Raw genomic sequence first — 55,889 nt, forward strand, 5'->3', positions numbered from 1 at the left:
GAGGAGGTGATGCGCGAGCTGAACGCCATTGTCGACAGGGTGGCGGGCGACGCCGCCATCAAGGGCGCGGTCATCACCTCCGGCAAGGATACGTTCTCAGGCGGCGCCGACATCACCATGCTCCAGAAGATGCTGACGACCTTCGCGGCTGAAAAGGGCAAGGATCTCGAAAAGGCGACCAGGGCGCTGTTCGAAAACGCCGGCACCATGACCGGTCTGTTCCGGAAGCTGGAAACATCGGGCAAGCCGTGGGTTTCAGCAATCAACGGCACCTGCATGGGCGGTGCATTCGAAATGTCGCTGGCCTGCCATGGCCGCGTCGCCGCCGATTCCGACAAGGTGAAGATGGCGCTCCCCGAGGTGAAGATCGGTATTTTCCCGGGCGCCGGCGGCACCCAGCGGGGGCCGCGTCTCACCGACCAGCAGCAGGCGCTGCAAATGCTGACCTCCGGCCAGAACCTGTCGCCGCAGAAGGCGAAGGCGATGGGCCTGATCCACGAGGTCGCCGAGCCGGCCAAGCTGGTCGAGACTGCGAAGGCCATGATCAGGAACGGCCTCAAGCCGGTAGCGCCGTGGGACGAGAAGGGATTCAAGCTGCCCGGCGGCCCGGTCTATTCGGCGGCGGGCGCTAATCTGTGGCCGCCGGCCATCGCCATCCTGCGCCGCGAGACCTATGGCAATTATCCGGCCGCCGCGGCGATCCTGAAATGCGTCTATGAGGGCCTGCTGGTGCCGTTCGACACCGCCCTCAGGATCGAACAGCGCTATTTCACGGAGATCATGCAGACCAAGGAAGCGGCGGCGATGATCCGCTCGCTGTTCGTATCGTTGCAGGAACTCAACAAGGGCGCGCGCCGCCCGGCCGGCGTGCCGGAAACCAGGTTCAAGAAGATCGGTATTCTCGGCGCGGGCTTCATGGGCGCCGGTATCGCCTATGTCACGGCCAAAGCCGGCATCCCGGTGGTGCTGCTCGACCGCGACATGGAGTCCGCCGAGAAGGGCAAGGCCCATTCGGATGGTCTGATCTCGGATCAGGTGAAGAAGGGGCGTGCCAAGCCCGAGGACAAGGACAGGCTCCTGTCGCTGATCACGCCGACATCGGACTATGCCGACCTTGCCGGCTGCGATCTCGTGGTCGAGGCGGTGTTCGAGGATTCCGCGGTGAAGAAAAGCGCCACCGAACAGGCGGAAGCGGTGCTGAAGTCGTCGGCGATCTTCGCGTCGAACACCTCGACCATTCCGATCACCGCCCTGGCCAAGAATTCGGCGCGGCCGAAGAATTTCATCGGCATCCATTTCTTCTCGCCGGTCGACAGGATGATGCTGGTCGAAATCATCCTTGGCAAGAAGACCGGTGACAAGGCGCTGGCCACCGCGATCGACTTCGTGCGCGCCATCAAGAAAACGCCGATCGTCGTCAACGATACGCGCGGTTTCTACGTCAACCGCTGCGTCCTGCGCTATATGTCGGAAGCCTACAAGATGTTGATCGAGGGCGTTCCGGCACCGATGATCGAGAACGCCGCCAAGGCCGCCGGCATGCCGGTCGGCCCGCTGGCGCTGACCGACGAGACGGCCATCGACCTCGCCCAGAAGATCATGAAGCAGACCATCAGGGATCTCGGCGACAAGGCGATCGACCCGAAGCAGATGGCGCTGATCAACACCATGGTCGACGACCACGGCCGCTTCGGCCGCAAGAACGGCAAGGGCTTCTACGACTATCCGGCCAAGCCGGCCAAGAAGAAGCTGTGGCCGGGCCTTAAGGAGCTCTATCCGCAGCTCAAGCCGGAGAAGGTCGACTATGCGGAATTGCAGCAGCGCCTGCTGGCCACCATCGCGTTGGAAGCGGCCCGGGTGATGGAGGAGGGCATCGTCACCGATCCGCGCGAGGCCGATGTCGGCTCGATCCTGGCCTTCGGCTTCGCGCCCTATACGGGCGGCGCGCTGTCCTACATCGACGGCATCGGCGCCGGGCAGTTCGTCAAGATCGCAAAGGGCTTGCAGAAGAAATACGGCGCCGAGTTCAAGGTGCCCAGGCTGCTGCTCGACATGGCCGAAAAGGGCGAGACTTTTTACCAGCGCTTCGACCCCTACGCGAAGGGCGACGTGAAGCAGGCGGCCTGAGCGTGGTCGGAATCAAAGGTGCCGCGGCGTCCCTTGCGCGTCCGAAAAGACGCGCCGCGCCGTAATGTATGTCTGGGGGCGCCTTGCGCGTATGATGGCCACGGCGGGCAGCCGTGGCTCCTACCAGATGGGTGATGAAAGCCGATTGGCCTTTCGCTGCCTGCCGAGGGACATCGATTTTAACCGCCATCTCAACAATGCCCGCTATATGATGCTGGCGGACCTTGGCCGCATCGATATCTTCATCCGCGCCGGCCTCATCACTCTGGCGAGAACGAATGGCTGGGCGCCGATGATCGGCGGGCTGCAATCGGCCTATGTGCGTGAGATCAAACTGTGGCGGCGTTTCGAAGTGGTGTCTTCGATCGAGACCTGGGAAGGCAGCCAGGTCATCGGCAAGCACCGTTTCGTCCTCGACAATGGCGAGACCGCCGCATTGATCATGACGACAGCCGGCGTCTACGACCGCGCCGCCCGGCGCTTTCTCGATATTGACGAGGTCGTCGCCGCGCTTGGCCGCTCCGCCCAGCCGCGTCCGCCCAGCGAAGCCGAGCGGGCGTTCATGGCCTCGCACCGGAACCTGCGCGGGCAGGCCAAGCGGATCGGTTGACCCGGAAACCGGAATTGGCGCGGCCAGCAGGAAGATGTAGTGCCATGGCACAACCGGTGGACAAACCTTCATTCGAAGACTAGAAAGGAAAGGCATTTTTTCCTTTTTGCAAGGAGAGCGGAATTGCTCTCGCATGACCGTGTTTGGGCCGCCATCGACGCTCTGGCCGAGCGGTATTCGCTCTCGGCTTCCGGCCTGGCGAAGCGGGCCGGCCTTGATTCGACTGCCTTCAACAAGTCGAAGCGACTGTCGTCGGACGGCAGGCCGCGCTGGCCCTCGACCGAATCGCTGGCCAAGATCATCGAGGCGACGGGCGCTTCGCTCGACGAATTCACCGGGCTGATAGAAGGTCGGGCCGGCCACGGCGCGATGCCCGCCCGCGGGCGTGCCGTTCCGTTGCTCGGCTTTGCCCAGGCCGGCGCCGGCGGGTTTTTCGACGATGCCGGCTTCCCGGCCGGTCAAGGCTGGGATCTGGTGGAACTGCCGGCGCAATCGACCGAGAGTTCCTATGCGCTTCAGGTGCAAGGCGATTCAATGCTGCCGCTCTACCGCAATGGCGACGTGCTCATCGTCGAGCCGGCAGCCCTCATCCGCAAGGGCGATCGCGTCGTCGTCAAGACGACGGGCGGCGAGGTGATGGCCAAGGTGCTCGATCGCCAGACCGCCAGGTCGATCGCACTGGTTTCGCTCAATCCCGATCATCCGGACCGCGACATTCCCATGCGCGAGGTTGAATGGGTGGCGCGGATCGTCTGGGCAAGCCAATAGGGTGCGGGCTGGTGCGGCTTCCTCATCTTGTCCTTGCGGTTCTGATGGTCCCTGGAATGGCCGCGCTGGTAGTCGCCGGCGGCCGCGCGCTGAAGAGCGGCGAAGCTGCCGTTGCGGTGGAACAGATCGATCCGAGCGCGGATACGGTCTCTCAGCCAGGCACCGACGGTGTGCCGGAGGAGCCGGCCACATTGGCCATTGCCGCTCCGCCGCACCCCGCCGCTAGCCCGCACTCGCGTGCGATCGATCCCCAAGTCGTGGCGCCGCCGGAGCTTCCCAGCAAGGAGCTGGAGCGGGTGGAGCCGCGCGCGCCGTTGAGCAAGCTGGCGCTGGCCATGCCGCCCAAGCCGAAAATGCCGGACGACTGGAAAGGGACGAAGCTGTTCCAGCCGGTCGCGCCCGCCGCCGGACTGATCGAGGCGAAGGGCTATTCTGTCGCGGTTTCCGGCGTCGACATTGTCGGGCAGGACGAGACCTGCACCTCGGACGGTAAATCCTGGCCCTGCGGCGTCCGCGCGCGCACGGCGTTCCGCGCCTTCCTGCGCGGCCGGGCGGTGGTCTGCGCCGTGCCGCCGGAAGGCGGCCGCGACCTGATCGCCGCCGACTGCCGGATCGGCAAGCAGGATGTCGGCCGATGGCTGGTCGAGAACGGCTGGGCGCGCGCCGCCAAAGGCGGCCCTTACGTCGAAGTCGGGGAAAAAGCGCGCAGCGAAAGGAAAGGCATTTTCGGATCGGCGCCAAGCCTTTCAGGCGTGCCTTCGATGCCGGCCGCGCCCGCCCCGGCGCCGCAAGCGCCGGGCTCGATCCTGGAAGAGGTCGGCGGCATTCTCAAGCCAGCTGACCAGCCAACGCCTTCTGAATGAGCCCGCGCGTCTCGGCGATGCCGTAGAGTGCCGCGAACGAGCCGAAGCGCGGTCCGCGCTCCTGCCCGATCAGCACCTGGTAGATCATCTGGAAGAAGGCGCCCGAAACGCCCGGACCACCTTCGGGGCTCTTCTTGGAATGATCCTGATAGCGTTCCACCTTGCGGGCGACGTTGAGCGCGGCGTTCTGGATCGCCTCGCCGTCCGAGCCCGCCGGCAGGGCGCCAAGCGCCTGATCCAACGCTTCCAGCGCCTCCCGCTCGACGTCGTCGGGCGCGCGGAAGGTCTTCGTCGGCTTCACGAAATCGTCGAAATAGCGGATCGCATAACCCGTCAGCCTGTCGAGCTCAGGGTGGGTCGCCGGCGTCACGCCCCGGACATGGCGCGAGATGAAGCCCCACAGCACGTCCTTATTCTGCGCATTGGAGGCGCTGACCAGGTTGAGCAGCAGCGAGAACGGCACGGGCATGTCGATGGCGGGCGGATTGCCGTCGTGCATGTGCCAGACCGGGTTGCCCAGCCGTTCCTTCCAGTCCTGCCTCCGATAGGCTGCAAGGAAGGTGTAATATTCGTCCACGGCCCGCGGGATGACGTCGAAATAGAGCTTCTTGGCCTGTCGCGGCCGCTGGTACATATAGAGTCCCAGGCTCTCCGTCGGCGCGTAAGTCAGCCATTCGTCGATGGTCAGCCCATTGCCCTTGGATTTGGAGATCTTCTGGCCGTTCTCGTCCAGGAACAGCTCGTAGACGAAATGCTCCGGCGCGTGCCCGCCAAGGATGTTGCAGATGCGGTCGTAGACCACTGCATTGGTCTGATGGTCCTTGCCGAACATCTCGAAATCGACCCCGAGGGCCGCCCAGCGCATGCCGAAATCGGGCTTCCACTGAAGCTTAACCTTGCCGCCGGTAACTGGCAGCGTGGTCTCGGTACCGTCATCGTCGAAGGTGATGGTGCCCGCCCTGGCATCGACATGCTTCATGGGAACGTAGAGCACGCGGCCGCTCTTCGGCGAGATCGGCAGGAACGGACTGTAGGTCGCCTGCCGCTCCTCGCCCAGCGTCGGCAGCATCACCGCCATGATCTGGTCGTAGCGTTCGGCCGCGCGCAACAGCATCGCGTCGAAGCGGCCGGTCTTGTAGTACTGCGTCGCGCTGGCGAACTCGTAGTCGAAGCCGAACGTGTCGAGGAAGCGGCAGAGCATCGCGTTGTTGTGGTCGGCGAAACTCGCATAATCCCCGCCGAAAGGGTTGGGTACCGAAGACAGCGGCTTGTGCAGGTGCGGCTCCAGCGCCGCGCGATCCGGCACGCTGTCGGGTATCTTGCGCATCCCGTCCATGTCGTCGGAAAAGCACAGCAGCTTGGTGGCGACCTTGTCCTGCGTGATGACGCGGAAGGCATGCCGCACCATCGACGTGCGCGCCACCTCGCCGAACGTGCCGATATGCGGCAGGCCGGACGGGCCATATCCGGTTTCGAACAGCACCGTTTGCGGGAGTTCGCGGCCCTTGTAGCGCTCGATGATCTTGCGGGCTTCCTCGAACGGCCACGCCTTGCTTTCGGCCGCCGCCGTCAGCACTTCGGGATTGAGATCGATGATGTTTGATCCCGCCATGTCACTGTTTTCCAAATTAGACGCCGGCAAAGCCGCAAGTGAGGATTTTCAACCGGTCTCTATGCGCGCCTGACCGGAGCGTCAACGAGCGCGGCGCTTTTTCCTTGCAGCGCAGGGAAGGCGTTCCTACCTTCGCAGCCCGTATCGAGGAGTTGTTGAATGCCGACCCCGCATGAAGCGCTGATCTACCTGATGGTCATCACCTCCGCCTCCGACCGCGACATGACGGATGTCGAGCTGGCGCGGATCGGCGAGGTCGTCCGCTCATGGCCGGTGTTCGAGGATTTCGACCACGACCGCCTGGTTGGCGTCGCCCAAGCCTGCCAGAAGAAGCTGCATGAAAAGGGCGGGCTGGAGGGTGTCCTGGCAAGCGTGGCCGAGGCCCTGCCGGAGCGCCTGCGCGACACCGCCTATGCAGCCGCTTTCGAGGTCGCGGCCGTCGATCTCGAAATGCGGATGGAGGAGGTGCGGGTGCTCCAACTCATTCGCCTCAAGCTCGATCTCGACACGCTGACCGTCGCGGCGATCGCGCGTGCGGCCAAGGCGCGCCTGCGCACGCTGACCTGAGCGGCGACACTCAACCCGACCGGAAGAAACTGATCGGGACCGGATCAGAAAGCTGACCGGGACCGGATCAGAAGAAACTGACCGGGAAATAGCGCAGGTAGAACTCGGCGAACGTGCCTTTCAGCGAAATCTCCTGCAGCGCGTAGTCGAGAGCGGCGGCCAGCGCCGGGTCATCGGATCGGGCGGCGATGGCCATGCCCGAACCCAGATATTCCGGCGCCAGATAGGGTCCGCCGGCAAAGCGGCAGCAGCCGGCCGCATCCGAACCGCCCAGCCAAAAGGCGAAACGCATGCCATCGCCGAAGGCGGCATCGACCTTGCCGGCCTTGAGGTTGGCGTAGAGGTCTTCCGGCCTGTCGAAGGTGACGACCTGAACGGTGTTGAAATAATCGCGCAGCATGCGCTCATGCGCCGAGCCTGATATCACGCCGACACGCTTGCCGCGCAGCTTGGCGAACAGCGGCTCGGTCAGCGCCTCGCCCTTCGGCATGATGAAGCGCGCCGGAAATTGCAGGTAGGAGCGCGAGAAGGCGTATGTCTGGCGTGACTGCGGCGTCGCGGCGATGCCGGCGATGATCGCTTCGCCTTCGCCTTTCTCAAGCGCTCCTTCGAGCTCGGCCCAGGGCAATGCCTGGATCTGACATTTGTCGACGATGCCGAGCTCGGCGCAGATGGCGCGCGCCAGGTCGATGTGGAAACCGGACAGCTTTCCCGCGCCGTCCAGGAAGTTGAAGGGCGGGAAATCGGTTGTGGTCAGGAACCGCAGCCGCGGCAGTGCGGAGAGATCCGGTTTCGGCAGCCGCTCCTTGGCATCCCACAGCACCGGCACCTGCGGCTCGGCCGCGCGCGCGCCCTCCCCCGACGCCAGCGACGCGATCAGCATCGACGCAAGGACGAGAGACCTCCGCTGGAACGCCATGATAAACTTCCACCGCACTTGTGTTCGCATCGGTTCTGGTACGAAAATAGTACAGGCACAATGCTTTTTGATTTCAACGCGTCGATTTCAGGATATGCTTTAGCAGGTTTGCAAACAGCGGTGGCTGCCCTGGTGGGGGACCAGGGTCGAGAACCACAACCACAAGGCAACGCTTTGCAATCCCTGGTCGGTGGCGAAGTGCCAACAAGGCACGGATCATCGATTTCAACGCGGCAACATGGGGTTTGATGTTGCGATGGGTCAGTTCGATCGCACGCTGGAATACATAGATCACCTGCAGCATGCCGGAACGGCGGCTGCGGTTTGCGAGAGGCTGTTGGGCATAACGTCGGATTTTGGCCTGACCGCTCTGATGGCGGGCACCGTTCCGCAGCCGGGCACGCCGACCGGCCAGCAGAAGCAGCATGTGCTGCTTTGCGACTGGCCTGTCGAATGGCTGGAGCGCTACGTGGCGCGCAACTATGTCGATCACGACCCGATCGTCAGCCACATGAAACAGTTGCAGGCGCCGTTCCAGTGGCGGGAAGCGGCCCAGGGCGTTAGCATCGACAGAAGCAGCGGCGAAGTGATGGGCGACGCCGTCGTGTTCAAGCTGCGCGACGGGCTGGCATTCCCGCTGATCACGCTCGACGGCCAGATCGTCATGGTGTCACTGGGCGGCGAGGCCGTGGAACTGTCCGCCGCCGAGTTCGGCCTGGTGTCGCTGGTGTCGACCTATGCGGTGGGTCGCGCCATGCAGCTTCACACGAAGGCCAGCAAGACCATCGATAATGTCGAGCTGACGCCGCGCGAACGCGAATGCCTGCAATGGGCCGCCGTCGGCAAGTCCGAATGGGAGATTTCGCAAATCCTCGGCATCTCCGAACACACGTCGGAGAAACACCTCCTTAACGCCAAAAGCAAACTCGGTGCCGTCAACCGCGTACAGGCAGTCGCTGAAGCGATAAGGCGCGGCTATATTAGTTAGGTCGGCCGGGTCGGCCTAGAAATTCCTGCCTACGTGATCGCGTAATTTTCTTGCGAGGGCACGGCCGTATCTTCCTCTTGAACAGGAGACGGCAAAATGATTTTTTCCCTTACAACAAAAGAACTTATGGAACATCCCGATCTGTGGGAGGCCGTGCATCGGCTGCGCTACAGGATTTTTGTCGAGGAAATGGGGTGGGAGGACCTGCGGCGCCCCGATGGCTTCGAGATCGACCAGTTCGATCATGACGAAGCGGTGCATCAGATCGTCATCAGAGGCAACGAGGTCGCGGGCTATCAGAGGATGTTGCCGACCACGCGGCCGCATCTGCTAACGGAGGTGCTGACCGACCTTTCCGTGGGAACGCCACCGTCGGGTCCGAACATCTGGGAACTGACCCGCTATGCGGTCGCCCCCGGCTTTCGCGACGGCCGCCGGGGCGTCTCGACCGTCGGTACCGAACTCATTGCCGGCTTCGTCGAGTGGGGGCTGAAGCGCGGCGTCGACAAGGTGATCATCGAGTTCGAGCCGATGTGGGTTCTGCGCGCGCTGCAGCTGCATTTCCTGGCCACACCGCTGGGCTATCAGCGCACCTATGGCAACCAGCAGGTCGTCGCGACGCTGCTCACCTTCAATGAGCACACGCTGGATGTGGTGCGTTCGCGCCGCAATCACCACGCTCCCGTTCTGGCCAGGGGATATCCCGATATGTTCGGGCAAAGGCGGGCGTCATGAGATCGGAAACGGCCATGAACGCGCACCCGCAACCCGAACTGCGCAACCACACGCTGATCGTCACCGTATCGTCGACCGACGGCCGGCCGGTGCTCGACAGAAGGGCCTATGAAAGCCTGGCAAGGACGTTCCACGAAGCCGCCGACAATGACGACGTTCGTGTCGTCGTGCTGCGCGGCCTGGCGGGCTGCTTCTGCCTCGGCGGCGACTTTTCCGAATTCCTCGACGCTACCAAGCACCAGAAGCTGATCGCCGCCGTCACCGACATGTTCCGCACGCTGGCGACGTTCCCCAAACCCATACTGGCCTGTGTCGACGGCGATGCGGTCGGCGTCGGCTGCACCATCCTGTTCCATTGCGACATGGTGATCGCGTCCGCCGAAAGCACGTTCCGGGTGCCGTTCGTCGATTTCGGCCTGGTGCCGGATGCCGCGACCAGCATCCTGGCGCCGCAGAAGCTCGGCTATGCCGGCGCCTTTCGCTTTTTCTGCCTCGGCGACACGCTGCGCGCCGACGACGCCAGGGCGCTCGGCCTGGTCGCCGAGATCGTCTCCGAAGGCAGCGTCGAGGAGGCAACCCTCGGCCGGGCAAGGCAGCTCGCCAGGAAGCCGGTCGCCGCGTTGCTGCAGACGCGGGGCCTGCTCAAGGGGAACCCCGCGGAACTTTGCGAACGCATCGATCAGGAGATCTCGCTGTTCCAGCAGGCGCTGCAGGACGACACCACGCTGCGGCGGCTGCAGCGGATTGCCCGGTTGGCGGCCTGAGCGTCGCGCCGAAGGCGTTGCGCCACGCGGTCCAGTGCCGCGTGGCGCAGGCGCCGTCAGTCCTGTTTTGCCAGGAATGACGGCCCTTCGCCGATGATTTTCTTGTCTTCCTTGCCGATGATGTCGAGGTCGCGGCCGTCATAAGGCAGCGACAGGAGGATGCGCCGCATCACCGCCAGCCGCGCGCGGCGCTTGTCGTTGGCACGCACGATGATCCAGGGAGCGAATTCCTTGTGGGTGCGCTCGAACATGGTATCGCGCGCCCTGGTGTAATCGTCCCACTTGGTAATGCCGGCAATGTCGATCGGCGAAAACTTCCAGCTCTTCAGCGGACTGTGGCGGCGATCGTGAAATCGCTCGAGCTGCGTTTCCCGGCCGATGTTCAGCCAGAATTTGAAGAAGTGGATGCCGTCATTGACGATCATCCTTTCGAAGTGCGGTGTCTCGTCGAGAAACTTCTCGTGCTGTTCTGGCGTGCAGAAGCCCATCACCGGTTCGACGCCGGCGCGGTTGTACCAGGAACGGTCGAACGTGACGAATTCGCCCGCGGTCGGGAAGTGGTCTGCATAACGCTGGTAGTACCATTGCCCCAGCTCGGTCGGCGTCGGCTTGGTCAGCGCCACGTTGCGTGCCGTGCGCGGATTGAGGTACTGGCGCAGGACGAAAATCGTGCCGCCCTTGCCGGCCGCGTCACGGCCTTCGAACAGCGCCATCATCCGCCTGCCTGTCGACTGCAGCCACGCCTGCGCCTTGACCAGCTCGATCTGCAATGCCTCGAGCGTCTCGTCATATTCGTCGCTTTTCATCTTCTTGTCGTAGGGATAGCCGCCCGCGGTCAGCTTGCGCTCCTCGATCCAGTCCGGCAGTGCTGGATTCTCGATGTCGAACTCCCGCTCCTTGCCGTTGATCCTGAGCTTCAGCGGCCCCGGGGTCGGCGCGGCGGTGTTTTCCTTGGCTTTTTTCATCGAGACGAACCTTTCCAGCTTACGGACTCGTGCTATTGAGCCATTGCAGTGCCGCGCGCCGCTTCAGACGCAAGGGGCGCTGCACTTTTGGATTTTGCGCATGATCCTTTCCGAAAATCGATTCTGATTTTTCGGCGTCATGCGCCAGGCCGGTCCAGCGAAATTGCCGGACCGGGAGCGGGGCGCAGGCGCGAATGGCGGACCAGGGCGCAGACGAGAAGGGTATGGCGCAAGCGCTTGCCGCGCGGCTGTGGAACAGCCGATGGTTGCTGGTCGCCGGTCTTGTCGCGGTCATGGCGGTTTATGCCTTTGCGGGCATTTCCGCCTATGTGCTGCTGCCGGCGCTGGCTTTGCTGCTGGTGGCGGCGATGATACCGGCTGGAGCCACGCGCCAGCCCGGCGAAAGCGGCGCGGCGATCGAGGCCATCGGCCTGCAACGCCTGTCCGGCGAATATCTGGCGGCGGCCGTCGCCGACCCCTTGATCATCTTCGACCATGCCGCGGCGATCGTTCATGCCAACGCCGCCGCCTTCGCCGCCTTTGGCGGCATCGCGCCTGGCGTATCGTTGTCGCTGAAATTCCGGGCGCCGGAAATGCAGGCTCTTCTGGACGGCGTGCTGTCGGGCGAGGTCGCGTCGGATGTCATCGATTACACCGAGAGGCTGCCGGTCGAGCGGACTTACCGGGTCAGTGCCTCCTCGGTCGGTCACGGCACCGATCTCTACGTGATGGTGTTCAAGGACCAGAGCGAAGCGCGCCGCATCGACCGCATGCGCGCGGATTTCATCGCCAATGCCAGCCACGAATTGCGCACGCCGCTCGCCTCGATATCGGGTTTCATCGAAACGCTGCGCGGACCGGCCCGCAATGACCCGGCGGCGCGCGAGCAGTTCCTGCAGATCATGCAGAACCAGACCGGCCGCATGGCACGCCTGATCGATGACCTTTTGTCGCTGTCGCGGCTGGAGATGAAGCCCTATCTGCGGCCGGGGACCGAGGTCGACCTGCGCCAGACCGTCGACAGCGTCATCGATTCGCTGGCCCCGCTGGCGCGGGAAAACGGCGTCGTCATCGAGCGGGATTTCGCCGACGGCCCTCTCGACGTGCCGGGCGACCGCGACGAACTGTTCCAGGTCTTCGAGAACCTTCTGGAAAACGCCTGCAAATATGGGCAGTCGGGCGGCCGCGTGGTGGTGTCGATCGAGCGCGGCGACGCCGAGGGCGAAGCGGGCATCGACGTGACGATCAGGGATTTTGGCCCCGGCATTCCCGAGGAGCACATTCCGCGCATCACGGAGCGCTTCTATCGCGTCGACGTCGAGAGCAGTCGAACCCAGAAGGGCACAGGCCTTGGCCTGTCGATCGTCAAGCATATCCTGACGCGCCACAACGCCAGGCTCTCGATCAAGTCCGAAGTCGGCAAGGGCGCCGCCTTCTCGGTTCATTTGCCGGCGGCCTGAGCCGCCCTAGTTTCCAAGGTGCCATTTCTTTTTTCTGTCATCCGGTTAGCGTATCAGCGGGGATTCGAGGAAACGACTCAAAATCAGATCATCCGTGGGAAGGCATCCGGTCATGCAGTCCGTGCACATAGTCAGCGCCTATGACGAGGAGCTGAAAGATCTGTCGAAGCGCATCGCCGCCATGGGCGGACATGCCGAACGCATGGTCGAACAGGCGATCTCCGCCTTGGTCAATGCCGATCCCGGCCTTGCCCAGAAGGTGATCCGCGACGACGCCGTCCTCGACGAAGGCCAGCGCGAAATCGACGACAGGGCAATCATCATCATCGCCCGGCGCCAGCCGATGGCGACGGACTTGCGCGAGATCGTCGGCGCGATCCGCATCTCGGCCGATCTCGAGCGGGTCGGCGATCTCGGCAAGAATGTCGCCAAGCGTGTGGTGGCGGTTGCCGACGGGCGCCAGCCGACCAGCCTGTTCCGCGGCCTCGAAGCCCTGGCCGACCTGGCGTTGACCCAACTCAAGGAAGTGCTCGACGTCTACGCCTCGCGCTCGGTCGAAAGGATCGGCTTCGTACGTGACCGCGACGACCAGATCGACGCCATGTACACGTCGCTGTTTCGCGAATTGCTGACCTACATGATGGAAGATCCGCGCAACATCACGCCCTGCACGCATCTGCTGTTCTGCGCCAAGAACATCGAACGCATCGGTGACCATGCCACCAACATTGCCGAGACGATCTACTATATCGTCACCGGCGACCAGATGCCTGCCGACCGGCCGAAGGGCGACAAGACGGACAAGATCGGCCTTTCCGCAACGCAGCCGATCAAGTGAACGCACTTTCTCTCGAACGCTTGGTCGTATTGCGCTAGACTATCCCTGAGGCAAGCCTGCTGGTTCCCCGCAAAGGCAGTGCTTCGGGAGGCTGCGATGGAATATGTCCGGGACTTCAAGCCCGCGCCGCCGACATCGGCCGTCATCGCCTCCAGCGTCTACACAGCCGGGCGCCGCATCGCCGACATCCCGATCGAGGAAGCCGGCACATGGGCCAGGAAAGCGGGACACGTCGTGTGGATCGGGCTGCTTGAACCCGACCGCGAGCTTCTGCTGCGCGTGCAGGCGCAATTTCATCTGCATGAGCTCGCAATCGAGGATGCCGAGCATCCGCACCAGCGGCCGAAGATCGAGCAGTATGGTGATGCGCTGTTCATCGTCGCCCGCACCGCGCAGCTGATCGAGGGCCGCGTCACCTTCGGCGAGACGCATCTGTTCGTGGGCAGCGGCTACATCGTCAGCGTCAGGCACGGCCCTTCGACATCCTATGCTGTGGTGCGCCAGCACTGGGAAAGCTGCCCGCATTCACTGGCCAAGGGCGAGGATTTCGTCCTCTATGCCATTCTCGATTTCATCGTCGACAACTACATGCCGGTGCTCGAGCAGATCGAGGATGAGGTCGAGGCGATCGAGGACCGGGTCCTGCTGAAGCCGATGACCGGCCCCGATATCGAACGCCTTTATATGCTGCGTCGCGATCTATTGCGGCTGCGCAATGCCGCACTGCCGCTGGTGGAGGTCTGCCGCCGGCTGACCAGCGCCGACCTGCCGCAGATCCATTCAGCCATGCACCCGCTGTTTCGTGACGTGACCGACCATATCCGCACTGTCCAGGAAAAGATCGACAGCTTGCGCGAAGTGCTGGCCTTCGCCTTCGAGGCGAGCCTGCTGGTGGGCCAGAGCCAGGAAACGGCGATCTCCAAAAAGCTCGCCTCATGGGCGGCAATCCTGGCCGTGCCGACAGCCTTCGCGGGCATATACGGCATGAATTTCAGCGACATGCCGGAACTGAAGATGGAATACGGCTACCCGATGGTGCTGCTGGCGATCGCGCTGATCTGTAGCTTCCTCTACTGGCGGTTTCGCAAGAATGGATGGCTGTGAGAGTAGGGCAGTAGGGCAGTAGGGCAGTAGGGCAGTAGGGCAGTAGGGCAGTAGGGCAGTAGGGCAGTAGGGCAGTAGGTTAAGAGCACGCTCGGGAGCGCAAATTCAAAACAGACTGCCCTACTGCCTTAGTCCCCTTATCTATTCCGCCTCCGCTCCGCTGCCGGCTGGAACGCCACGCGGGCATGGTATTTACAATAGGGGCCGGTTTCGGCGGCTTCGTTGCCGCAGAAATTGAAGTCCTCCGACAGCGGATCGCCGTTCGGCCATTTGCAGGTGCGCTCGGTGAGTTCGGTGAGCTGGAGATGCCGCGAGATCGGCACCACCACATTCTCGACCGGCCGGATATAGTGGCGGGCCACCGGCTCGGCATCGAACTGCGCTTGCAGCGCCGTTGCTCCGATCGATGTCGTGACGTGGCGGGTCGCACTCGCGGGGCGCGACACCGATTTCTGCGCGCCCGACCCTTGCGCCGTCTTCTTCTGGCGTGCCGGCGCTGCCGTGGCGCGCCCGCGGCCCGACAATTTCAGCCGGTGCACCTTGCCGATGACGGCATTGCGGCTGACCCCTCCAAGCTGGGCAGCAATCTGGCTTGCGCTCAGACCCTCCGACCACAGTTTTCTCAAGAGTTCGACCCGCTCGTCAGTCCAATTCATGACCGCGCTCCTGCTAAGCGTACGGCAATCGGAATCCATTCCCGGCCCAGCACCACTGCTGGGGCAGACACCACATATATCTGGTGATTAGGTCCGCCGCACGAAATCTAGTTATTTCCCGACTACAACTACCTTATGCGCTGACTCGGTGACAAGAGTCCGAAGTGCAACACGAATCGGTTTTTTCGGTTTTCCCCAACTTGCCAGCTCACTTATGAGCCGGCGTCCCGTCGGGAGGCTTGCCGCGCGCCACTACGCGACGTTTTCGTTGACTTCATGGCTGAAAAACCCGATAAGCCGCAAAGGCCGCCGCTTTGGCGGCTTTTTTGATTTTCCGGTTCCGGAGACGCATATAATGAGCGGTTCGGCGCTTTTCGAGACCTTTGCTCGCGCACCCCTGGCCTTCGATCACGGGGAAGGCACTTGGCTGGTTACCGACAAGGGCGAGCGATATCTCGACTTTGCCGGCGGCATAGCCGTCAATTCGCTGGGCCACGGCCATCCGCATCTGGTCGCGGCGCTCACCGAGCAGGCTGCCAAACTCTGGCACGTCTCCAATCTCTACGAGATCCCGGGGCAGAGCCGGCTCGGCGAGCGGCTGGCCGACGCCACCTTCGCAGACAAGGTGTTCTTCACCAATTCTGGCGCCGAGGCGCTGGAATGCGCGATAAAGACGGCGCGGCGCTACCATTTCGTCAAGGGGCATCCCGAGCGCTTCCGCGTCATCACTTTCGAAGGCGCCTTCCATGGCCGCACGCTGGCGACCATCGCGGCCGGCGGCCAGTACAAATATCTCGAAGGTTTCGGCCCGAAGGTCGAGGGTTTCGACCAGGTCGGCTTCGACGATATCGACGCCGCCGAAAAGGCGATCACGCCGGAGACCGCGGCGATCCTGATCGAACCGGTGCAGGGCGAGGGCGGTATCCGCCCGGTGCCGACACAATCGCTGAAGCGGCTGCGGCAGCTCTGCGACCAGCACGGCCTGCTGTTGATCTACGATGAGGTCCAGTGCGGCATCGGCCGCACCGGCAAGCTGTTCGCGCATGAATGGTCGGGGGTCGCTCCAGACATCATGGCCATCGCCAAAGGCATTGGCGGTGGCTTCCCGATGGGCGCCTGCCTTGCCACCGACGAGGCGGCTGTCGGCATGACCGCAGGCGTCCACGGCACTACGTTCGGCGGCAACCCGCTGGCCATGGCGGTCGGCAATGCCGTGCTCGACGTGGTGCTGGAGGAGGGCTTCCTGGCGGATGTGCAGCGCAAGGCGCTGTTGTTGAAGCAAGGGCTGGCAGGGGTGGCCGACGAATTCCCCGAGGTCATCGAGGACATCAGGGGCACGGGGCTGATGCTGGGCCTCAAATGCGCCATGCCCAACGGCAAGGTGAACATGGCGCTGCGCGACCAGCATCTGCTCGCGGTTCCGGCCGGCGACAACGTCATTCGCCTGCTGCCGCCGCTCACCGTCACGGACAGCGAGATCCATGAAGCGCTGGAGCGCATTCGCGCCGGCGCCAAGGCCCTGTCCGAGGCCATCGCCGCTGAAGCCGCGAAGTAAATTCGAAAGCTCCTGATGTCACTTCGTCATTTCACCGACCTCTCCGCCGTTTCCGAAGGCGACCTGCGCTCCATGCTGACCGACGCAGTGGAGCGCAAGGCGCGCCTCAAGGCGGGCGAGCGCTCGAAACCGCTCGAAGGCAAGGTGCTGGCGATGATCTTCGACAAGCCGTCGACGCGCACGCGCGTCTCCTTCGATGTCGGCATGCGTCAGCTTGGCGGCGAGACCATCATGCTGACCGGCACCGAGATGCAGCTCGGCCGCTCCGAGACCATCGCCGACACCGCCAAGGTTCTGTCGCGCTATGTCGATGCCATCATGATCCGCACCACGTCGCATGAGCGGCTGCTGGAGCTGACCGAGAATGCGACCATCCCGGTGATCAACGGGCTCACCGACGATACCCATCCTTGCCAGCTGATGGCCGACATCATGACCTTCGAGGAGCATCGCGGTCCGGTCGCCGGCAAGACCATCGCCTGGACCGGCGACGGCAACAACGTGCTGCATTCGCTGCTGGAAGCCTCGGCGCGGTTCCGCTTCAACCTCAACGTCGCCGTGCCCGAAGGCAGCGAGCCGGCGCAGAAGCATGTCGACTGGTCAAAGGCGCATGGCGGCAAGCTCTCCTTTACCCGCTCGCCAGAGAAAGCCGTCGACCAGGCCGACTGCATCGTCACCGACTGCTGGGTGTCGATGGGCCAGGAGCACCGCGCCCGCGGCCACAACGTGTTTTCGCCCTACCAGGTCAACGCCAAGCTGATGGCCAAGGCAAAGCCCGACGCGCTGTTCATGCATTGCCTGCCGGCGCATCGCGGCGAGGAAGTGACGGACGAGGTCATCGACGGTCCGCATTCGGTGGTCTTCGACGAGGCCGAGAACCGGCTCCACGCCCAGAAGGCCGTGCTTGCCTGGTGTCTTGGGGCCTGAAGTGGACTTGAAGTGTCTTGGCGCTTGACGTGCCGGGGAACTTGATCTCCGGAGGCGCGATGCCTATCTGCGCGGCATCACGCAAATCAAGCGCGTTTAGACGCATGCTCCCCAAAGGGCGGCATGGCCGCGCCCTGGAGCTTTGTCATGCTGGAAACCCATCAAGTGGCTGAACATCACCCCAAACTCGGCGAATTCGGTTACGCCGGCGATGATCACGTTGTGCCCTTCGAGGTCGGCCCGCTCGATGTGCGCGGCCGCACCGTTCAGCTCGGGCCGATGCTCGATGCGATCCTTGGCCGCCATGATTATCCCGAGCCGGTCGCCCGGTTGCTGGCGGAAGCCTGTGTGCTGACGGTGCTGCTCGGCACCTCGCTCAAGTTCGAGGGCAAGTTCATCCTGCAGACCCGCACCGACGGGCCTGTCGACATGCTGGTCGCGGATTTTTCCACGCCCTCGGCGCTGCGTGCCTATGCGCGCTTCGATGCCGACCGGCTGGAGGCGCTGATTGCGGCCGGCGAGACCTCGCAGCAGACGCTGCTCGGCAACGGTGTGCTGGCGCTGACCATCGACCAAGGTGCCCACACGCAACGTTACCAGGGCATCGTCCAGCTCGACGGCGAGACCCTGGAAGAGGCCGCGCGCACCTATTTCCGCCAGTCGGAGCAGATCCCGACCGATCTCCGGCTTTCGGTCGCCAAGCTTTTGACGCCCGGCCCCGGCGGCGCGCGCGAGCAGTGGCGGGCGGGCGGCATCCTGGCGCAGTTCCTGCCGCAGGCCTCCGAGCGCATGCGCGTTCCTGACCTGCCCGGCGGGGATGGCGATCCGCGCGAGGAGATCCACGATCCCACAGACAATTCCTGGCAGGAATTGCTGGCGCTGCTCGGCACCATCGAGCCGACCGAACTGATCGATCCGACCATCGGCGCAGAGCGGCTGCTCTATCGTCTGTTCCACGAGCATGGCGTCCGCGTCTTCGGCGGCGTTCCCGTCGCCGATCAGTGCTCATGCTCCCGCGACAAGATCCGCGGCATCCTCGAGGGCTTCTCCGCGCAGGAGATCAAGGACAGCACCGAGGGCGGCGGCATCCACGTCGCTTGCGAGTTCTGTTCGACGCAATATGACTTCGACCCGGCGGAATTTACGACGCAGTAGGGTTCCACCTTCTCCCCGTTCTACGGGGAGAAGGGGCCCAAGAGCGGATGAGGGGCGGCGCTGCCCCTCATTCCTGCCGGACATTTCTCGCCGTATAGTGACGGAGAGAACGACGCTGTCGCCGATTTCACCTCGTCTAATTCACCGTCCGCCTTGTCCCCGGCAGGTCGAGTGAGAAGGCGGGGATGGCGATGTCGAATGTCTCGCCCCGCTCGTTGCGCATGGTGTAGTGACCGACCATGATCCCCGACGGGGTCGAGAGCGGACAGCCCGACGTGTATTGATAGCTGTCGCCGGGATTGAGTTCGGGCTGATCGCCGACCACGCCGGCACCTCGCACTTCCTCGACCCGGCCGGCGCCGTCGGTTATGTGCCAATAGCGCGACAACAGCTGCACGAATTCGTCGGACTGGTTGTCGATCGTTATCTGGTAGCCCCAGACATAGCGGTTTTCCGAAGGATCCGAGCGGTCCTCGAGATAGAACGGCCTGACCTGCACTTCGATGTTGCGCGTGACGGCGCGGTACATGAGCGGCTCCAAAACAAATCCGGTGTGGAACATTCGGCGCTCTTTGCGGTTCGATCAACCGTGCGCGTCCGAGTTGCTGTCCCTGAAGGGCAGGTGCCGACAAACAATGTCATTTGAGTGACACATGACAATGATGGTGTGCACCAGCAATGCCGGGCGACTCGGGCGCTCTGTCGAACTGTCGAAAACGGCCGCCAAGCGGGCCGGGTTTTCTGGAGTGACCGGATATCGATGGAACTCGCTCTCATAACCGGCTCGCTTTCGATCGCTCTCATCGTCTCAAATCTCGCCAGCATCCTGCTCGCCTGCTCGCGCCTGAAACGGCGCGCCGCCGGCCGGCAAGCCGCTGCCTGTCTCGATCGTCATCCCGGCGCGCGGCGTCGAGCCGTTTACCCATGAGACGCTTGAGCGCGCTTTCTCGCTCGACTGGCCGCGCTACGAACTGATCTTCTGTGTCGCCCATGCCGACGACCCCGCGGTCAAGCCGATCCGCGCCGCGATTGCCCGCTTTCCAGCCGTGCCGGCCCGCCTGCTCACCGGCGACGACCGCGTCAGCGCCAACCCGAAACTGAACAACTGCGTCAAGGGCTGGGAGGCAGCGCGCCACGACTGGGTCATTCTCGCCGATTCCAACGTGCTGATGCCGAAAGACTACGTCCAGCACCTGATGGCGGCATGGCGGCGGGACACCGGCCTGGTTTGCTCGACGCCGATCGGTTCGCGGCCCGACGGCTTCTGGGCAGAAGTCGAATGCGCTTTCCTCAACACGCTGCAGGCGCGCTGGCAATATGCCGGCGAGGCGCTTGGCCTCGGCTTTGCCCAGGGCAAGAGCATGTTGTGGAACAAGCAGATGCTCGACGCCAATGGCGGCATCCGTGCGCTCGCCGCCGAGATCGCGGAGGATGCCGCGTCGACCAAACTGGTCAACAGGCTCGGCCTGCGCGTCAATCTCGTCGCTTCGCCCTTCGAGCAGCCGCTCGGGCAGCGCATGCCGGGCGAGATCTGGTCGCGCCAGGCCCGCTGGGCGCGCCTGCGCCGCGTCACCTTTCCGCTGTTCTTCGCACCCGAGATCCTGACCGGCGTGGCGGCTCCGCTCGTGCTGGCATTGATCGCCGCGGCCAGCGCCGGCGTCAGCCTGCCCATGACAGCGCTTTGCGTGCTGGCGCTCGCCTACCTGCCGGAATGCATGCTCGCCTCGGCAAAGGGCTGGTATCTGTCGCCGCGCATCGTCACCGCGATGATCGCACGCGACCTGATTTTGCCCGCGATCTGGATGCGCGGTTGGCTGGGCGGGGCCGTCGACTGGCGCGGCAACGCCATGACCATCGGCACCCAGGCGGCCGAGCTCGAAGAGACGCCCTCCCGCGCTTGATGTCGGCAGTTCAGCTTGATGTCGAGGAAGGTTATCGTATATACAAAAATTGTTGAACTAGGCTCTATTTTTGTGTATACAATAACCTATGGAGCGCCCCGACGGCGATGCTGTTCGAGTGGGATGAAAACAAGGCAAAGACAAACAGGGCCAAGCATGGCGTGGATTTCGCGATCGCTCCGTCCTTCGATTTCGCCAATGCCGTTATCCGGCTCGATGACAGCGAGGATTTAGGCGAGGATCGTCTTGTTGCCATCGGTCTGATCGAGGCTGGCGTTTATGTGATGGTCTATGTCGAGCGAAGCCATGCGATCCGCGTAATTTCGCTACGCAAGGCAACGAGACAGGAGATTACGGACTATGTCGAAAACCTCTAAGACGATCGTGCGCCGCGAGGCTACTCCCCCAAAGCAGTCGCGCGCTGATGCTTTGGGGCTCGCCAGAAAGGCGCTTGGCGCGAGGACCGACGAGGAAGATGCTGCGATCACTGCCGCCGCCGAGGCCGATCCGGATGCGCAGCCGACCGATGCCGCTTCGCGCCGCAAAGTTGGCCGACCGCCGCTTGCGCGACCCAAACGTGCGGTACAGTTGCGCCTCGACGCCGATGTTGTCGACCGTTTCAGGGCCGGTGGTGATGGCTGGCAGACGCGCATGAACGAAGCGTTGCGCAAAGCGGCAGGCCTGTAGTCCTCGGTCTGCCACCAGTCCTCATCGGGCCTTCAACGCCTGCGCGATGTCGTCCAGCAAATCGTCGGTATCTTCCAGCCCGACCGACAGCCTGAGCGTGCCGGGTCCGATGCCGAGCTCGGCGCGCGCTTCGTCGCTGAGGTTCTTGTGCGTTGTCGTCGCCGGATGGGTGATCAGGCTTTTGGCGTCGCCGAGATTGTTCGAGATCAGGACGATGTCGAGCGCGTTCTGCAAGGCGAAGGCACCCTGCTTGCCGCCCTTGACGTCAAAGCAGATCAGGGTGGAGCCGCCCGACATCTGCTTCTTCACGATATCGGCCTGCGGATGGTCGGCGCGGCCGGGATAGATGACGCGGGCGATCTCCGGCTGCTCGGCCAGGAAATCGGCGATCTTGCCGGCGCTCTCCGTCTGCTGGTGCACGCGCAGCGGCAGCGTTTCCAGGCCCTTCAGCAGCGTCCAGGCATTGAACGGCGACAGGCTGGGGCCCGTATGGCGGAAATAATCCTGCAGGTTCTCGTCGATCCACTTCTTGTCCGACAGGATGACGCCGCCGAGACAGCGGCCCTGGCCATCGATGTGCTTGGTCGCAGAGTAGACCACGATATGCGCACCGAGCTGCAACGGCTTCTGCTGGAGCGGCGTGGCGAAGACATTGTCCACAACCAGCCGCGCGCCGATCGAATTGGCAAGCGAAGCGACGGCGGCGATGTCCACCACCTCAAGCGTCGGGTTGGTCGGGCTTTCCAGGAAAAACAGCTTGGTGTTGGGCCGAACCGCCTTTTCCCAATTGGCGATGTCGGTGCCGTCGACCAGCGTCGCCTCGATGCCGTAACGCGGCGCCAGCGTCTCGACCACCCAGCGGCAGGAGCCGAACAGGGCGCGCGCCGCAACGATATGATCGCCGGCCTTGACGCTGCACAGGAGTGCTGCCGTCACCGCCGCCATGCCGGACGCGGTGGCGCGCGCGTCCTCGGCGCCTTCGAGCGCGCACATGCGCTTCTCGAACATGTCGACGGTCGGATTGGCGTAGCGCGAATAGATGAAGCCCGGTTCCTCGCCCTTGAAGCGGGCTTCGGCGGCTTGGGCCGTTTCATAGACATAGCCCTGGGTCAGGTACATCGCCTCGGAAGTTTCACCGAAGCCGGAACGCAGAGTCCCGCCATGCACGAGTGCGGTCTGAGGCTTCCAGTTGCGCGTCTTGCTCGTCATCGTCCTATCCAAACACAAAAAAACCGGCCGCGAAAAAGTCGCAACCGGTCCATGCGGCCTTGCGGCCCGACGGTCCTTTAGCGACTTGTTTAACGTGGCTGCAAGCCGACCGGCCAAATCACCACGGGATAACGACCCTTTAGACCCGCGCCACGCTTGCGTCAATTGCCGGCTTCATTAAGAGACTTGTACCAGCAGAGCGGAGCCAGACTTTGCGGCAGACAGGAATTCTTCCCGATCAGGACATTGCGGCGCTGTTCCAGTCCGGCGCGCTGAAGTCGTCGCTTGCGCTCGACGCCGACCAGATCCAGCCGGCCAGCCTCGATCTGAGGCTCGGCGACAAGGCGTGGCGGGTGCGCGCGTCCTTCCTGCCGGGTCCCAACCACAAGGTCAGTGAAAAACTCGACCGGCTGAAGCTGCACGAGATCAGCCTGGCCGACGGCGCCGTTCTGGAAACCGGCTGCGTCTACATCGTGCCCCTGCTCGAAAGCCTGGCGCTGCCGGCGGAAATTTCGGCGTCCGCCAATCCCAAGAGCTCGACCGGGCGGCTCGATATCTTCACCCGCGTGATGACCGATCGCGGCCACGAGTTCGACAAGATCGCCGCCGGCTATCATGGTCCGCTCTATCTCGAAGTCAGCCCACGCACCTTCCCGATCATCGTGCGCGCCGGCTCGCGCCTTTCGCAGATACGCTTCCGCACCGGCAATGCGCTGCTCTCGGAAGCAGAGTTGCATCAATTGCACCGGGCCGAAATGCTGGTCGCCACCGAACCGCCGAACATCTCCGGCGGCGGCATCGCATTGTCGATCGATCTCAACGGCGACAGTGACGGGCTGGTCGGCTATCGCGGCAAACACCATACCGGCCTCGTCGATGTCGACAAACGCGCGGCGCAGGAGATCGTCGACTTCTGGGAGCCGATCCACAAGAGCGGCGCCGGCGAGCTGGTGCTCGATCCGGACGAGTTCTACATCCTCGTCAGCCAGGAAGCGGTGCATGTGCCGCCGCTCTACGCGGCCGAAATGACGCCCTTCGATCCGCTGGTGGGCGAGTTCCGTGTCCACTATGCCGGCTTCTTTGATCCGGGTTTCGGCCATTCGGCGGCCGGCGGCACCGGCAGCCGCGCCGTGCTCGAAGTGCGCAGCCATGAGGTGCCGTTCATCCTCGATCATGGCCAGATCGTCGGCCGGCTGGTCTACGAGCATATGCTGAAGCGGCCGCAGGCGCTTTACGGCACCGAGCTCGGCTCGAACTACCAGGCGCAGGGCCTGAAGCTGTCCAAGCACTTTCGCGCCGCGCCCTGAACGCTCATCACCGTCAGGCAAGATACTTGCCTGCGCCGGCTCGCCATGCTTGGCTGCCTCGCCGGCCGCCGACGTGGCGGCGCTCAAGGGGAATGAAAATGCAGGTTTCGAAATGGATAATATCGGCGGCGGCCGCCGCCATGCTGACGCTTGGTGCCGGCGCCCTGTCGGCGCATGCGGCGGAGAAAATCAAGATCGGCACCGAGGGAGCCTATCCGCCGTTCAACACCATCACGCCCGACGGCAAGGTCGAGGGCTTCGACATCGACATCGCCAACGCCTTGTGCGCGCAGATGAAGGTCGAATGCGAGATCGTCACCCAGGACTGGGACGGCATTATCCCGGCGCTGCAGGCCAAGAAGTTCGACGCCATCATCGCTTCGATGAGCATCACCGAGGAGCGCAAGAAGCAGGTCGCGTTCACCCACAAATATTATACGACGCCGCTGTCGCTCGTCGCCCTGAAGGACAGCGACATCGCCTCGACCGAACCGGCGGCACTCACCGGCAAGACGGTCGGCGCCCAGGCGGCGACCACGCAGGCCAATTACGCCCAGGACGTCTATGGCAAAGCCGGCGCCGAAGCGAAGCTCTATCCGACCCAGGAAGAGGCAATCACCGATCTCCAGAACGGCCGCCTCGACGCCGTCCTTTCCGACAAGTTCGTGCTGATGGACTGGATGAAGAAGGCGAGCGACGGTTGCTGCAAGATGGTCGGTGACGTCAAGGGCACCGAGACCGAAGCCGGCATTGCCGTGCGTCTCGAGGATACGGCGCTGCGCGACAAGCTCAACGCAGCCATTGACGCCATCGTCGCCGACGGCACCTACAAGAAGATCCAGGACAAGTATTTCGACTTCGATATTTATTGAGATGGAAGCTGCCGATCTCCTCCCACCAGGGAGGAGATCACGCTCATCTCACAGCGCCTTCACCGCCACCTTCACCGGCTGTTCGATTTCGAGCGGATTGCGCAGCGGCAGGCCGAAATCGCCGGCCTCGATCTCGAACACGTCGCCGGCCTCGGTCTTGATGCCGTCGGCGAAGGACAGGGTCGCGGTGCCGAACATGTGCACATGCACGTCGCCCGGCTGGCGGAAAGCCGAATATTTGAAATGGTGGTGTTCGAGATTGGCGATGGTGTGCGACATGTTCGCTTCGCCCGACAGGAACGGCTTTTCCCACATCAACTTGCTGTCGCGCCAGATGCGTGAGGAGCCCCTGATGTCGGCGGGCAGGTCGCCGACCAGGATCTCCGGTCCGAAGGAAGCGTTGCGCAGCTTGGAATGGGCGAGAAAGAGGTAGTTCACGCGTTCGGTCACATGATCGGAAAATTCGTTGGACAGCGTGAAGCCGACCCGGAACGGCGCGCCGTCGTCGCCGATGACATAGATGCCGGCAACCTCGGGCTCCTCGCCGGCATCCTTGGCGAAGGCCGGCGACAGGAGCGCGGCACCCGGCGCCACGGCCATCGTGCCATTGCCCTTGTAGAACCATTCCGGCTGCACCCCGATCTGGCCTTTCGCGGGTTTGCCGCCTTCCAGCCCCATGCGGAACATCTTCATGGAATCGGTGAGCTGCTCCTCGCCGTCGGTGCTGAGCTTCTTGTGCATGGAATCGCGCGTCGCCGCCGAGCCGAGATGCGTTAGCCCCGTGCCGGTCAGATGCAGATGCGCCGGATCGGGATGATTGATCGGCGACAGCAGCCGCCCCTTCTTGTAGGCGGCGTCGAGATCGACGGTCTCGCCGAGCCCCTTGCGTTCGATCAACGCGGCAAGGCCGACGCCGGTACGAGCGGCTTCCATCGCCAGCGAATAGACGCTGCGTGCGCCGTTGATGATCCGGGTCTTGCCGCCTGTGCGGGCAACGACACGGATGGTCTCGGCGTCGTCGAGAATCTGCGAGATCAGCATGATCAGTCCTCTCTCATATGTCTTGGCATGGCTGCCTTCTGGCAAACCCTGACCTGCGCGGCTCGGACTGGCCGTGCCACGGGTTGAACTCTTCGTCCGGATTGCGCTCGCGAGCCCGGTCCCTGAAGGACTTCTTCAAGCCGGCGAATTGCCGGCAGCGCCGCGACCGTATGCCTCCTGCTTGCCTCGCCTGAAACCTGTTCAGGCCTTGTTCTTGTTGTAGACGTCGAAGATCACGGCGCCGAGCAGCACCAGGCCCTTGACCACTTGCTGCCAGTCGACATTGACGCCCATGATCGACATGCCGTTGTTCATCACGCCCATGATAAAGCCGCCGACCACCGCGCCGATGACCTGACCGACGCCGCCCATCGCCGAGGCGCCGCCGATGAACACCGCGGCGATGACGTCGAGCTCGCTGCCGAGGCCTGCCGCCGGCACGGCCTGGCCGAGACGCGCCGCGATGATCAGGCCGCCAAGCGCCGACAGCACGCCCATATTGACGAACACGTAAAGCGTCAGCCGCTCGGTCTTGATGCCCGACAGCTGCGCGGCCTTGGCATTGCCGCCCATCGCATAGATGCGGCGGCCGATCGTCATGCGCTTGGTGACGAAGACGAACAGTGAGATCAGCAAGCCCATGACGAGCAGCACCACCGGCAGGCCCCGATAGCTGGCGAACTGGTAGACCAGGAACAGCGCCAGCGCGCTGCCGACCAGCGTCTTGATGACGAACAGGGTAAACGGCTCGGCCTCATAGCCGTGGCGTTCGCGTTTGCGTCGCGTCCGCAGCCCGAAATAGGCATAGGCCAGCACGGCGATCAGGCCCAGCACGATCGTCGTCATGTGCAGCGTCAGGCCGCTGCCCATAATCGTCTTGCCGGCTGCATTCACCGTTGGCGGGATCAGCGTCAGCGGTCCGATGACATCTGGAATGAAGCCGGAGCTGAGTGCCTTGAACTCGGGCGGCAGCGGCCCGACCGAAGATCCGCCGCCGAGCAGCGCCTGGCAGATGCCGCGGAAGATCAGCATGCCGGCCAGCGTCACGATGAAGCTCGGTATTCGGTGATAGGCGATCCAGTAGCCTTGCGCCGCGCCGATGAGGCCGCCCACGATCAGGCAGACGATGGAGACCACCAGCGGGTTGCTGAATATGCCGAGAGGCCAGATCACCATCATCATCGCCGCCAGCGCGCCGATGAAGCCGGCCACGGACCCCACGCTGAGGTCGATATGACCCGATACGATGACCAGCAGCATGCCGAGCGCCATCACGATGATGAAGGAGTTCTGCTGCACCAGATTGCTCAGGTTCACCGGCTTGAACAGCGTTCCCGAGGTGGTGAACTGGAAGAACACCATGATGGCGATCAGCGCCAGGATCAGGCCGTATTCGCGCAGGTTCGTCGCCAGCGCCGATACGGCGATGCGTGGACGCTGCCCTACATCTTCGGCGACGTTGCTTTGCGGGGCGGGGGCGCTTTCCGTGCTCATGCTGCTTTTCCTTCTCCCCGAACGATGGCGCGCATTATTCTTTCTTGGCTTGCGTCCGCCGCGGGCATTTCGCCGACGATGCGGCCTTCGTTCATGACATAGATGCGGTCGGTGATGCCGAGCAGTTCTGGCATTTCCGACGAGATGACCACGATCGCCTTACCTTCGGCCGCAAGGCGCGCGATGATCGTATAGATTTCATATTTGGCGCCGACATCGATGCCGCGCGTCGGCTCGTCCAGGATCAGCACTTCCGGGTCGGCGAACAGCCATTTCGACAGCACCACCTTCTGCTGGTTACCGCCGGAAAGATTGCCGGTCATCTGATAGACGCTGGAGGCGCGGATGTTGGTCTGCTTGCGATAGTCGTTGGCGACGGCAAGCTCGCGCAAATCGTCGATCACGCTGTGGCGCGACACGCCGCCGAGATTGGCCAGCGTAATGTTGTGCTTGATATGGTCGATGAGATTGAGGCCGTAGGTCTTGCGATCCTCGGTCACATAGGCAATGCCGTGTTCGACCGCCCTGCTCACAGAGGAGACGTCGATCGGCTTGCCCTTGAGCAGCACCTCGCCGGTGATGCGGCGCCCATAGGAGCGGCCGAACAGGCTCATGGCGAATTCGGTTCGCCCGGCGCCCATCAGCCCGGCAATGCCGACCACCTCGCCCTTGCGCACATTGATGTCGATGCCCTTGATCACCTGCCGCTCGGCATGGAGCGGGTGATAGACCGACCAGTTCTTCACCTCGAACACGACCTCGCCGATATCGGGCTCGCGCGGCGGATAGCGGTCGTCGAGCGAACGGCCGACCATCGAGGTGATGATGCGGTCTTCCGAGATGTCCTTCCTGGACAGCGTCTCGATGGTTCGTCCGTCGCGGATGACGGTCACCTTGTCGGCGACCCGGTTCACCTCGTTGAGCTTGTGCGAGATCAGGATCGAGGTCATGCCTTGTCGCTTGAATTCGAGCAGAAGGTCGAGCAGCGCCTGGCTGTCCTTTTCGCTGAGCGACGCCGTCGGCTCGTCGAGGATCAGGAGCTTGACCTCCTTGCTCAGCGCCTTGGCGATTTCGACCAGCTGCTGCTTGCCGACACCGATATTGGTGATCAGCGTCTTGGGGTCCTCCTTGAGGCCCACCTTCTTCAGCAGGGCGCTGGTGCGCGCCTCGTTGGCATTCCAGTCGATGACGCCGTATCGGGCGTGTTCGTTGCCGAGGAAGATGTTTTCGGCGATCGACAGCATCGGCACCAGCGCAAGCTCCTGGTGGATGATGACGATGCCCTTGCGTTCGCTGTCATGAATGCCTTTGAACTGGCATTCCTGGCCCTGAAAGATGATCTGGCCGTCATAGGTGCCGGAGGGATAGACGCCCGACAGCACCTTCATGAGCGTCGATTTGCCGGCGCCGTTCTCGCCGACCACGGCGTGGATCTCGCCTTCCTCGACCCGAAGGTTGACGTTCGACAGCGCCTTGACGCCGGGAAACGTCTTGGTGATGTCCTGCATCTCCAAAATCGTCGAGGCCATGGGTAAAGTGCTCCTGCGAGACCCGCAACAATACCGGGGTCGCTAGTGAACGAAAAGGGGCCCTGCGTTGCGCAGGACCCCTGGCTATACAACCGAATTTACTTCAGTTCGTCGGCCTTGATGTAGCCGGAGTCGACGACCAGGGCCTGGTAGTTCGACTTGTCGACCTCATGCGGCGTCAGCAGGATCGAGGGAACGACCTTGACGTCGTTGTTGTAGGTCTTGGTGTCGAGGCCTTCCGGCTTGCCGCCCGAGAGCACCTTGTCGACGAGCTCGACGGTGGCCTTGGCCAGTTCGCGGGTGTCCTTGAACACGGTCGAGTACTGCTCGCCCGAGATGATCAGCTTGACCGAGGCGGTCTCGGCGTCCTGGCCGGTCACGATCGGCCACGGCTGGGCCTCCGTGCCGTAACCGACAGCGCGCAGCGAGGCGGTGATGCCGCGCGACAGGCCATCATAGGGCGACAGAACGCCATCGACGCGGCTGCCGTCCGAATAGTTGGCTGACAGCAGATTGTCCATGCGCGCCTGGGCGGTGGCGGCGAGCCAGCGCAGCGTGCCGACCTTGTCCATGCCGGTCTGGCCGGACTTGATCTTGATCGAACCGTCATCGATCAGCGGCTGCAGGACGGAAATCGCGCCGTTGTAGAAGAAGAAGGCGTTGTTGTCGTCGGGTGAGCCGCCGAACAGTTCGACGTTCCACGGCTTGGTATTCGGGAAGCGCTCCTTGAGGCCCTTGACCAGCGAATTCGCCTGGATCACGCCGACGCCGAAATTGTCGAACGTGGTGTAGTAGTCGACATTGGGCGTCTTCTTGATCAGGCGGTCATAGGCGACGACGACGACGCCGGCATCAGCGGCCTTCTGCAGCGCATCCGACAGGGTGGTGCCGTCGATCGAGGCGATGATCAGCGCCTTCGGACCCTTGGTGATTTCGTTTTCCAGCTGGCTGAGCTGGTTGGGGATGTCGTCCTGCGCATATTGCAGGTCGACCGTATAGCCCAAAGCCTCGAGCTGGGACTTGACGGCATCGCCGTCGTTGATCCAGCGCTGCGAGGTCTTGGTGGGCATCAGCACGCCGACGAGACCCTTGTCGGCGGCGTGCGCCGAATAGGTCATGGCAGCGATGCCAAGGGCCGCGACGGCGGCCAGCGTCTTGATGATCTTCACAATTACTCTCCCTGGTTGATGGACGCGACACCTCGGGGCTTCGCGGGCCGCGCAGGCGAGCAGGAGCGCAAGCGCCGCTGTCGTCTATCGATCTCCGGTATCCTCCCAATCGGCCCTGGGACTGATTTCAATCGACACGATTTCCTCGTCATCGACTGGCACGCCCCAGGACGCGCGAAGGGTGTGTCCCTTTGCCATAACTGTCAAATGCGATCTTTGATGATTGCTATACCGAAACTGGTATACGTTGACGCTAAACTCAAGGGCATTGGGAGCGAAGGGAAATCAATGGCAACGTTGCGCAATCCTGGCGGGATTTCAGAAGGTTACGAGGTGCTCCCCGGTGACGGCGAGACCCTGCTGCGCAGCGGCCTCAGCCTGCGCCATATGCGCATGATCGTTGCACTGGACGATCACGGCCGGGTCAGTTCCGCCGCCCAGGTCATGAATATCTCACAGCCGGCGGCCTCGCGCATGATCGCCGAGATGGAAGCCGTGCTGGACGTCACGCTCTGCGAAAGGCTGCCGCGCGGCGTCACCTTGACGCCCTATGGCAAGGCGCTCGCCAGGCGCGCGCGCTCCATCCTCTTGGAGATGCGCGAGGTCGATCGCGAGATCTCCGAACTCAAGGCGGGCAAGGGCGGCTCGGTGTTCCTTGGTGCGGTGACGGCGCCCGCGATCGAGCTCGCGGTGCCGGCGATCCGCGAAATCCGCCGCATCTACCCGCGCATCGAGATCACCATGCAGGTCGAGACCTCCAACGTGCTGGCGCGCGAGTTGATCGCGTCGCGCCATGACTTCATCATCGCGCGCATCCCCGACGATCTCAACCCGCGGCTGTTCGAGTCCCGTGTGATCGGCGTCGAGAAAGCCTGCCTGATCGTGCGCCGGGGCCATCCGCTGACCGAGGGCAAGGCGGTGCGGTTGGAGGAGACCGCGGCCTATGACTGGGTTTTCCAGTCCGGCGGCTCGCCGCTGCGCCAGGCCATGGAGAGCAATTTCCTGAACCGCAACATCGCGCTGCCGGACCGCATCCTCAACACCAGCTCGCTGCTCCTGACCCTGGTCATGGTCGCGCACTCCGACGCCATCGCGCCGGTCTCGGTCCAGGTGGCGAAATTCATCCAGAATCCCGAAGGGCTGGCCGGCGCCATCGACGTCGTGCAGACCGAATTCGACATCGAGGTTCGGCCTTACAGCCTGATCACAGTGAAGAACCGTGCGCTGTCGCCGGCGGCGAAGATGCTGCATGATTTCATCCTGCGCGAAGTGGGGTGACCGGAACAAAAACCAGGTAAGTGCGTTCAAAGGCCAATCGGCGTTCGCGCCGGAGCTCGTTTTGAGCCGGGGAACGATGCGCTGATGATAAACAACTCGGGAGATTTTGATGGAACGTCGGTTGTTTCTTACTGGAATGCTTGGCGTCGCGGGGGCAGTTGCTTTTGCAGGCCTGGCCAGGCCTGGCAGAGCAGTTGCCGGGGTCCCGAACGGCAACGGAATCCTTGACGAACTCGATAAGGACGACCTCGACAGGGCTGATGCGGCCGTCTTCGAAGGAGACGATCAAGCCGAGGTGGAGCAGATCTCGCATCGCCGGTGGCATCGCCGGCACCGTCGTCATGGGCGCCGCCGCGCCTGGCGCAGGGTCTGCCGCAGCTATTGGCGCCGCGGTCGCCGCCATGTCCGCTGCTGGCGCAGGCGCGTCTGGGTCAGTGTTTGGCTCTAAAGCGATGCCGGGAAAACGGCTGGAGCGGTTTTCCCGAATGCGTGCGAAACCGATAGTTGGAGCGGCTTGGTAAGGGCTCAAACCCTTGCTGCGCAGACTGGAGCGGGTAGCGGGAATCGAACCCGCGCGTTCAGCTTGGGAAGCTGGACGTGATGCTTATATCCAGTGGCTTAGCTGTAAAACGAGCTGATTCTCGACCAGAAATTATCCAATGAAATCAATGACGCTGTAAAACCGTGAGCGCCATCCTCGCGCTATAGCCTATGCCCAAACTTGGCAGCAGAGACGCTATTCAGTCCACGGCCCGCCCGGCGGCCACCGGCCGGTGTGCGGTCCTTCAGTCAGAAGCGGTGCCAGGAACACCCGCAGGCCATCGATGATGGTAGCGAAGTCGTCGGGCGCCGCCACCATACGCTCCCGCGTCAGGAAAGCCCGCCACTGACCGCTCTTTGCTGTTGCGAAGGCAACGCTCAGTCCTGTCGGTATCTCGGTCGGCCAGGCCGTTTGGCGTCGCTCGAACGTTCGTCTGATCGCGGAGGAAAGAACGCTCCCCTCGAAGTTGAAGGTCCTGGCGATCATCCACAGGTCGTAGAAGTCCTTCATGCGGCTATTGGCGACGCCCAGGCTTGCCAGGGCCTCAAATTTTTCCGCAACGACCGTCTCCGGCGGGTAGGCGCGAAGGCGGGGCGGTGGCGAGTCGAGCAAGGTTGGGTATTCAAGCTCGACCGGCGCCGGCGTCACCACGTCACCGAAGCCGACGTCGACCTGAATGGGCACACGTGCGCCGGCAATCGTCGCGGCAGTCCTGACACGAACGCCGGCATACTCCGCGTCATTGCGGATCGGCTCGGCCGTAAGTCCAGCAACGTCGAACTCGACACCGTCATCCTCCACAGGTGTCGAGCAGATTGCTCGGAAGCACTCGACCATTGTGGCGACACCTGCATCGCCGCTTCCGAGAAGATCCAGGTCGCGCGTAGGGCGGAAGGGATTGTCGAGCCAGGCCGCAAACAGCATCGCGCCCTTCAGGAGAAAGCGCTCGCGTTCGGTGGATATGCTGAGCCTGTAGAGTAGCCGCTCAAGCGCATACCGTGTTAGCAGCAGCTGGAAGTCGGCCCGCTCCTCGCGAGCGCGATCGAGCAGGCGGGCTCTGACCGAGGCGCCAACGTTGCGAAGCTCATGCGCCATCGGCGACCATTGCCTCGACGTAGGGGCGCATCACCGACCAGACTCGGCCAGGCTGGGCGAATTTCCACAGTTGATCTGGCGTAACCTGCCGCGTCCTGAGCCCCTCTCGGAGCCCCTCGAGCGCGATGTCGAGTCCAATCTTGTTGCGGTAGCGAAAGCAGTCGACGATGGCTTTCGCGGGCTCGAACACTGGCACGTCGACGCCTTCGATGCGGTGGCGTTTGATGCCTTCCGTAAGGGCACGGCCGCTGAAGCGGACAAAACGGATGGGCGGATAATCGACTTTCGGTTTCCAACCCGTTCGATCAATGGCCATCCAGATGGCTGAGGGCATCTGCAGCGTCAGATCGTGGAATTGCAGCGCTGAGGTGAGGCAGACCACCCCTTTGGGAACCAGCGCCGAAGCTTCAGCGATTGAGCGACGCGCATCTGGCATGGCTTCTGCCAGTTGGTAGAGGCCACGCGCGAGCCGCACGACCTCACCCTCGCGAACCAGACGGGCCATTGTCTCCGGACTCACTCCCGCCCCGGTCAGGTCGCGCAGACGGACCAGACTGCCATCCAGCAGCAGTGCACGGGCTTGATCGCGTTGTGTAGGCTTGTGTGACATATCCTCGACGTCTAGGCGTAATAGAAGAGGTTATATCACATACAATTGCTCTCCGTAATGACTTTATCCTCTGCGAGAGCTGGCTCGCTTGAATACCCGTCACCCCCCACGAAATCCCCGACAGACCGTCGCTATAAAGAAATTAGCAGCACATCGAAGATGCGATTTCAGAGGAAAGTGACGATGAGTAACCGCTCCGGCAAGCCCTTCGCAGGCACCAGGCTCGCAAAGTATCTTGAAAAGCGCATCCTCGAGCTGAGGCCGAAGAAGACCCAGATTGCGATTGCCGCCGAAGCCGGATTCGTCAACCCCAACATGCTCGCCATGATCAAGGCCGGCACGGCAAAGCTGCCTCTCGACAGGGTGTCGGCTTTGGCGACTGCCCTCGACTGCGATCCCGTGATGCTATTCCAGCTGGCGATCGAGCAGCTCGGCGGCGACACCACCGAGCTTGCCGTCCGGCAGATCTTCGGGACGCCGGTCACCGAGAACGAAGTGGCATGGCTCGAGGAAATTCGCCGCGCGTCCGATCAGACCAATCCAAGCCTCACCTCGAAGGCGCGGTCTGCTCTCCGAGGGATATTCGGCAAATGAGCGGCGAGCAAGACCTATCCATCAAGAGTTGGCGCCGGATTGCTGATAATCGGGCCGAAGGAGGTAACGGGACTCCGGAGTTGTGGGCGAAATAATGAAGGCGCGCCCGGACGCCTCCTTCCCTAATTGGTCCGTCTATTCGTTCTAAAACGCCTAAGACATCGCGATTATGCACATTGCATCATTTCACGATGGTCGATCCGATGTCTTTGCATCCGGCGCCAAGTCGATAACGAACTGTGCCGTCAAGTCTGCGGAATATGTTTTGGAGCTTGCGGTGCAAGGGGTCTCATCATTCGTAAACAGCGAGTCACTACGCGTTCCGGTAGATGCTACGCTTCACTGGTCGGTCGAAGCTGTTCCCGCTCGCTAGTGGACCTTTTATGTGTCTTTACTGATCGGTCCATTAGCCGATCAAGATGTTGACGTTGATCTGAAAAAGCTGGAATCGGCTCAAATGTGTCAACCAAATGTAAAGTTACGACAACTTAGCCGCGGGTTTTGGCTGTTTTGGTTGTCGTTTTGGTTGACAGATGGCGGCCTGATGACCGAAATGGCCTGTTTGATGGCCGTAGGTTGACAGTTTTCGGATCCAAGTTGACTGTTTGCGGTTGCGCCGTCAACCTAGAAGCACAACCCTAGACTGATAATTGCCCAAGGCTAAGGGTAATGTCTATTGGTATGCTTGGCGCGGTGGTCCGCGCCTTGTTGGGATGCCGAGCGCACCGGAATTCTTCGCGTCCTACAATGAGGCGATTGCCAGCCGCACGTCGCCTGACAACAACCGCTTTCGATCGTTGGTCACGCAATACAAGGCGAGCGCCGACTACAAGAAACTCGCCGAGTCGACGCGACGCAACTGGGGTCCCTGGCTCGACCGGATTGCCGGCCATTTCGGGGAACTGCGCATCGCCCAGTTCGATCGGCCGGAAAAGATCAGACCAATAATCCGCCGGTGGCGCGCGGCATATGCCGAGACGCCCAGGTCTGCCGACTACGGCATGCAGGTTCTCTCTCGCGTGCTCTCATACGCGGTCGATCCACTCGGCAAGATTGGCTCGAACCCTTGCGAAGGCGTCAAACAGCTTTACAGCGGCTCTCGCTCGGAGATCATCTGGACGGACAGCGACGTCGGGCATCTGAAGAAGACGTGCTCGGCCGAAATTGCTCATGCCGTCGATCTGGCTGCATGCACTGGTCTTCGGGTAGGCGATCTCATCCGCCTATCATGGTCCCATGTCGACGAGGATGCCATAACCATCACCACCGGCAAAAGCAGACACCAGCGCGAAGCCATCATTCCGCTCTATCAGGAACTGCGCGACGCCCTCGGGCGGATACCGAAGCGCTCACCGGTTATCCTGACCAGCAGCAAGAAGCGCCCGTGGACCGTCAACGGTTTGGCCAGCTCGTTCTCCGACGCCAAGAAGATCGCATGGCCGAAAGGCGTTGACCTGCACTTCCATGATCTTCGGGGCACGGCCGCGACCAAATTTTACACTGCCGGCCTGACCGAGCGTGAGATCGCCGAGATCATGGGCTGGGAAGAGGACCATGTTTTGCGCATCATAAGACGTTATGTGAGCCGCGGAGCCGCGATCAAGGAGCGCATCCGAAAACTCGATCAGGCCAAAAAGTGAACGCTCTGTGTAAAACTACCTGTAAAACCGCTGGTTTTCAGGGCTCTCCAGATCAGGCGCTAACCCTTGTGGCATATGCTGGAGCGGGTAGAGGGAATCGAACCCTCGCGTTCAGCTTGGGAAGCTGACAGGCTACCATTACATCATACCCGCGCAGCAGCCTCGTTACCATGAGGGCTGGCCATCGGGCAATCGCAAAGCGGCTCACTTTCCACACGGTACCGTCCCAGCGACCGGCGCGCCGCATGCCGGTTCCGCCTGCTATTTCACTTTCGCGATCTCGGTGCCGGCTGCAAAGCTCGGCCAGTATCTCGAGATGGCGAGTGCGGCGCCCGCGGAAGAGAAGTGACCATAGTCGAAATAGAGAAATTGCTTGTTGCCGGCATCGGCATACGAGCAGCCTGCGGCGTCGCACAGATAGGTCAGCGGGTCTATGAAGTCAGCGCCTTTGACGAAGGGCAGAACCCGCTTGTTGATGTCCGGATCCATGGCCATCGGCCAGGACATGTTCGCGGTATCTCCTCGTCTTGCGAAGAAGGCGATTTTCTGGACGTCGGCGATGAATTCGGGAGACTGGCCGATGACGTAGACCTTGACGCCCATCTGGCGAAGCCGGTCGATCGTCTTCTGGAGACCGCCGAAGCCCCTGACCTCGTAGTCGGTCCATCGGCCACTCAGGATCACGGCCTGAATGTTGGCTTCGCGGATGATCGACAGGGCCCGCTCGTTGAAGCTGGTACAGGCAGGTCGGGCATAGGAAAAATAGGTCAGGTCCGGGGGGCAGCCGGCATAGGTGTATTGGATGACGTTAGCCTGGATTTTCTGGGCGTTGGCTTCAAGTCCCGAGACATAGTGGGCGGCGAAGGAATCGCCCCACAACAGCACATTGGTGGCAAAGCCGCTCGTTCGGGTGCAGGCGGCAAGGTTCCAGTCCTCGATCCGGTTCGAGCCTTCGTTGAAGCAGGTGCCGTTGCGCCAGTCGCCAACCTGGATCCGTTCCGTTGAAAAGTCCGGGAAGCGTTCCGGAAAACCGTTGCCGAGCGCCCCGGCCACGCCGCCGACGCAGAGCAGGACGATTGCCGTCGCGGAAAAGGCGAAGATAGGCAGCGGTGCGGTGTAGGCCCGTTTCCGCCGAAACGGCTGCTCGACATATTTCCACGAGAACGCCGCCAGGGCGAAGCTTGCCACGGTCATGGCGATGATCGTCGGCACGCCGATGGCTTTCAGCGAAACGTAATGGACGAAGGAATTGATCGGCCAATGAACGAGGTAGAGCGAATAGGAAATGAGGCCGATCCAGACCAGCGGCGGAAACTGCAACACCCGCGTGGCGATGGTTGCCGGCCCCTGTTCGCCCGCCCTTTCGTGGCCGGCATAGATGAGCAGCGCGGTGCCGATGCAGGGGAACAAGGCATTGTAGCCCGGAAAGGGGTCGCTCTCCGAAATCGTGACGAAGCCGAAGGCGACCATGGCAAAGCCGGCGAGGCCGATCAGTTCCATTGCCGGCCGGCTGGCAAGTGCCGGCGGCTTTCTCAGCATCAGCATGGCCCCCAGCGCCAGTTCCCAGATGCGCGTCGGCAACAGGTAGAAACCCGCCGTGGGCGCCATCGAGGTCGCCATGACCGCCAAGGCGAAACTGCCGATCGCGATCGGCAGCAATATCGTCAGCCAGCGTTTCGAGGCATAGCGATAGATCAGGTACACCAGTATCGGCGCGAAGATGTAATATTGCTCTTCGACCGAGAGCGACCATGTGTGCAGCAGCGGCCGCAGCTCGGCGTCGATCGAGAAATAGTTCGTCGTCTTCCAGAAATAGATGTTCGACCAGAAGGTCGAGGCCGCGATGACGCTGAGGCTGAATTCGTGCAGGTCCGATGGCAAAAGGATGAACCAGGCGGCAGTGCCTGCGAGCACGATGACGAAGGTCAGCGCCGGCAGGATGCGCCGCGCGCGGCGCCAATAGAAGCGGCCGATCGAAAACTGGCCGCGTTCGAGATCGTCGAGCAGGCTGCCGCTGATCAGATAGCCCGATATGACGAAGAAGATGTCGACGCCGGTGAAGCCGCCTGGGATGGCGGACAAGCCGAAATGAAAGAGGACGACAGGCAGCACCGCTATGGCCCGCAGGCCGTCGATGTCGCGTCTGTAGTTCATGCGGCCGGTTCGCGCGCCGTGGCCGGCGGCAGTCGTGGCGCACCCGGTTCACCGGCCCATGCGGCGGCATTGCCGCGATGCGAGAAAGCCTTGATTCTCGATCCCACTTTGTTCGTCCTCTCCGGTGCAATTTGCTGCACCGCAACATCGGTGTCAAGGCGAATGCTGGAGGGCCGAAGCCGGTTTGGGCTGGCGTCGCGGATCAGGCGCCGGGCAGGTAGATCACGGCGTATTCGTCCGCGTAGGCCCGCTTCCAGCCCAATTCCTCGAAGAAGGGAATGCGGGTGTCGCCGGCCGCGAGCAGCGCCCAGCCTATGGCGTATTTCTTCAGCCGGGCCTCGAGCAGTGGTTTGCCGTCACTGTGTCCGGTCGCGTCGTCGGTTTTCGTGAACCCGTCCAGGAACAGCTGGTCCGTCCTGCCGTCGATGTAGGTCTTGATCCCGTGGAAGATCAGCGTGCCGCCGAAATTGTAGGAATTCAGCACGTTGCCGGACAGCTGCTGATCCCTTGCGAAGGCGAGTGCTCCGCTGGCGGACGTCTTCGGGCTCGGCGCGATCTGTTGGACGCTGCCGAGGACCGAGACCGCGCCGATCAGCAGGACGGCCACCGCGCCTGAGATGGCGTAGTAATGCCTGGCGAGGACTTTTTCCAATCCGTCGCGCTTTTGCGCCAGCCAGGTCGCGGCTGAAAGTGCGGGATATTGCTGTGCGACCTCAACCATGATCACCAGCGGAACCAGCAGGAAGAACAGGTACATGAACCGCTGGTGACTGAGATAGGCATGCAAGGTGAAGAGGATGAACAGCGCCTTGGCCCAGCCGATCCGCAGCCGTGACACCAACAGCCCGAAAAGCGCCAGCAGCATCACGGCTTCCTTGATGAGCTCTTCCTGGGCGTTGAAGGGCCGCCATTCCAGGATTAGCGGCACCGCCTCGTTGCCATAGGCGACGGTAAGCGTCGCCAGGATGGCCTTGACGCCATAGGGATGGACCAGGCTGACCACTGGGCAGAGCAGGCCGAACGCGACCCATTTCGCCAGGAGAACCGGTTTCGACAGGCCTATGCGCGACAGGAGATACAGACCGGCAAAGCCGGCGATGACGAAGCTCAAGGTGAATGTGGCATGCAGGTTCGCCCACAACACGACGAGCGCGAGCAGCCACGGGGATGGCGCTCTTTCCTCCTGCGCCGCGCGAAACAGCATTGCCGTCCAAATGACGATGATTGGCAAAGTGAAGACGTGGGGGCGCGCCGTATAGATCGGGGCGACAAGGAAAGCCGCGACGAAAGCCAGCACCACCGCTAACACCGGCTTCAGCCATGCGCTGAGGAACCATCCCATCAGGAAGACTGTCAGGCCGATCGTGGCGATGATCAGCGTGACGACGCCATTCCAGCCACCGGCGCCATAGGCGAGCGCCAGAAGCACCTGCCCCAGCCATTCCTTGGCGATCCAGGGCTGGCCGGCGAAGGTATAGGAATAGGGGTCGACGGTCGGAAATGTCCGGTTCGCCAGGAAATCCAGCCCGACCTTCACCTGCCACCAGCTGTCAGGATCCAGAAGGAGGGAGTTGGCATGCCTCATCAGCACGTAGGCAACGGTGCAGGCGCAGAAAAGACAGAACAACAGCCTGCTGCGCTGTGCATCCTCGAGCGACGGCGTAGCCATCGCGATTGCCGTGGCTTGGTTCATGTCGCGGCTCCCGGCCATTTCGCGTTCGTTCCGGTCGAGAGGTCCCGTCGCGGCCGGTCGATCGTGGCCTTAGCCACGCGCGGCTCTCTTCACCATTTCCTGGAGGCGGTGGACAGGCAGGTCCTGGTTTTCGACGGCCACATCGCTTCGCGAAACGATCTCGTTGACGAAATAGAGCGGCCGCCGCTTCGTCTCCATGTACATCCGGCCGAGATATTCGCCGAATATGCCGAGCACCAGAAGCTGAACACTGCCCAGGATCAGCATGATCGCGGCAAGGCTGGTCCAGCCCGGCAGGACGTTTCCCAGCGACCATTCGAGCAGCGTATAACCGAGCACGACCATCCCCAGCGCGCCGGAAAGCATTCCCAGAAGCGAGGCAAACCGCAATGGCGCGATGGAAAAGCTGGTCATCGCGTCGACAGCCAGAAGAATCATCTTCTTGAGCGGATAGTGGGTGGCGCCGGCGAAACGCCGTTGCCGTTCATAGGAGAAGGCGGCCTGTCTCAGCCCGATCCAGCTCACCATGCCGCGAATGAACCTGTAGCGCTCCGGCATGGCGTTCAGATAGTCGAGGGCGCGGCGGCTCATCAGCCTGAAATCACCGGTGTCCGGCGCGATCTCGACGTCGACCATCCGGCGCAGCAGCCGGTAGAACATCGACGCGGAAGCCAGCTTGAACCAGCCTTCGCCATCCCGCTTGGCCCTTTGACCGTAAACGACGTCGAAGCCTTCATCCATCTTCGCCATCATCGCGCCGAGCAGTTCAGGCGGATCCTGGAGATCGGCATCGAGAATGAGGATGCGCTGGCCCCGGCAGAACTCCAGCCCCGCGCTCAGCGCGATCTGGTGGCCATAGTTGCGGGCAAGGTCGATGGCGACGACATGGTCGTCCTTTTGCGCCAGTTCGAAAACGGCCTCGCGGGTGCCGTCGGTCGCCCCGTCGATGACGAGCACGATCTCGTAGGAAGGGTTTTGCGCCAGGCAAGCGGCGGTGACGCGTCGGTGAAGCTCAGCCACGCCGTCCCGCTCGTTATAGCACGGCACGACAACCGAAAGCATGACCGCGCGGCGCGCGCCGATTTTTTCCGCTTCCATCAAAGCCTGGCTCCCGCTCCAGGAATGGCAATAGCGGCAATTGGTTAGAAAACAGATAAGCCGGCCGCGATCAGCCGCCGCCGGCTGCTCGCCTGCCATGCGCCTATGGTCGCCGGCTTGGTACCAGGGCACGATCCGCGTTAACGAGTTCCTTCGGAGCCTTCGACGGTGCGCTGTTGACGGAGCCTTGAACGGATAAACCCGCCTGTGCGGCGGGTCCCTGGCGCAACTCAGCACCATAGCCAAATATCTACCATAGTTGCCTTCACCCCGTCAAGGAAAAAATTCCTATCATGAAAAGCCGGCGGAACCGCCGGACCGGCCGTCATAGGCTTTGTCAGCCAGGTTCAGAGCCTTGGCCCGCCCGGCTTGAAGCGGGGCGGCCAAGTGCGTATTTCTGATCCTGTCGCCGAATCGGGCGATCAGAGCCGGAGACAGGTCTTGTCCGCATTGACGCGCTTTCTCGGCGACACCCCGCTCAGGGTACTCCTGAAGTTGCTGGTGGTGTCGTTCCTCGTCGGCCTCGTCATGACCGCCTTCGGCTGGTCGCCGATGGACGTGCTCTATGGCATCCGCAAATTCTTCCTGGATCTCTGGAATCTGGGCTTCCATGCCATCGACCGCTTCCTGGGTTATATTCTGCTGGGTGCGGCGATCGTGGTTCCGGCGTTCATCCTGCTCAGAATCGCCAACTACAGGAAATAGCGGTCAGGCGTAGTCCGCCGCCGCCTCGAACAGAATGGCGTGGCGCGCCGCGAGCGCGGCTACGTCGGTAGAATAGCCGCCGCCGATGACGCCGCATAGCGCGATGCCGCGCGAGCGGAAGTGACCGATGACCATGGCGTCGCGGGCACGAAGCCCGTCGTTTGAAAGCGCCAGCCTGCCGAGCCGGTCCTCGACATGGACGTCGACGCCGGCATTGTAGAAAACGATGTCCCAGCGCGCATGGGCGGACAGCTCCGGCAAGATGGCGATCAGCCTTTCGAGATAGGCGGCATCGCCCGTGCCGTCGGGCAGTGCGACATCGAGGTCGGAGGCGATCTTGCGCGCGGGGTAGTTGCGCTCGCCATGCATGGAGAAGGTGAACACGCGCGGATCGCCGGCCAGGATATCCGCCGTGCCGTCGCCCTGATGCACATCCAGATCGACCACGAGTATGTTCCGCGCCGCGCCTTCGGCAAGCAGCACCAGCGAAGCGACGGCGACGTCGTTGAAGGTGCAGAAGCCCGCGCCCTGCGCGCGGCGCGCATGATGGCTGCCGCCGGCGGTGTTGCAGGCAATGCCGTGGCGCAAGGCCAGCCGGGCCGCCAGTACGGTGCCGCCGGTGGCGAGTTGGGCGCGCAGCGAGACGCGTGGGCCGACCGGAAAGCCGATCTCGCGTTCGATCTTGTCCGGCACCGAACAGCTGATGACCTGGTCGACATAGTCGGCCGCATGGGCACGCTTCAGCCATGGTGCGGGTGCCGCTTCCGGCATGCTGAGCGCCCCCTGCACGGCCAGTCCGCGTGCGCGCAAGGCTTCCATCAGCAGCGGATATTTGCTCATCGGAAAGCGATGGTTGACGGCGAAGCCGGCGTCGTAGTCGGGATGATGGACGATCTGGAGGGACATGGACCGGATCCGGCGGCTCGCGCCAGACCGGAATTTCGGTTGGCCGCCATGGCAAGGATGGATTGCGCGGTGGCCGGAAAATGGGGCACACCGGCTGTTCGATCAAGGCACAATCAGCAAGGCAGCAATTCTTTGGAGAAGGGTGCAATCCCAGCCGACGCCGGATCCCCAATCGTTCCCGGATCCTTTGTCGTCACCAACCGCACGGTGCTCGTCATCGCCGTGCCGATGACGCTCGCCTACCTGACGACGCCGCTGCTCGGCATGGTCGATACGGCTGTTGTCGGACAGCTCGGCGACGCCGCCTTGCTTGGCGGCCTGGCGGCAGGCGCGCTGGTCTTCGACGTCGTCTTCACCACCTTCAATTTCCTGCGCTCCGGCACCACCGGTCTGGTCGCCCAGGCTTTCGGGCGCAACGACGCGCTGGAGGAACAGGCGGTGTTCTGGCGCGCGGTGCTGATCGCTGTTGTCGCCGGCATCGTGCTGACCGCGTTTTCGCCGCTGATCGCGGCCGGCGGGCGGTGGTTCATGGATGCCGGACCGCGCGTCAGCGAGGCGATGGGCGTCTATATCGGCATCAGATTGCTCGCGGCACCTTTCTCGCTGATCAACTACGCCATTCTCGGCTATGTCCTCGGCCGAGGCGAGGGCGGGCTCGGGTTGGTGCTGCAGCTGGTGCTGAACGGCATCAACATCGCGCTCTGCATCCTGCTTGGCCTGGAGCTTGGCTGGGGCGTCGCCGGCGTCGCCTGGGCAACCGTCACCGGCGAATTCCTGGCCATGTTGCTTGGCTTCGCCATCGTCATCAGACGGTTCAGGGCAAGCCCGCCCGTGCCGCGCCAACGCCTGCTCGACATGAGCGCGTTCCTGCGCATGCTGTCGCTCAACCGCGATATCATGATCCGCTCGTTCTCGCTGCTTGCCGCCTTTGCGCTGTTCACCCGCCAGGGTGCGCAATTCGGCACGGTCACGCTGGCCGCCAACGCCGTGCTGATGAATTTTTTCCTCGTCGCAGGCTATTTCCTCGACGGTTTCGCCACCGCCGCGGAACAGCTCGCCGGCCGCGCCGTCGGTGCGCGGGCTGAGCACCCGTTCCGGCGCGCGGTGCGGTTGACCCTGTTCTGGGGTTTCGGATTGGCGGGCGCCGCAACCCTGGTGCTTCTGCTGGCCGGTGCCAATCTGGTTGCCGTCGTTACAACGTCGCAGGAAGTCCGCTCGGTGGCCGACACCTACCTGCCCTGGGCGGCCTTCACCGCACTGAGCGGCGTGCTGGCTTTCCAGATGGACGGCGTCTTCATCGGCGCGACCTGGTCGCGCGACATGCGCAACATGATGCTTTTGTCTTTCCTGGCCTTCGCCGCCGCGCTGATTACGCTGGCGCCCGCTTTCGGCAATCATGGCCTGTGGGCGGCATTGCATGTCTTCCTGCTGGTGCGTGGCCTCAGCCTGCTGGCCATCCTGCGGCTACGGCTGCGGACGGCGTTCAGTTGAGCGGCCTTGAAGCCCATTGGTCGAGATGGCGGTCGCGCAAGTCGCTGATGGACTTGAGCCGTTCCGTGTCGGCGAAACGCGCCATGCCGGCGACGATGCGCCCCGGCAGCGCCGGCCCGGCATAGATCATGCCGGTGTAAAGCTGGACGAGATCGGCGCCGGCGCGGATCTTCTCCAGCGCCGTTTCGGCGGAGTTGACCCCACCCACGCCGATGATGGCCACGTCCGGCCCCAGCAGCCTGCGCATACGGGCCAGCACGATGGTCGAGCGCTCGAATAATGGCCGGCCGGAAAGCCCGCCGGTCTCGCTTGCCGCGCCGCTGGAGCGTAGCGCCGGGCGAGAAATGGTGGTGTTGGACACGATGATGCCGTCTATGGCCTTCTGGGTGACCTCGGCGGCAATGTCTTCCAGCTCGGCTTCGGCCAGGTCAGGCGCAATCTTGAGAAACACCGGCGGCTGCCTTGCCGCCACCGCGCGCGCGGCCATGACGCGCGACAAGAGCTCGCCAAGCTGTTCGCGCGCCTGCATGGTGCGCAGGCCGGGCGTATTGGGCGAGGAAATATTGACGGTGAGATAGCTGGCGTAAGGCGCGAAGCGGATGACACCGCGCTCATAGTCGTTGACGCGGTCGGCGCTGTCCTTGTTGGCGCCGATGTTGACGCCGACGATGCCGGAGCGCCCCATGCGGCCGACCAGGCGTTTCTCGGCGGCCGCATGGCCTTCATTGTTGAAGCCGAGCCGGTTGATCACCGCTTCATCCGCCGGCAACCGGAAGATGCGCGGCTTCGGATTGCCAGGCTGCGGCAGCGGCGTCACCGTGCCGACCTCGGCAAAGCCGAAGCCGAGGCCGAGAAGCGCATCGGGCACCTCGGCATTCTTGTCATAACCGGCAGCCATGCCGAGCGGATTGGGAAAATCGAGGCCGCAGAGGCTGACCTTCAGCCGTGCGTCGCGCGCCGTCCGTGCGCCGACCGGCAGGCCACAGCGCAGCGCCGCGATCGACAGGCCATGCGCGGTTTCTGGGTCGAACGTGAAGAGCAGCTTCTGGCCAATCCGGTCGAGCACGCTCATTCGGCCTCCAGCGCGGGGAACTGGTGGGTGCCGTCGGCGCCGAGCGGGAGCGGCCGGACCCACAGCACGGCTTTCAGGTCGAGCACGCCGTAGAGGTGCGGAAACAGCGCGCCGCCGCGGGAGGCCTCGTATTTTAGCGCATCGCCCAGGCTGGTCCCGTCGATGGCGACCAGCAGAAGCGCCGCCTGGCCGGCAAAATGCTTCGCCGCCGTCTCTTTGACCTGTGCCGCCGTGGAGAAATGGATGAAGCCGTCGGCGACATCGATCGGCGCACCGGTGAAGCGGCCGTTCGCTTCGGCCTCGCGCCAGGGCCCTTCCGGGGTTATCTTGTAGATAATCTGAGACATGGTTGCGCTATAGTCCGAACCAGCCGTGCGGGGAAGGCCGTGCCAAGCGTCTTCCCCATTTCCGGCGCAAACATGCGATATCTCACGCTTTGGCCATGGAGGACAATATGCGTCTGCAGCACATCTTGATCCCCGCCGCGCTCGTTTCGCTGGTCGCGGCGTCCGCCTTTTCCGAGGAGACCGACCGCTACCGTCTGGAGAAATCCGCCAACGGCTATGTCCGCATGGACACGCAGACGGGCGCGATGTCGATCTGCGAGGAGCGCTCCGGCCAACTCGTCTGCAAGATGGCGGCCGATGAACGCGCTGCCTTCCAGGACGAGGTCGATCGCCTGCAAACCTCGATGAAAGCCATGGACGAGCGCGTCACCAGGCTCGAGAATTCGCTCTCGGCCCGCCTCGAATCGACATTGCCGAGCGAGGAGGATTTCAACAAGACGATGAGCTACATGGAGCGTTTCCTGAAGGGCTTCATGGGCATCGTCAAGGATATGGACAAGGACAGCGGCGACGGCGCCAAACCCAACTCGCAGAAGACCTGAAGACAGGCCGTCCGGGGAAATCCGGTGCGCCGGCTTTGCTGCTTGAAAACAGCGCGAAGCGCCTCATAATCGTTGCATCAGGTCCCGAGAAAACAGAAGACCATCAAGGGATCCGGGGAGGGATATTTGCCATCAGGCTATTCTTTCGTCATCGCGGACGATCACCCGCTGTTTCGCGGTGCGTTGCGCGAAGCGCTTGCCGGCATCGGCAATGTCACCGCTATTCACGAAGCCGGCGATTTCGAAAGCGCCAAGGCGCTGGTCGTGGCCAACGAGGAGGTCGATCTGGTGCTGCTCGACCTGTCGATGCCGGGCGCGAGCGGCCTTTCCGGCCTGATCTCGTTGCGCGGCATCCATCCGGCGGCGCCGCTGGTGGTGGTCTCCGCCCATGACGACCCGGCGACCATCCGGCGCGCGCTCCACCTCGGCGCGTCCGGTTTCATCTCCAAATCGGCCAGCATGGAGGAAATCCGCGACGCCGTGCGATCGGTCCTTGCGGGCGATATCGCGGCACCGGCCGGCATCGATCTCGGTGTCGAGCGCGATCCCGAAATATCGGACCTGATCAAGCGCTTGCAGGCGCTCACGCCGCAGCAAACCCGCGTGCTCGGCATGCTGGCGGAAGGCCTTCTCAACAAGCAGATCGCCTATGAGCTCGGCGTCTCAGAGGCGACGATCAAGGCGCATGTCTCGGCGATATTGCAGAAGCTCGGCGTCGACAGCCGCACCCAGGCGGTGATCCTGCTGTCCAAGATCGGCAGCGATCCGCTGCAGCCGGTGAGCTGAGCGCCCGAACCTGGCGGATGGTTATGCGGATGTCGGCCCGGCGACCAGTTTTTCGGAAACGCCTCGCCCGTCGGCAGAGATAGAAGCCATGCCGATGCGATGGCCGACATGTTTTGCGCCTATCTCGAAGCCTGGGCGCCGTCGGCGGGGCCGAAATGAAGCAGATCTGACAGTTACTCCGCCGCCGGCGCCAGCGGCCTGACCCTGGCCATCATCGAGCGCAGCACGGCCGGTTTGAGCGGCTTGTTGATCACCGGGACGTCGAGCCCGGCCGCTGCCGTGCGTACCTCGTTGGAACGGTCGGCGGTGACCAGCACGGCGGGCAGGTCGTCGCCGTGGATCGCTCGCAGCCCGACGATGGCGTCGAGGCCGGTTTCGCCATCGAGATGATAGTCGGCAAGGACAATGTCCGGGCGGCGGATCGCGATATCCCGGTTCGTTGTGCCGGACACGGTCTCGACGGCGCAGCCCCAGCCTTCGAGCAGCAGCCGCATGCCTTCCAGGATGCGGGCGTCGTTGTCGATACACAGCACGCTCAGTCCGGCCAGCGAAGCCGCCGCGCGGGCCGGCGCCCTGGTTTCGACCTCGCGTTTCGGTTCCTGCACGGCCGCCACCGGCAGGATGACGGAAAAGCGCGTGCCCTTGCCCGGATTGGAGAAAATACGGATCTCAAGCCTCAGCACCCGCGCGATGCGATCGACGATCGAAAGGCCGAGGCCGAGGCCTTCGGCCTCGCGCGCGCCTTCGTCCAGCCGGGTGAATTCGCGAAACACCGTGTTCAGCTTGTCGCCGGCAATGCCGATGCCAGTGTCGATCACCTGGATTTCCGCCAGTTCGCCGCGCCGCCGCACGCCAACCAGGATGCGGCCGTGACGTGTGTATTTGATGGCATTGGAAACGAGGTTCTGGATCAGGCGGCGCAACAGGTTGCGATCCGTCATCACTGTCAGCGACGAGGGCATGATCGTCAGCTTGAGTTGCTTTTCCGCGGCAAGCGGCCGGAAATCGTTGCCGATCTGGCGCAGCAATGCGTCTAGGTTGAAGGCCGTGTCGTCCGGTTTCATGGCACCGGCATCGAGGCGGGAAATGTCGAGCACGGCGCCCAGAATGGTCTCGACCGATTCCAGCGAGGAGTCGATGTTGACCGCGGCCTTGCCGGCCGGGCCCTTGCCGGCCTTTTCGATCAACGACGAGCAGTAGAGCCTGGCGGCGTTGAGCGGTTGAAGGATGTCGTGGCCGGCCGCGGCGAGGAAGCGCGTCTTGCCCAGATTGGCCTCCTCGGCAAGCATCTGCGCCTGCGCCAGTTCCTCGTTGACCCGGGTCAACTCCTCGTTGACCCTGGTCAGTTCGATGGTGCGGGTCTTCACCCGCTGTTCCAGCGACTCGTTCGCCCGCTTCAGCGCCAGGTCCTGCTCGACGCGGCCGGAAATGTCGGCATAGGTGGCGACGATGCCGCCGTCCGGCATCGGGTTGGAGCGCAGCTCCAGGATCCGGCCGCTGGTCTTCAGTTCCATCTGCCAGGGGCTGACGAAGCTGGTCAGCCGGTTGAGCATCGTCACCCGCTGGTCGGTCGGGATATCGCCGCCCTCCGCCAGATGGCGCAGGATCTGGTCGAGCGAGACGCCGACCTGGCCCATGTCGTCGGGCAGGTCGAACAGCTCGCGGTACTGGCGGTTCCAGCAGATCAGCCGGAAATCCCGGTCGAAGACGGTGATGCCCTGTTCCATCTGGTCGAGCGCGATCTGCAACAGGTCGCGATTGTGTTGCAACGCTTCCGTGGCGTCGTCGAGCAGCCGGAAGGCATCCCTGGATTCGCGGTCGTGGCGGCGAAACAGCAGCGACAGGATCAGCCGCGCCGACGAAGAGCCGACGGCGCTGGCCAAAAGCTGCTCGGAAAAGCGGATGACGTCCATGCTGGCTTGCTCATTGCCATGCAGGATGACGTTGGTGGTCTTTTCGAAGGACTGGAACGACCGCTCGGTGCGCTGCACGCCGAGATAGCGCGCGATGGTGTCCTTCAGGTCGTTGACGGTGACGGCGGTACGGAAACGGCGCAGGCTGGGCATCGGCCCGGCTTCGCGCGGCACGAAGATCGACGCCTGGATGCGCTCCAGCGGCACCGCGGCGCGCGACAGCGAGCCCAGCACGAAAAACAGTGCGTTGATCGACAGGCTCCACAGCACGCCGTGGTTCAACGGCTCCGCAACGGTGCCGAACAGCGCCTGCGGCCGCAGCGCTTCGAAGCCGAACAGGCCATGCACCAATATGCCGGTTTCGGGCGCGACGAGCGACGGCAACAGCAGCGTGTAGCCCCAGATCAGGATGCCGGCGACCATGCCGAGGGCCGCGCCCCTGCCATTGGCGCCGCGCCAGATCAGCCCGCCGATCAGCGCCGGCGCGAATTGCGCGATCGCCGCGAACGACATCAGGCCGATCGACGACAGCCGCGCGCTGTCGGTGCTCTCGCGGTAGTAGAGGAAGGCGATGAAAAGCATGATGAAGATCGATGCCCGCCGCACGTTGAGGATGAGCGTAGACCAGTCCTCGTTTTCGGAAGACGTCGTCCTCAGCAGCCGCCGCACGAACAGCGGGATGATGAGGTCGTTGGAGATCATGATCGACAGCGCCACGCTCTCGACGATGACCATGGCGGTAGCCGCCGACAGGCCGCCGATGAAGGCAGCCATGGCCAGGAAATCGTGACCGCCGAACAAGGGCAGCGACAGCACATATAGGTCGCTGCTCGTCTTCGTGCCGACCAGCGACAGTCCGGCGAAGGCGATCGGCAGCACGAACAGGTTGATCGCCACCAGATAGAGCGGAAACACCCATGTCGCGGTGCGCAGTTCCGCCTCGCTGCGGTTCTCGACGATGGTGACGTAGAACTGCCGGGGCAGAAGGATGATAGCGAAGCCACTCAGGCAGGTCAGCACCAGCCAGGTGGCGAGTGACGTCGAATAGCCCATCGCCTGCCGCACCTGGCCGTTTTCGGCCAGCTTGCCGAACATGTCGCCGGGCCCGCCGAAGATCAGGAAAGTGACCATCAGGCCGATCGCCAGGAAGGCGGCAAGCTTGACCACGGTTTCGACCGCCACCGCCAGCACCAGCCCGTCCTGGTGCTCGGTGGCGTCGGCGTGGCGCGTGCCGAACAGCACCGCGAACAGCGCCAGCAGCATGGCGACCACCAGCGAGATGTCGCTGACGAAAGGATCGAACGAGGGCGGCGAGCCGGTGTAATGCTCGACCATCAGGCTGACGGAACCGGAGATCGCCTTCAGCTGCAGCGCGATGTAGGGCACCGCGCCGATGGTCGCGATCAGCGTGGCGATGGCGGCCACGGTGAAGCTCTTGCCATAGCGCGCGCCGAGGAAGTCGGCGATCGAGGTGATCTTCTCGGTCTTGGCCAGCCGCACGAGACGGTTGAGCAAGGGAAAACCGAACACGAACACCAGCACCGGGCCGGTGTAGATGCCGAGGAACTCCAGGCCGCGCTCGGAAGACAGGCCGACAGAACCGAAAAACGTCCAGGAGGTGCAATAGATGGCCAGGCTGAGCGCGTAGATGAACGGACGTGCGCGACCGGGCCCGGAGCTGGCCGAGCGGCGGTCGCCAAGGCTGGCGATGGCGAATAGAAGCGTCACATAAGCGATCGCGATGACAACGATGAACAAGCCCTGCACGGCTCGCGCTTCCTCCCTGGCCGGCTCGACGCCCGCTCACCGCACGCAACCACAGCTTGGAAGCTGAGTCCATCGGCGCATGGACGTCTGATGATGCGGGTAAAAACAAACCGGTGCCTTGGCCCTTTTTCCGGTTTTGCAACCGGAGGTTTTTGCTATTGTGGGCTTGGCCGGCGCTGGAGAATGCGGCCGATCATGGCAAGGAGGGTCGAAATGCTGAAAGAATTCCAGGAATTCATTTCCAAGGGCAATGTGATGGACCTGGCCGTCGGCGTCATCATCGGCGCTGCTTTCGGCAGGATCGTCGATTCCCTTGTCAACGACATCATCATGCCGATCGTGGGCGCGATTTTCGGTGGGTTGGACTTCAACAACTACTTCTTCGGACTGTCCTCGAACGTCCACTCGGGCACGCTGGCGGAGGCAAAGAAAGAGGGCGCCGTCTTCGCCTATGGCAGCTTCATCACCGTCGTGCTGAACTTTCTCATCCTCGCATTCATCATCTTCTTGATGGTCAAGGCGGTGAACAACCTGCGCAGGCGCCTGGAGGCCGAAAAGCCCGCGCCTGCCGCCGCGCCGCCGCCTGCCGATGTGCAGCTTCTGACCGAAATCCGCGATCTGCTCGCCAGGAGATAAAGACATCAGGTTTTTCTGGACCAAAACCCCGGTCGTTCACGGCCGGGGTTTTTTGCTTTCGCCCGTAGTAGAACAGCCGGCATGCTATCCCTGTTCGAACGGACCTGCCCATGACCCTGATCCAGAACCTGCGCCCCGAGGCCCTGGCTGCGCCTGAAAGCGGTATCGTCGCCGTCGTCAACTATGGCAGGCTGCGCGACGGCTTGATCCCGCTCTGGGCCGGCGAGGGCGATCTGCCGACGCCGTCCTTCATCACCGATGCCGCGTCGAAGGCGCTGGCCGGTGGCGAGACGTTCTACACCTGGCAGAGGGGCATCCCCGATCTCAGGCAGGCGCTTGCCCGCTATTACCAGAGGCATTTCGGCAAACACTTCGCCGAGGACGAATTCATCGTCACCGGCTCGGGCATGCATGCGATCCAGCTTGCGCTCGACGCGCTCGCCGGTGCCGGCGACGAGGTGATCTATCTGTCGCCCGCCTGGCCGAATTTCGACGCCGCCGCCGCCATCGCCGGTGCAGTGCCGGTGCCGGTCACGCTCGATCAATCCGGCAATGGCTGGTCGTGCGACGTCGAGAAGATCGCGGCCGCCATCACGCCCAGGACCAGGGCGCTGTTCATCAACACGCCGTCCAATCCGACCGGCTGGACCGCCGACCATGAGACTTTGCGCGCCATTCTCGATCTCGCCCGGGCAAATGGCCTTTGGATCATCGCCGACGAGATCTATTCGCTGTTCCACTATGGCCAAGGCCGCGCGCCGTCCTTCCTCGACATCGCGACCGCAGAGGACCGCATCCTGTTCGTCAACAGCTTCTCCAAGAACTGGGCGATGACCGGCTGGCGCGTCGGATGGATCAAGACCCATCCGAGTTTGCAGCAGGTGTTCGAGAACCTGATCCAGTATTCGAATTCAGGTGTCGCCCAGTTCATGCAGCGCGGCGCGGTCGCGGCGCTCGATGAAGGCGATGTCTTCGTCGCCGAACAGGTGGAGAGGGCTAGGAAGGCGCGCGATCTGGTCTGCGGCATTCTCGGCGCCACCGACCGCGCCCGGTTCACCGTGCCGCAAGGTGCTTTCTACCTGTTCTTCAGGGTGGACGGCATCACCGATTCGCGCAGCGCCGCCTTCGAGATCGTCGACAAGGCCAATGTCGGCCTGGCGCCGGGCACGGCCTTTGGCCCAGGCGGCGAAGCCTTCCTCAGGCTGTGCTTCCACCGCCGCCTCGACCAGCTCGAGGAGGCGGCGCACAGGCTGGCGAAGTGGATGACGACTGTTTGAGAGGTTGATGACGCCCGAATTGAAAGTCGCTCCGGCGCGCCAGATGGCCGCCGGAGTGGAGTTTCAAACGGCTTCAGCCGCCTGACTTGGGCACCAGCAGGGGAATGATCCGGTCGGTCTTGGCCACGGAAGGTCGTCCTGCTGAACCATAGGAAATGCCGAGCGCGTCCCAGGTCTCGACCAGGGCGTCCTGCAGCTCGGCGATCAGCGCATCCGAATGGAACGGCGTCGGCGTGATGCGCAGCCGCTCCGTGCCGCGCGGCACGGTCGGATAGTTGATCGGCTGGATGTAGATGCCGTGCACGCCGAGCAGCCGGTCGCTGGCCATCTTGCAAAGCTCGGGGTCGCCAACCAGCACTGGCACGATGTGGGTCGCCGATTCCATCACCGGCAGGCCGGCGGCGGAGAGGATCTGCTTGGTCCGCGTCGCCTGCTGCTGCTGGGCGTCACGCTCGGCCTGCGAGCGCTTGAGATGGCGGATCGAGGTGGTGGCAGCGGCGGCGATGGCCGGCGGCAGCGCGGTGGTGAAGATGAAGCCCGGCGCATAGGAGCGCACGGCGTCGATGACAGCGCTCGTGCCGGTGATGTAGCCGCCCAGCGTGCCGAAAGCCTTGGCGAGCGTGCCCTCGATGATGTCGATGCGGTCGGCGATGCCTTCCCGCTCGGTGATGCCGCCGCCGCGCGGACCATACATGCCCACGGCGTGGACCTCGTCGATATAGGTCATGGCGTTATAGCGCTCGGCGAGGTCGACGATCTCTCTGATCGGCGCGATATCGCCATCCATCGAATAGACGCTCTCGAACACGATCAGCTTGGCGCGTTCGCGGCCCGCCGCCTGCAGCAGGCTTTCCAGGTGCGCGACATCGTTGTGGCGAAAAATCTTCTTTTCCGCGCCCGAGCGCCGCACGCCTTCGATCATCGAGGCATGGTTGAGCTCGTCCGAAATGATCAGGCAGTTGGGCAAAAGCCGCGCGATGGTCGAGATCGAGGCTTCGTTGGAGACAAAACCGGAGGTGAAGACGAGCGCGGCTTCCTTGTCGTGCAGGTCGGCGAGCTCATGCTCGAGTTCGACCAGCGGATTGCTGGTGCCGGAGATGTTGCGGGTGCCGCCGGCGCCCGAACCCATCCGGCCCGCCGCGTTCTGGAACGCTGCGATGACATCCGGGTGCTGGCCCATGCCGAGATAGTCGTTGGAGCACCAGACGGTGATTTCCTCTGCGCGGCCGTTGGCGCGCCAGATGGCACGCGGAAATTTGCCCGCTATGCGCTCGAGGTCGGCAAAGACGCGGTAGCGTCGTTCCGCATGGAGCTGGTCGATCGCGTCCTCGAAGAACCGCTGATAATTCATGTCGGCTTCCCAGTTTTGGGCTGGATCATAATCATTGCCCGATTGGCCGTCCACCGGCCCGTTTTGGTCAAAATGCCACGCCCCGCACCTGTTCCTAACGAGGGGCGGATCATGGCCTATTTCCTGGCGATAACGGCCTGTAGGGCGCTTTTGTTTCGACATGATGCCATATGCCGGCCAAGTCGGTTACGCAGGGTTTTATTGGTCATAGGGCGGGCTTTCCAGTAGAGCGGGTGTTGAGACAGTTTCCGATAGATCTTGAATGCGAGGACGCGGAATGACGGTTTTGGTGACAGGCGGCGCCGGCTATATCGGCAGCCATATGGTCTGGGAATTGCTGGATGCGGGCGAAAGCGTGGTCGTTCTCGACCGGCTTTCGACCGGTTTCGAATGGGCGGTGGCACCGGAGGCAAAGCTGGTCGTCGGCGACGTCGCCGACAAGGAATTGGTCGGCTCCATCATCCGCGACAACAATGTCGACGCGATCATCCATTTCGCCGGCTCGATCGTCGTTCCCGAATCCGTCGCCGATCCGCTCGGCTACTACGAGAACAACACCTGCAAGACGCGCACGCTGATCGAAACGGCGGTGCGCGAGGGCGTGCCGAACTTCATCTTCTCCTCGACAGCCGCCGTCTATGGCGGCGCTGGGCTGGAACCGGTGCGCGAGGATGCCCGCCTGGCGCCGGAATCGCCCTACGGCCTCTCCAAGCTGATGAGCGAATGGATGCTGCGCGATGCGGCGATCGCGCATGGCCTGCGCTATACGGCGCTGCGCTATTTCAACGTCGCGGGCGCCGATCCCAGGGGGCGCACCGGCCAGTCGACGCCGGGCGCCACGCATCTGATCAAGGTCGCTTGCGAGACGGCGCTCGGCAAGCGGCCGTTCATGCAGGTGTACGGCACCGATTATCCGACGCCCGACGGCACCTGCATGCGCGATTATATCCATGTCAGCGACCTGGCCGCGGCGCATCGCCTGGCCCTTGAGCGGCTGCGCGCCGGGGGCGCGAGCCTCGTCGCCAATTGCGGCTACAGCCACGGCTACTCGGTGCTGGAGGTGATCGAGAGCGTGCGCCGCGCCTTCGGCCATGATTTCGAGGTCAGGACGGGCGAGCGCCGCCCCGGTGACGCCGCCGCGGTGGTTGCCAATTCCGATCTCGCCCGGACGGAACTCGGCTGGACGCCGCAACGCGACGATCTCGACCAGATCGTTGCAGATGCGCTCGCCTGGGAGCGTATCCTGACGGGGAAGAATTCCGCACGCGGTTGAGCGGGTTTTCCCAAGGGCTCGCAAGCCGCTCCGCGAAGCGCTATGGAAGCGTTCGCGGAGGGCGCGGAAGCGCGCTGCCCGGTTCGACCTTTTTTGGGGGGACGACATGAAGATAACGGTGCTCGGGGCCGGCGTCGTCGGCACGGCGGCCGCCTACTATCTGGCGAGCGACGGCCATGAGGTCACCGTCATCGAGCGTCATCCGGCGCCGGCGCGGGGCACCAGCCAGTCGAATGCCGGGCTGGTGTCGCCGGGCGATGCCACCGCCTGGGCTTCCCCGGCGGCGCTGAAGACCTTCCTGCGCGGGCTCTACAACCACGATCTCGGCATCAAGGTGCGACTGCGCTTCGATCCCTATTTTCTCGCCTGGAGCCTGCGCTTCCTGCGCCAGTGCACGGTGGCGCGCCTGCGCGCCAACACCGACATCAAGCTGCGGCTCGCGCTCTATTCGCGCGACTGCATCAATGCGCTGTCGGAGGCGACCGGCATCCACTATGACGAGCGCAAGAAGGGCATCCTCTACTTCTTCCGCTCGCAGAAGAGTCTCGACACCGGGACCGACAATTATCGCTATCTTGCCGAGCATGGCTTGCCGATCGAGATCGTCGGGCGCGACCGGCTGGTCGAACTGGAGCCGGGGCTTGCCGGGGTGAAGGACAAGATAGCCGGCGGGGTTTATTCGCCCACTGACCAGACTGGCGATTCCAAACTGTTTGTCGACAGGCTCGCCGCCTATGCGACCGAGAGGCTTGGCGCCGAGTTCCGGTTCGGCACCACGGTCGAAGGTTTCGATATCGAAGGCGACAGGGTGCGGGCCGTCATCACCTCGTCAGGCCCGGTGGCCGGCGATGCGGTTGTCATCGCAATGGGCCCGGAAAGCGGCCTACTCGGCCGCCGCTACGGCATCGACCTGCCGGTTTATCCGGTGAAAGGCTATACCGCGACGATCCCCCTGGAGGACGAAAGCAAGGGGCCGACCATGGGCGGCGCCGACGAGGACCGGCTGATCGGCTATTCCAGGCTGGGCAACCGCTTGCGGATGTCCTCGACGGCCGAGTTCACCGGCTTTGACCGAAGCTTCAAGCCCGCTGACTTCAACACCATCATCAGCACCGGCAAGGATCTTTTCCCTGGCGCCTTCGACGAGGAGAAGGCCATGTTCTGGGCGGGCCTGCGGCCGATGATGCCCAATTCCGTGCCGGTCATCGGCCGGGCCCGCTACAAAAATCTCTATCTCGACACCGGCCACGGCCATGTCGGATGGACCATGGCCTGCGGCTCGGGCAAATTCCTCGCCG

51 protein-coding genes, 1 tRNA gene, 1 pseudogene and 1 riboswitch (2 of these 54 running past the window's edge) are annotated in these 55,889 nt (G+C 63.1%); of the genes and pseudogenes, 31 read left to right on the forward strand and 22 right to left on the reverse strand.

The features are described 5' to 3' along the window. The 4 genes from LB547_RS15105 to LB547_RS15120 all read left to right on the forward strand — a co-directional run. Nucleotides 1-2,127, forward strand: the 3' portion of a protein-coding gene (locus LB547_RS15105) for a 3-hydroxyacyl-CoA dehydrogenase NAD-binding domain-containing protein (RefSeq protein ID WP_224655875.1). Its footprint begins 93 nt before the window's first position; 2,127 of the gene's 2,220 nt are visible here — the last part of the coding sequence; its start codon lies off the left edge, out of view; it ends in the stop codon at nt 2,125-2,127. A 64-nt stretch (nt 2,128-2,191) separates the two neighbouring features. After that, a complete protein-coding gene (locus LB547_RS15110) occupies nt 2,192-2,737 on the forward strand; it encodes a thioesterase family protein (RefSeq protein ID WP_140759497.1) in 546 nt (181 codons plus the stop codon). A 123-nt stretch (nt 2,738-2,860) separates the two neighbouring features. Continuing rightward, complete coding sequence (locus LB547_RS15115; protein WP_140496665.1) at nt 2,861-3,505, forward strand: helix-turn-helix transcriptional regulator; 645 nt, start codon at nt 2,861-2,863, stop codon at nt 3,503-3,505. 11 nt (nt 3,506-3,516) lie between these two features. Then, nucleotides 3,517-4,368 carry a thermonuclease family protein gene (locus LB547_RS15120; RefSeq protein ID WP_411970491.1) on the forward strand — a complete coding sequence of 284 codons (852 nt, stop codon included), beginning with the start codon at nt 3,517-3,519 and terminating at the stop codon, nt 4,366-4,368. Here the strand turns inward: LB547_RS15120 and LB547_RS15125 are convergent. After that, nucleotides 4,334-5,980, reverse strand: a complete 1,647-nt coding sequence (locus LB547_RS15125) for a lysine--tRNA ligase (RefSeq protein WP_140523947.1) — start codon at nt 5,978-5,980, stop codon at nt 4,334-4,336. The genes LB547_RS15120 and LB547_RS15125 overlap by 35 nt on opposite strands. A 159-nt stretch (nt 5,981-6,139) precedes the next feature. On the opposite strand from LB547_RS15125, the gene LB547_RS15130 reads away from it, so the two are divergent. After that, nucleotides 6,140-6,547, forward strand: a complete 408-nt coding sequence (locus tag LB547_RS15130) for a tellurite resistance TerB family protein (protein WP_140496659.1) — start codon at nt 6,140-6,142, stop codon at nt 6,545-6,547. Between the two features lie 67 nt (nt 6,548-6,614). Here LB547_RS15130 and LB547_RS15135 read toward each other — a convergent pair whose 3' ends face one another. Next, nucleotides 6,615-7,466, reverse strand: a complete 852-nt coding sequence (locus LB547_RS15135) for a transporter substrate-binding domain-containing protein (protein ID WP_140759504.1) — start codon at nt 7,464-7,466, stop codon at nt 6,615-6,617. A gap of 256 nt (nt 7,467-7,722) precedes the next feature. Here LB547_RS15135 and LB547_RS15140 point away from each other — a divergent pair, with 256 nt between their 5' ends. The 3 genes from LB547_RS15140 to LB547_RS15150 all read left to right on the forward strand — a co-directional run bounded on the left by LB547_RS15140 (nt 7,723) and on the right by LB547_RS15150 (nt 9,953). Further along, the gene (locus LB547_RS15140; protein ID WP_140557703.1) at nt 7,723-8,454 is read left to right on the forward strand and encodes a helix-turn-helix transcriptional regulator; all 732 of its coding nucleotides are present in this window, start codon (nt 7,723-7,725) and stop codon (nt 8,452-8,454) included. Between the two features lie 96 nt (nt 8,455-8,550). Next, on the forward strand, nt 8,551-9,189 hold the full coding sequence (locus tag LB547_RS15145; RefSeq protein ID WP_140629547.1) for an acyl-homoserine-lactone synthase: 639 nt from the start codon (nt 8,551-8,553) through the stop codon (nt 9,187-9,189). Then, nucleotides 9,186-9,953 (forward strand): enoyl-CoA hydratase-related protein, encoded by a 768-nt coding sequence (locus LB547_RS15150; RefSeq protein ID WP_224518985.1) that lies wholly within the window; start codon nt 9,186-9,188, stop codon nt 9,951-9,953. The genes LB547_RS15145 and LB547_RS15150 overlap by 4 nt, the downstream gene beginning before the upstream one ends. A 56-nt stretch (nt 9,954-10,009) precedes the next feature. On the opposite strand, the gene ppk2 is transcribed toward LB547_RS15150, so the two are convergent. Then, on the reverse strand, nt 10,010-10,918 hold the full coding sequence (gene ppk2 / locus LB547_RS15155; protein ID WP_140496649.1) for a polyphosphate kinase 2: 909 nt from the start codon (nt 10,916-10,918) through the stop codon (nt 10,010-10,012). Nucleotides 10,919-11,112: 194 nt separating this feature from the next. Between ppk2 and LB547_RS15160 the strand changes: the two genes are divergently transcribed. The 3 genes from LB547_RS15160 (at nt 11,113) to LB547_RS15170 (ending at nt 14,320) form a co-directional block, all read left to right on the forward strand. Continuing rightward, a complete protein-coding gene (locus LB547_RS15160; RefSeq protein ID WP_140523956.1) occupies nt 11,113-12,378 on the forward strand; it encodes an ATP-binding protein in 1,266 nt (421 codons plus the stop codon). A 112-nt stretch (nt 12,379-12,490) separates the two neighbouring features. Further along, entirely contained in the window at nt 12,491-13,216 is a 726-nt protein-coding gene (gene phoU, locus LB547_RS15165; protein ID WP_140496645.1) for a phosphate signaling complex protein PhoU, read from the forward strand. Nucleotides 13,217-13,312: 96 nt separating this feature from the next. After that, on the forward strand, nt 13,313-14,320 hold the full coding sequence (locus LB547_RS15170; protein WP_140496643.1) for a magnesium and cobalt transport protein CorA: 1,008 nt from the start codon (nt 13,313-13,315) through the stop codon (nt 14,318-14,320). A 137-nt stretch (nt 14,321-14,457) separates the two neighbouring features. On the opposite strand, the gene LB547_RS15175 is transcribed toward LB547_RS15170, so the two are convergent. Then, nucleotides 14,458-14,976: a GcrA family cell cycle regulator gene (locus LB547_RS15175; RefSeq protein ID WP_140496642.1), complete on the reverse strand. Its 519-nt coding sequence runs from the start codon at nt 14,974-14,976 to the stop codon at nt 14,458-14,460. Between the two features lie 355 nt (nt 14,977-15,331). Between LB547_RS15175 and LB547_RS15180 the strand changes: the two genes are divergently transcribed. The 3 genes from LB547_RS15180 to LB547_RS15190 all read left to right on the forward strand — a co-directional run bounded on the left by LB547_RS15180 (nt 15,332) and on the right by LB547_RS15190 (nt 18,613). After that, a complete protein-coding gene (locus LB547_RS15180) occupies nt 15,332-16,531 on the forward strand; it encodes an aspartate aminotransferase family protein (protein WP_140523959.1) in 1,200 nt (399 codons plus the stop codon). Between the two features lie 15 nt (nt 16,532-16,546). After that, on the forward strand, nt 16,547-17,458 hold the full coding sequence (gene argF / locus LB547_RS15185) for an ornithine carbamoyltransferase (RefSeq protein ID WP_140759507.1): 912 nt from the start codon (nt 16,547-16,549) through the stop codon (nt 17,456-17,458). A 123-nt stretch (nt 17,459-17,581) separates the two neighbouring features. Next, nucleotides 17,582-18,613 (forward strand): Hsp33 family molecular chaperone, encoded by a 1,032-nt coding sequence (locus tag LB547_RS15190; RefSeq protein ID WP_140759510.1) that lies wholly within the window; start codon nt 17,582-17,584, stop codon nt 18,611-18,613. Nucleotides 18,614-18,749: 136 nt separating this feature from the next. Here the strand turns inward: LB547_RS15190 and apaG are convergent, their stop codons facing one another. Further along, nucleotides 18,750-19,142, reverse strand: a complete 393-nt coding sequence (gene apaG, locus LB547_RS15195) for a Co2+/Mg2+ efflux protein ApaG (protein ID WP_140496634.1) — start codon at nt 19,140-19,142, stop codon at nt 18,750-18,752. Between the two features lie 231 nt (nt 19,143-19,373). Between apaG and LB547_RS15200 the strand changes: the two are divergent. The 3 genes and pseudogenes from LB547_RS15200 to LB547_RS15210 all read left to right on the forward strand — a co-directional run bounded on the left by LB547_RS15200 (nt 19,374) and on the right by LB547_RS15210 (nt 21,201). Then, a pseudogene (locus tag LB547_RS15200) lies at nt 19,374-20,514 on the forward strand (ceramide glucosyltransferase). A 107-nt stretch (nt 20,515-20,621) separates the two neighbouring features. Further along, complete coding sequence (locus tag LB547_RS15205; protein ID WP_140624803.1) at nt 20,622-20,891, forward strand: BrnT family toxin; 270 nt, start codon at nt 20,622-20,624, stop codon at nt 20,889-20,891. After that, entirely contained in the window at nt 20,875-21,201 is a 327-nt protein-coding gene (locus LB547_RS15210) for a BrnA antitoxin family protein (RefSeq protein ID WP_140496628.1), read from the forward strand. Before LB547_RS15205 ends, LB547_RS15210 begins: the two co-directional genes overlap by 17 nt. 21 nt (nt 21,202-21,222) lie before the next feature. On the opposite strand, the gene LB547_RS15215 is transcribed toward LB547_RS15210, so the two are convergent. Continuing rightward, nucleotides 21,223-22,410, reverse strand: coding sequence for an O-succinylhomoserine sulfhydrylase (locus tag LB547_RS15215; RefSeq protein WP_140738475.1), 1,188 nt, complete (start codon nt 22,408-22,410; stop codon nt 21,223-21,225). A gap of 57 nt (nt 22,411-22,467) precedes the next feature. Next, a riboswitch (SAM riboswitch) is annotated at nt 22,468-22,545 on the reverse strand. A 77-nt stretch (nt 22,546-22,622) separates the two neighbouring features. Between LB547_RS15215 and LB547_RS15220 the strand changes: the two genes are divergently transcribed. Beyond that, nucleotides 22,623-23,717 (forward strand): 2'-deoxycytidine 5'-triphosphate deaminase, encoded by a 1,095-nt coding sequence (locus LB547_RS15220; protein WP_140759513.1) that lies wholly within the window; start codon nt 22,623-22,625, stop codon nt 23,715-23,717. A 98-nt stretch (nt 23,718-23,815) separates the two neighbouring features. Continuing rightward, nucleotides 23,816-24,589, forward strand: a complete 774-nt coding sequence (locus LB547_RS15225) for an ABC transporter substrate-binding protein (protein WP_140759516.1) — start codon at nt 23,816-23,818, stop codon at nt 24,587-24,589. A 48-nt stretch (nt 24,590-24,637) separates the two neighbouring features. Here LB547_RS15225 and araD1 read toward each other — a convergent pair whose 3' ends face one another. From araD1 to chvE, 4 genes are all read right to left on the reverse strand, one after another. Then, nucleotides 24,638-25,630: an AraD1 family protein gene (gene araD1 / locus LB547_RS15230; protein ID WP_140496620.1), complete on the reverse strand. Its 993-nt coding sequence runs from the start codon at nt 25,628-25,630 to the stop codon at nt 24,638-24,640. Nucleotides 25,631-25,831: 201 nt separating this feature from the next. After that, complete coding sequence (mmsB, locus tag LB547_RS15235) at nt 25,832-27,124, reverse strand: multiple monosaccharide ABC transporter permease (protein WP_140496616.1); 1,293 nt, start codon at nt 27,122-27,124, stop codon at nt 25,832-25,834. Next, complete coding sequence (gene mmsA, locus LB547_RS15240) at nt 27,121-28,653, reverse strand: multiple monosaccharide ABC transporter ATP-binding protein (RefSeq protein WP_140496613.1); 1,533 nt, start codon at nt 28,651-28,653, stop codon at nt 27,121-27,123. Before mmsA ends, mmsB begins: the two co-directional genes overlap by 4 nt. Nucleotides 28,654-28,751: 98 nt before the next feature. Continuing rightward, a complete protein-coding gene (gene chvE / locus LB547_RS15245) occupies nt 28,752-29,822 on the reverse strand; it encodes a multiple monosaccharide ABC transporter substrate-binding protein (RefSeq protein WP_140496611.1) in 1,071 nt (356 codons plus the stop codon). Between the two features lie 288 nt (nt 29,823-30,110). Here chvE and LB547_RS15250 point away from each other — a divergent pair, with 288 nt between their 5' ends. Further along, entirely contained in the window at nt 30,111-31,100 is a 990-nt protein-coding gene (locus tag LB547_RS15250) for a LysR family transcriptional regulator (RefSeq protein ID WP_140513261.1), read from the forward strand. Here the strand turns inward: LB547_RS15250 and LB547_RS15255 are convergent. From LB547_RS15255 to LB547_RS15265, 3 genes are all read right to left on the reverse strand, one after another. Beyond that, nucleotides 31,078-31,443 (reverse strand): hypothetical protein, encoded by a 366-nt coding sequence (locus LB547_RS15255; protein WP_140649375.1) that lies wholly within the window; start codon nt 31,441-31,443, stop codon nt 31,078-31,080. The genes LB547_RS15250 and LB547_RS15255 overlap by 23 nt on opposite strands. A 393-nt stretch (nt 31,444-31,836) precedes the next feature. Continuing rightward, a complete protein-coding gene (locus tag LB547_RS15260; protein WP_140658076.1) occupies nt 31,837-32,736 on the reverse strand; it encodes a nucleotidyl transferase AbiEii/AbiGii toxin family protein in 900 nt (299 codons plus the stop codon). Next, complete coding sequence (locus LB547_RS15265) at nt 32,726-33,346, reverse strand: type IV toxin-antitoxin system AbiEi family antitoxin domain-containing protein (protein ID WP_140658078.1); 621 nt, start codon at nt 33,344-33,346, stop codon at nt 32,726-32,728. Before LB547_RS15265 ends, LB547_RS15260 begins: the two co-directional genes overlap by 11 nt. A gap of 183 nt (nt 33,347-33,529) precedes the next feature. Here LB547_RS15265 and LB547_RS15270 point away from each other — a divergent pair, with 183 nt between their 5' ends. The 3 genes from LB547_RS15270 (at nt 33,530) to LB547_RS15280 (ending at nt 35,580) form a co-directional block, all read left to right on the forward strand. Further along, nucleotides 33,530-33,940 (forward strand): helix-turn-helix domain-containing protein, encoded by a 411-nt coding sequence (locus LB547_RS15270; RefSeq protein ID WP_140523981.1) that lies wholly within the window; start codon nt 33,530-33,532, stop codon nt 33,938-33,940. 385 nt (nt 33,941-34,325) lie between these two features. Continuing rightward, nucleotides 34,326-34,520, forward strand: coding sequence for a hypothetical protein (locus LB547_RS15275; RefSeq protein ID WP_140759519.1), 195 nt, complete (start codon nt 34,326-34,328; stop codon nt 34,518-34,520). A gap of 133 nt (nt 34,521-34,653) precedes the next feature. Continuing rightward, nucleotides 34,654-35,580, forward strand: coding sequence for a site-specific integrase (locus tag LB547_RS15280; protein WP_140759522.1), 927 nt, complete (start codon nt 34,654-34,656; stop codon nt 35,578-35,580). A 79-nt stretch (nt 35,581-35,659) separates the two neighbouring features. On the opposite strand, the gene LB547_RS15285 is transcribed toward LB547_RS15280, so the two are convergent. The 4 genes from LB547_RS15285 to LB547_RS15300 form a co-directional block, all read right to left on the reverse strand. Further along, nucleotides 35,660-35,733: transfer RNA gene (locus tag LB547_RS15285), tRNA-Gly, on the reverse strand. A 108-nt stretch (nt 35,734-35,841) separates the two neighbouring features. After that, nucleotides 35,842-37,734, reverse strand: coding sequence for an acyltransferase family protein (locus LB547_RS15290; protein ID WP_140759525.1), 1,893 nt, complete (start codon nt 37,732-37,734; stop codon nt 35,842-35,844). A gap of 202 nt (nt 37,735-37,936) precedes the next feature. After that, entirely contained in the window at nt 37,937-39,427 is a 1,491-nt protein-coding gene (locus LB547_RS15295; RefSeq protein WP_140658082.1) for a hypothetical protein, read from the reverse strand. 69 nt (nt 39,428-39,496) lie between these two features. After that, on the reverse strand, nt 39,497-40,525 hold the full coding sequence (locus tag LB547_RS15300) for a glycosyltransferase family 2 protein (protein ID WP_140759528.1): 1,029 nt from the start codon (nt 40,523-40,525) through the stop codon (nt 39,497-39,499). Nucleotides 40,526-40,966: 441 nt separating this feature from the next. Here LB547_RS15300 and LB547_RS15305 point away from each other — a divergent pair, with 441 nt between their 5' ends. Beyond that, nucleotides 40,967-41,230, forward strand: a complete 264-nt coding sequence (locus LB547_RS15305; protein WP_140496599.1) for a DUF6460 domain-containing protein — start codon at nt 40,967-40,969, stop codon at nt 41,228-41,230. A gap of 3 nt (nt 41,231-41,233) precedes the next feature. Here the strand turns inward: LB547_RS15305 and LB547_RS15310 are convergent, their stop codons facing one another. Then, on the reverse strand, nt 41,234-42,136 hold the full coding sequence (locus LB547_RS15310) for a histone deacetylase (RefSeq protein WP_140759531.1): 903 nt from the start codon (nt 42,134-42,136) through the stop codon (nt 41,234-41,236). A gap of 132 nt (nt 42,137-42,268) precedes the next feature. Here LB547_RS15310 and LB547_RS15315 point away from each other — a divergent pair, with 132 nt between their 5' ends. After that, entirely contained in the window at nt 42,269-43,627 is a 1,359-nt protein-coding gene (locus LB547_RS15315) for an MATE family efflux transporter (RefSeq protein WP_140759534.1), read from the forward strand. Here LB547_RS15315 and LB547_RS15320 read toward each other — a convergent pair. Beyond that, nucleotides 43,620-44,699, reverse strand: coding sequence for a quinone-dependent dihydroorotate dehydrogenase (locus LB547_RS15320; RefSeq protein ID WP_140759539.1), 1,080 nt, complete (start codon nt 44,697-44,699; stop codon nt 43,620-43,622). The genes LB547_RS15315 and LB547_RS15320 overlap by 8 nt on opposite strands. After that, on the reverse strand, nt 44,696-45,046 hold the full coding sequence (locus LB547_RS15325) for a DUF952 domain-containing protein (protein WP_140564788.1): 351 nt from the start codon (nt 45,044-45,046) through the stop codon (nt 44,696-44,698). Before LB547_RS15325 ends, LB547_RS15320 begins: the two co-directional genes overlap by 4 nt. A 107-nt stretch (nt 45,047-45,153) precedes the next feature. Between LB547_RS15325 and LB547_RS15330 the strand changes: the two genes are divergently transcribed. Beyond that, nucleotides 45,154-45,588 carry a hypothetical protein gene (locus tag LB547_RS15330; protein ID WP_140496589.1) on the forward strand — a complete coding sequence of 145 codons (435 nt, stop codon included), beginning with the start codon at nt 45,154-45,156 and terminating at the stop codon, nt 45,586-45,588. A 126-nt stretch (nt 45,589-45,714) separates the two neighbouring features. Next, a complete protein-coding gene (locus LB547_RS15335) occupies nt 45,715-46,374 on the forward strand; it encodes a response regulator transcription factor (protein WP_140759542.1) in 660 nt (219 codons plus the stop codon). A 173-nt stretch (nt 46,375-46,547) separates the two neighbouring features. On the opposite strand, the gene LB547_RS15340 is transcribed toward LB547_RS15335, so the two are convergent. Further along, the gene (locus LB547_RS15340; protein WP_140759545.1) at nt 46,548-50,054 is read right to left on the reverse strand and encodes a PAS domain-containing hybrid sensor histidine kinase/response regulator; all 3,507 of its coding nucleotides are present in this window, start codon (nt 50,052-50,054) and stop codon (nt 46,548-46,550) included. A gap of 213 nt (nt 50,055-50,267) precedes the next feature. Between LB547_RS15340 and mscL the strand changes: the two genes are divergently transcribed. Together mscL and LB547_RS15350 are read left to right on the forward strand one after the other, a co-directional pair. Next, complete coding sequence (mscL, locus tag LB547_RS15345; protein WP_140496583.1) at nt 50,268-50,690, forward strand: large conductance mechanosensitive channel protein MscL; 423 nt, start codon at nt 50,268-50,270, stop codon at nt 50,688-50,690. A gap of 110 nt (nt 50,691-50,800) precedes the next feature. Next, a complete protein-coding gene (locus LB547_RS15350; protein ID WP_140759550.1) occupies nt 50,801-51,967 on the forward strand; it encodes a pyridoxal phosphate-dependent aminotransferase in 1,167 nt (388 codons plus the stop codon). A 73-nt stretch (nt 51,968-52,040) separates the two neighbouring features. Here LB547_RS15350 and hemA read toward each other — a convergent pair whose 3' ends face one another. Beyond that, complete coding sequence (hemA, locus tag LB547_RS15355; RefSeq protein WP_224655876.1) at nt 52,041-53,318, reverse strand: 5-aminolevulinate synthase; 1,278 nt, start codon at nt 53,316-53,318, stop codon at nt 52,041-52,043. Nucleotides 53,319-53,595: 277 nt separating this feature from the next. Here hemA and galE point away from each other — a divergent pair, with 277 nt between their 5' ends. Both galE and LB547_RS15365 read left to right on the forward strand, forming a co-directional pair. After that, nucleotides 53,596-54,591: a UDP-glucose 4-epimerase GalE gene (gene galE, locus LB547_RS15360; protein ID WP_140496575.1), complete on the forward strand. Its 996-nt coding sequence runs from the start codon at nt 53,596-53,598 to the stop codon at nt 54,589-54,591. 106 nt (nt 54,592-54,697) lie between these two features. After that, nucleotides 54,698-55,889 carry the 5' portion of a D-amino acid dehydrogenase gene (locus LB547_RS15365; RefSeq protein WP_140764074.1) on the forward strand. The gene runs 59 nt beyond the window's last position, so only the first 1,192 of its 1,251 coding nucleotides appear in the window; the start codon lies at nt 54,698-54,700; its stop codon lies off the right edge, out of view.

Origin of the sequence: Mesorhizobium sp. B264B1B, assembly GCF_020165765.1 — a bacterium.
Lineage (GTDB): Bacteria > Pseudomonadota > Alphaproteobacteria > Rhizobiales > Rhizobiaceae > Mesorhizobium.

Excerpts from the sequence above, each read along its gene's own strand:
- LB547_RS15110 (WP_140759497.1), top strand. The coding sequence starts at position 2,192 with ATGTATGTCTGGGGGCGCCTTGCGCGTATGATGGCCACGGCGGGCAGC.
- LB547_RS15125 (WP_140523947.1), bottom strand. The coding sequence starts at position 5,980 with ATGGCGGGATCAAACATCATCGATCTCAATCCCGAAGTGCTGACGGCG.
- LB547_RS15130 (WP_140496659.1), top strand. The coding sequence starts at position 6,140 with ATGCCGACCCCGCATGAAGCGCTGATCTACCTGATGGTCATCACCTCC.
- LB547_RS15135 (WP_140759504.1), bottom strand. The coding sequence starts at position 7,466 with ATGGCGTTCCAGCGGAGGTCTCTCGTCCTTGCGTCGATGCTGATCGCG.
- LB547_RS15140 (WP_140557703.1), top strand. The coding sequence starts at position 7,723 with ATGGGTCAGTTCGATCGCACGCTGGAATACATAGATCACCTGCAGCAT.
- LB547_RS15145 (WP_140629547.1), top strand. The coding sequence starts at position 8,551 with ATGATTTTTTCCCTTACAACAAAAGAACTTATGGAACATCCCGATCTG.
- LB547_RS15150 (WP_224518985.1), top strand. The coding sequence starts at position 9,186 with ATGAGATCGGAAACGGCCATGAACGCGCACCCGCAACCCGAACTGCGC.
- ppk2 (WP_140496649.1), bottom strand. The coding sequence starts at position 10,918 with ATGAAAAAAGCCAAGGAAAACACCGCCGCGCCGACCCCGGGGCCGCTG.
- LB547_RS15160 (WP_140523956.1), top strand. The coding sequence starts at position 11,113 with ATGGCGGACCAGGGCGCAGACGAGAAGGGTATGGCGCAAGCGCTTGCC.
- phoU (WP_140496645.1), top strand. The coding sequence starts at position 12,491 with ATGCAGTCCGTGCACATAGTCAGCGCCTATGACGAGGAGCTGAAAGAT.
- LB547_RS15170 (WP_140496643.1), top strand. The coding sequence starts at position 13,313 with ATGGAATATGTCCGGGACTTCAAGCCCGCGCCGCCGACATCGGCCGTC.
- LB547_RS15175 (WP_140496642.1), bottom strand. The coding sequence starts at position 14,976 with ATGAATTGGACTGACGAGCGGGTCGAACTCTTGAGAAAACTGTGGTCG.
- LB547_RS15180 (WP_140523959.1), top strand. The coding sequence starts at position 15,332 with ATGAGCGGTTCGGCGCTTTTCGAGACCTTTGCTCGCGCACCCCTGGCC.
- argF (WP_140759507.1), top strand. The coding sequence starts at position 16,547 with ATGTCACTTCGTCATTTCACCGACCTCTCCGCCGTTTCCGAAGGCGAC.
- LB547_RS15190 (WP_140759510.1), top strand. The coding sequence starts at position 17,582 with ATGGCCGCGCCCTGGAGCTTTGTCATGCTGGAAACCCATCAAGTGGCT.
- apaG (WP_140496634.1), bottom strand. The coding sequence starts at position 19,142 with ATGTACCGCGCCGTCACGCGCAACATCGAAGTGCAGGTCAGGCCGTTC.
- LB547_RS15205 (WP_140624803.1), top strand. The coding sequence starts at position 20,622 with ATGCTGTTCGAGTGGGATGAAAACAAGGCAAAGACAAACAGGGCCAAG.
- LB547_RS15210 (WP_140496628.1), top strand. The coding sequence starts at position 20,875 with ATGTCGAAAACCTCTAAGACGATCGTGCGCCGCGAGGCTACTCCCCCA.
- LB547_RS15215 (WP_140738475.1), bottom strand. The coding sequence starts at position 22,410 with ATGACGAGCAAGACGCGCAACTGGAAGCCTCAGACCGCACTCGTGCAT.
- LB547_RS15225 (WP_140759516.1), top strand. The coding sequence starts at position 23,816 with ATGCAGGTTTCGAAATGGATAATATCGGCGGCGGCCGCCGCCATGCTG.
- araD1 (WP_140496620.1), bottom strand. The coding sequence starts at position 25,630 with ATGCTGATCTCGCAGATTCTCGACGACGCCGAGACCATCCGTGTCGTT.
- mmsB (WP_140496616.1), bottom strand. The coding sequence starts at position 27,124 with ATGAGCACGGAAAGCGCCCCCGCCCCGCAAAGCAACGTCGCCGAAGAT.
- mmsA (WP_140496613.1), bottom strand. The coding sequence starts at position 28,653 with ATGGCCTCGACGATTTTGGAGATGCAGGACATCACCAAGACGTTTCCC.
- LB547_RS15250 (WP_140513261.1), top strand. The coding sequence starts at position 30,111 with ATGGCAACGTTGCGCAATCCTGGCGGGATTTCAGAAGGTTACGAGGTG.
- LB547_RS15255 (WP_140649375.1), bottom strand. The coding sequence starts at position 31,443 with ATGACGACGGTGCCGGCGATGCCACCGGCGATGCGAGATCTGCTCCAC.
- LB547_RS15260 (WP_140658076.1), bottom strand. The coding sequence starts at position 32,736 with ATGGCGCATGAGCTTCGCAACGTTGGCGCCTCGGTCAGAGCCCGCCTG.
- LB547_RS15265 (WP_140658078.1), bottom strand. The coding sequence starts at position 33,346 with ATGTCACACAAGCCTACACAACGCGATCAAGCCCGTGCACTGCTGCTG.
- LB547_RS15270 (WP_140523981.1), top strand. The coding sequence starts at position 33,530 with ATGAGTAACCGCTCCGGCAAGCCCTTCGCAGGCACCAGGCTCGCAAAG.
- LB547_RS15280 (WP_140759522.1), top strand. The coding sequence starts at position 34,654 with ATGCCGAGCGCACCGGAATTCTTCGCGTCCTACAATGAGGCGATTGCC.
- LB547_RS15290 (WP_140759525.1), bottom strand. The coding sequence starts at position 37,734 with ATGAACTACAGACGCGACATCGACGGCCTGCGGGCCATAGCGGTGCTG.
- LB547_RS15295 (WP_140658082.1), bottom strand. The coding sequence starts at position 39,427 with ATGAACCAAGCCACGGCAATCGCGATGGCTACGCCGTCGCTCGAGGAT.
- LB547_RS15300 (WP_140759528.1), bottom strand. The coding sequence starts at position 40,525 with ATGGAAGCGGAAAAAATCGGCGCGCGCCGCGCGGTCATGCTTTCGGTT.
- LB547_RS15310 (WP_140759531.1), bottom strand. The coding sequence starts at position 42,136 with ATGTCCCTCCAGATCGTCCATCATCCCGACTACGACGCCGGCTTCGCC.
- LB547_RS15320 (WP_140759539.1), bottom strand. The coding sequence starts at position 44,699 with ATGAGCGTGCTCGACCGGATTGGCCAGAAGCTGCTCTTCACGTTCGAC.
- LB547_RS15325 (WP_140564788.1), bottom strand. The coding sequence starts at position 45,046 with ATGTCTCAGATTATCTACAAGATAACCCCGGAAGGGCCCTGGCGCGAG.
- LB547_RS15330 (WP_140496589.1), top strand. The coding sequence starts at position 45,154 with ATGCGTCTGCAGCACATCTTGATCCCCGCCGCGCTCGTTTCGCTGGTC.
- mscL (WP_140496583.1), top strand. The coding sequence starts at position 50,268 with ATGCTGAAAGAATTCCAGGAATTCATTTCCAAGGGCAATGTGATGGAC.
- LB547_RS15350 (WP_140759550.1), top strand. The coding sequence starts at position 50,801 with ATGACCCTGATCCAGAACCTGCGCCCCGAGGCCCTGGCTGCGCCTGAA.
- hemA (WP_224655876.1), bottom strand. The coding sequence starts at position 53,318 with ATGAATTATCAGCGGTTCTTCGAGGACGCGATCGACCAGCTCCATGCG.
- galE (WP_140496575.1), top strand. The coding sequence starts at position 53,596 with ATGACGGTTTTGGTGACAGGCGGCGCCGGCTATATCGGCAGCCATATG.